Source organism: Acinetobacter sp. C32I, from assembly GCF_023702715.1.
Taxonomy (GTDB): domain Bacteria; phylum Pseudomonadota; class Gammaproteobacteria; order Pseudomonadales; family Moraxellaceae; genus Acinetobacter.
Genome location: NZ_CP098480.1, coordinates 576716 through 634386, shown reverse-complemented (window position 1 = coordinate 634386; position 57671 = coordinate 576716). Strand labels below are relative to the sequence as shown.

Below are 57671 nucleotides of genomic sequence, written 5' to 3'. Positions count from 1 at the left end.
TATCTGTTGCGGCAAAACCAGCTTTAACCGTATTCCAATTAATATGAATATGTGCTGAGCGAGATGCTGGCTGATTTGCATAATTAAACAAGACGATGTAAGCAACCTTGTCCTCACCATTGGCTTTGTATTGCACAGTAAGTGTTGGTGTCAAAGTAGGATTGTTCAACATCGGCATGGATGGAGACAATTCAATATCAAAATCCCAAATCACGCCTGTGTAATCATATTTGGTTTCATAGGCAAGATGCTTATGATCTTTTGCATCGTAAGAATCCCAAATCACCCCTGCCAAATCTGTCGTTGTTCGTGAGCGAAATAATGCTTCAAAACCATTGCCATAATTGGTAATTGCAAACGACATTGTCTGTGGTCCATCAATACGCCAGTATTTCGGACTAAAACGATCAATAATAGAAGTGCCAACATTTAATGCAGGAGATGTTTTTAAATTTTTTTGTTTATATTCAAAAGTATTTGTCATTTGAAAATGCTCTAATTAATCATTGAGCTTTTATCTTAATTGATCACCATTTTTTAACTGTTTGCAAGCGTAAGTGCTGATCAAAACACCACCAGTTATATCGACTTTATGTAAATGCATATTTTCAATCAACAAAAAGGCCTATCCATAGATAAGCCTCAGGAGTTAATCATTCAGATCTTCATCAGAACAGATAGCGCATCCCCACTTTATAAGTCATCCCACCCATATCCAGCACATCAGCCGCGGTGCTATCACAAAAATAACCTGTACAGACATCTTTATAATTTTCAATATAAAGCCATTTGTAGCCTAGCCCAACATAAGCCGCAATATTTGATTGAATATAATGTCCTAGCTCAAACTCTATTGGTAATGTGACATAACGTAATTTGACATCATAGTCATCAGCTTTCAGCCACGCATATCCCACACCAATACTTGCATTTGCATAGCTATTGTTATGATCGTAAAAGGTGTAGCCTCCTTTCACATTAATCTCAGTACTTTTCCAATCCGCATTTTTTTGATAATTCAGGCCAAATGTTGAACTCAGTGTATCTAAAGCTGTAAATGTCACACCTGTACCAAAACCATTGAGCTTTTCATGTCCATCGACTTCATCTGATTTTAATCTTGAGCCATAATATTCAGCGAATATCGAGGTTTGAATACCACTCCTGCTTTCACTACGATAGTGCTGCTCTGTTTGCGGAGCTACCGTCAGCTCGCCTAGTGCCTGAGGTGCGCCGTAATTGACTTGTAGTGGTGTATCTGCCCATGCATTTATGGTTATTAAACATGTAGCGAATCCTATTGCCCCAATCAATATAGTTTTCATCCGAATACCTATTTTTATTTGAATTTAAGAGCTTAGAGAATAATTTATTTTTATTTAAATGTTTGAAATAAATAATAAAATCCGATATCTGGTTAATCTATTTTTAAAATCTAGCATAAACTCATATTAACCAATAGCTAAATTAAGAAGTACTTGCTTTTATAGCAAGTTTAGTAAAAAACAACCATAAACTTATGATTAATATAATTTTTTTAAAATATTACATTCTACAACAACCTAATTGTAAATATATTTATACTGATTAAACGCCTTTCTAATTAAAGCATTAAATAAACATATCTTTTATACATGGCTTATATAGGTAAAAAATGACAAATATTTTTCCTTTATGATCACTTTTGACACCCACTTATTTTGCTGTTGTAAAAAAATGTCATATTTGTCACTTTTGAATCAAAAAATCAATTTCAAAACGTAAAAAAAATTAAATTTTAATCATTGATTAAATTAAATAAAAAATCATTTACAAGGAAAACAACAACACTCATGAAAGCTTGTCACAAAATATACAAAAAAGTCTCATCAAAATGTAACAGTTGGTTGACTAGAGCTTATTATTTACACTATAAAATTAGAGTATTTTTCATTTATTAATGAAATGGAAATCTAAAAGTGATTCGGAGCAGACAGGGAAAAATACATTAATGAATACCCATAGCATTCTATTTAATATTCAATTAATTTTGGTTTAATAAATAATTAAGCTATTTAAGTATTCTATTAATCATTGAGATACCTTTTATAGGAGAAAAAAAATGTATCAAAAACAGCAAAAAGATGCCGCAATTGACCATATCAAAACCGAAATTGATATGTTAATTGATCTTAATAATTTGGAAGAAATTATTAAGAGTAAAAATCATATTGAAATGACGTTGTTATTATTGGTAAAACTTGAAATATTTAGTTGGGACCAAGCTCACACTTTAGCTAAAGAACTCAGTGTCACAAGCAAGACAGCAATTGATTGCTTAGAACATATGAAAAAAATAGCATAACACTTAAGCAACAAACTTCAATATTCTTCAATAAACCTAAAACAAACGCTCAAAATCAATGATGAACTGAGCGTTTTATCCTTCAGCAACCCAACTTTCATCCATAATTCGCCAAAGCCTTCTTAAGCTGCTTCCAAACATATAGATTATCGATGTCTTTATTGTGAAAACAAACTTTTAGATACCCAGTCGATAAAAGCGGTTCTATTATGAAATGAGGGGGTATTAAATAAATTAAGATCTAGTTCAAAGTGATCAAAATTCAATAATTTATAAACACCGCCACCTAAAGGGATTAAATTGGTATGTGGATATTTTATCGCTTTTAAAGCATTCGTTAAAAACTGTGCTTTTGTCTGTATCTCACTATTTTTATAAGATTGGTAGCTGCTGGAGTGTATGAATACTTCATATTCTCGGTCTATACTTTGTCTTATCTGAGAAATAACCACTTCAATCTCCTGAATCATGGGAAATATTTTTATATCATAGAAATGCAAAAAGCCCATCTTTTGATGAGCTTTTATTCAATTAAACTGTAATTTTTAGTGAACGTTTAACTCATCATCTCGTGCAACAATCACAGAGGTTAGCATTGGAACGCCTAAGATAATTGGGACTACAATAATCCATAAATCTGTTGTTAACTTACTAGAAAAAAAGAAATGTATAACGATAGCAGCCAAAGCCAATACCGCAAATAAAACACCCATGAAGCGCATTGCAAATTTAACCAGCATTTCGGATTCCTTATGATTCTAATACGTATAAACAGTATACGCCTAGTCTGTGAGTTACCACATTTTCTTTTTCGATTACACTATAAAACCCGGCTATACGTCTTGCATTAAAAATGCCCAATAAGGTGGACTTTTTAACATCCATTATATCCTGACAATAAATTGACTCACATTTGGACCCTTCCAAAACATTCGAGACCCTACTTTTCAGAAAATTAAATTGATACTCAACGGATTGATCTTTTTTTTCAAATTTTGGCCAGTCAATACATCCAATTGTTTTCAGTTGCTCAGCTGAACAATACACTTGCAACCACTTAATTCATCTTTCTTATATCATCCGACCCAATAACAGAATAAAAATTATCCGTTTGAACAAGTAGCACTGAGAAACAAAAAATCTCTCAAACTATTCCATATATTCAATAAAACCAAATGCAACCTGAAATAAACAATCATTAAATTAAGTGCTTAAATTTACTGGAATTTTACTCTTTGTTTACTTAAGTATTTCGCAACAACCACCCAGATGCAGCAATGTTTAATTGTTAACCAGATCACATATTTTAAAGCTGTTTTTTTTAATTTAATCTAGCGATCTCAGAGCGCCTTTTTACGCTCTTGACGGTTCATATTTTAAGGACATCTATGGATTTCATACTTAATCCAACATATACGCTCATGCTAGCGGTGTTGGTCCTCTATGTAGGACGCATTTTAAATAAGCACATCCCATTTTTAACCAAATACAATATCCCAGAACCCGTTGCTGGTGGTTTGGTGGGTGCAGTTATTTTCTATTCAATTCATCAATTTGCGGGCTATACCATCTCTGTTAATAAGCCAATGCAAGATACGTTCATGCTTATGTTTTTCGCATCGATTGGCTTGAGTGCTAATTTTGCCAAACTTAAGGAAGGTGGCAAACCGCTCATTATCTTCTTAATTGCGATTTCCTTCTTTGTCATCATTCAAAATGGCGTCGGAATGGCAATTGCTTCTGCTGTCGGTCTTGATCCATTAATGGGTGTTGTCGCTGGTTCAATCGCTTTGGTGGGTGGTTTAGGTACTGCTGGGGCATGGGGACCAATTTTTGAGACCAAATATGCCGTTGAAGGCGCATTACCAATGGGGATTGCAAGTGCGACCTTTGGTATGGTTGTCGGTGGTTTAATGGGAGGACCTTTAGCCCGTTACCTCATTCGTAAACACAACCTTGCTTCACCTTTAAAAGCGGAAATTCGTGCAGAAAATAAAGAAGCACCGCTAACTGATAGTGAATACACCTTTGAAGCACCACAAAAAGTTCGCTTGATCACAGCGGATAATGCCATTGTCACTTTAGGTATGTTTGCCTTTGCTTTGGCGTTTGCTGAAACCATGAAAAACCTAACCATTGGCACCGCAATTGAATTACCTACATTTGTATGGGCTTTAGGTGGCGGTATTCTTTTACGCAATGTGTTAGAAACAGGTTTGAAACAAGAAATCTTTGATCGTTCGATAGATGTGTTTGGTAATACAGCGCTTGCGTTATTTTTAGCAATGGCTCTGGTTTCATTGAAACTTTGGCAACTGGCTGATCTTGCAATTCCAATGATTATTTTATTGATTGCTCAATCTATTGCAATGTGGGTCTTTGCGGTTTATGTGTCTTTCCGCGTCATGGGTAAAAACTACGATTCAGCAGTATTGGCTTCTGGTCTTTGCGGTTTTGGTATGGGGGCTACGCCCAATGCAATTGCAAATATGCAAGCCATTACCAATATGTATGGCCCATCTCACAAAGCCTTTTTGATTGTTCCACTTGTCGGTGCATTCTTTATTGACCTTGTCAACGTTGTTGTCATTCAAAGTATCTTACAAATCTTTGGTTAATGCGCATACGAGAAAAATGACTACATAATTTGATTGACTCAAGCCATATCTTCAACCGATATGGCTTTTTTGTGCAAAAGGCCTAAAAGCTCACAATCATGACAAGTTTTTCCTGTTTTATCTTTTTAATCACTCTATGTGTTGTTTTTGTCCTATAAGCACATGGTACACATTTTTACTCAATGCTAAAAAATACGTATTCAATTTGATTTGTAATTTTAGTTCGGGTGACAGCTATGATCACAGAAAATCATCAACTTAAAGCAAGAAAAGTACATTTCGATTTTTCTGAATCTTCCGTCTGCTGGATGCAGAACGATCCCTTATGCTCGCACATTGCCAATGGGATTAACATGCTTTTGCCTGCGGGTGAATTTTGGTTCTGCCGTGTGTTTAATAAAGCAATCCCTCATGTGACCGATGAAAAACTCAAACAAGAAGTCATTGGCTTTGTCCGTCAAGAAGCGGCTCATGCCCGTGCCCACGAGAAAGCACAAGATTTCTTGAGAGAAAATGGTTATGACATCCAAGATCCGTTAAATCGTGCCCACTTTATTTTTAATATTCTTCTCGGTGATAAACCTTTAGGGATACCATTCCTCAAGGGTGAAAAGTTGGAGGAATACTGGTTACTGTTCCGCGTTGGTGTTATTGCTGCAATCGAGCACTTTACTGGAACCATTGGACAATGGACCCTAGACAGTAAGTCTTGGGATACAGCAGATCCAGCCATGACCGATTTGTTTCGTTGGCACCTTGCTGAAGAAGTTGAGCATCGTTGCGTTGCCTATGACCTTTTTGAACATCTACTCACCAACAAATTTGGTTTTTATGTCTCGCGTCAAGTAATCATGATGGGTGTGTTCCCACTGTTTATTTACTTCCTTGCAGATTTTGCACGTAGCCTTGGGCAGCAAGATTTAGAACACCAAGAGATTCAAAAATTAATGCGCCGTGGCTTCTTTAGCTTTATTCGTGAGTTTGAGAAGAAAGCGACACAAACAGATAATCTACCGACCATTAAATATCTATGGAAAGCAACTTTACGCTGGGTCTCGCCAACCTTTAATCCGATCCATGAAGGTGATACCGAGCAAGCACTGGCCTATATGGCTCGTTCACCCGCAGTACAGTATTTTGAACAGATGACGCAAAGCTCAAGCAAAGCGGCATTAAGCTAGTTTTTCAGTTAATAAAAGCCTCATTATTCAACAAGAATATGGGGTTTTTTTTAACTCATTTTTCAATGCTAAATAATTTTTTTGCGCTTCATTTTGTGTAAATACAAACTCATTTTTTTCCATGATCGTTTCAGTAGCACCGAGCATATAGTGCTGATAATCAGAATAACGCTCAATAATCAACTTATGTAGATTAACTTTACTTTTTTCAACTAAACATTCTTTTTGTTTTGCTTTTAGTTGTTCAATATCTGATTTCTCCTTCCCTCTCAAACCATATTCAAATTGAATTTGATCATCTATGGATTTGAAATAAACATCAGATAAATTAACATAATCATCTTTAAAATTTTTAGCATCTGCTGTACGACATATACCGAATAAAAACATAAGCATAACTATAGATATTATTTTCATCACCGTTTCTATATATATATTAATTTTCACTTATTATAACATCATATTGAACAAAAAACCGCCTCAAAATCAAACATCAATATATTTAAAAATACAAAACAAAGTATGAAGAATAATTAAATAAAAAACTTATTTAATATCTCCCTCTTTAAAAACTACAATTAATTATAAGACAAACTTCCTAATCAAAAATCGACATCAATATTCTCTATAATTGATGATGCCATATCTAATGCACCTCTCCCCATCTCAACCACAATTTCAATTAAATCGACTGAATTAACATCAATTGAATTTACCGCTGAATTTTGTTGTTGCTGTTCTGTTTCTAATTGCTCTAATTCATTTACTGGATTATTGGTGTTATTCACTTTTTTCTACCGCTACAATGATGGATGATTGACCCTACAAATAAGCATCATATGCTTAACATAAAGCTTTGTGAATTCTAAAAATGATTTTGTTTATGGCATAAAAGACATGCTCATCATTTATGTTCTTTTACCGACTCCAACTCGCTTTTCTGTTATCCTACCAAGGTGAGCTGAATCGTACTGTATAACTAGAGGAAAAGCGGCATGCTGCAATGGTTTGAAAAATTAGTTGATCCCTATCCAACGAAAGACTTAAACAAACCATTACCCACCACTTTTTTTGCTTTCGTTTGGCAATCCACCAAAGGCATCCGCCCTTATCTCTTTATTCTGATTGCCTGTACTGCAGCTGCAGCCAGTTTTGAAGCATTATTTTTCTCCTATATCGGAAAATTGGTCGATTGGCTAACACAAAGTCACCCAAGTACATTTTTAGCAAATAACCAACAAAACCTCACCATCCTGATTAGCATCCTTTTTGCCAATATCTTCTTTGTCAGTCTGCAATCAGTAGTCAAACATCAAGTTTTATTTAGTAATTTCCCAATGCGCATGCGTTGGCGCTTCCATAACCTGTTATTACAACAGAGTCTCGACTTCTTCCATACGGACTTCGCAGGGCGTCTTTCTGCCAAGGTCATGCAAACGGCTTTGGCTGTACGCGAATTCTGGATGATTTTAGGCGATATGCTAGTTTATGTACTGATCTACTTCATTACAATTAGTGTGGTCTTAGGCTCCATTTCTCCTGTCCTTATTATTCCTTTAATGTTGTGGCTGGTCTTTTTCATTGTGATTGCCAGCTATTTTATTCCCCGTTTAGGTAAAATTTCCAAAAAACAGGCAGATTCACGTGCTGTCATGACAGGCCGCATAACGGATGCTTATACCAATATCCAAACTGTAAAACTTTTTGCGCATGCAGGCCGTGAAAGCCAATATGCCAAAGAATCCATGCAAGAGTTTATGGTTACGGTTTATAAGCAAATGCGTTTAGGGGTCAAATACGAAATCAGCATTCGTTTACTCAGTGCATTTCTATACATTGGTGTCATTGGCACTTCAGTATGGTTATGGACACAAGGGCAAGCGGCGATTGGGGTGATTGCAGCCACCACGGCGATGGTACTGAAGCTAGACAGTATGGCTGAGTTTTTAATGTGGCATGTCACCATGCTATTTGAGAATGTCGGTACCATTCAGGATGGCATGTCAACTTTAGGGAAACAGATCCAAATTCAAGACAAGAAAGATGCGACTGAATTAAAAGTTCAGCATGGTGAAATCCGATTTGAAGATGTTAGCTTTGCTTACAACCAAAAAAATGTGATTGAGCATTTTAACTTAACCATCAAACCTGGTGAAAAAATTGGCGTTGTGGGCCGTTCAGGTGCGGGTAAATCAACACTGATCCAATTACTGCTTCATTTCTACGATATCAACCAAGGTCGTATTTTGATTGACGGTCAAAATATTCATGATGTTACTCAAGATAGCTTACGTGCCAATATTGCTCTCGTCACGCAAGACACCTCTTTATTACACCGCACTGTAGCTGAAAATATTAAATATGGACGTCCACATGCGACTGAAGCGGAAGTGCAACTTGCAGTGAAAAAAGCCAGAGCAGAAGAATTCATTCCCCAACTGACAGATCAAAAAGGTCGGGTTGGATTTGATGCCTATGTCGGTGAACGTGGTGTGAAGCTCTCTGGTGGACAACGCCAACGGATTGCAATATCACGTGTTTTTCTGAAAGATGCACCTATTCTGATTTTAGATGAAGCAACTAGTGCATTGGATTCGGAAGTCGAAGCCGCAATTCAAAGTAGCTTAAATGACTTGATGGTTGGCAAAACGGTGATTGCAATTGCGCATCGATTATCTACTATTGCTCAGATGGATCGCCTCATTGTGCTTGACCAAGGCCGAATTGCTGAGCAAGGAACACATGAGGAACTGATTGCGAACGACGGCTTGTATGCACAGTTATGGAAGCGCCAAACGGGTGGCTTTTTAGTTGAACAGCGAGTGACTCAGGACCAGGACACAGAATAATGTTGTATTTAGAAGATTTAAGTATTGGTGATCGCTTCAGCAGCCGTGAATATGAAATGACGCTTGAAGAAGTGAAACAATTTGCTGGGCAATATGACCCACAACCCTTCCACCTAGATGAAGTTGCTGCAGCAGAACACCCTATCTTTCAAGGTTTAGCTGCAAGTGGCTGGCATACATCTGCAGTGACCATGCGTTTATGGACGGAGTGTTTTCCTGTTGCAGGTGGGCTATTAGGCACTGAGTCAAGCTTGCGCTGGCCCCGTCCAACCCGTGTTGGCGATAAAATTCATGTTGAGATTGAAATTACTGCAATTGTGCCATCTAAAACCAAAAATGATCGTGGTATTGTCAGCTACGTGACACAAGCTTTGAACCAACATGGGGATGTGCTATTAATATCGACAACCAAAATTATGGTGTTTAGAAAACCAACTTGATTCTTGAACATTCGGTGACTCTTTTGTCCAACAATTTTTATGATTGATTATTTTTTTTCATGTAAAGATGTTTAAGACTTAAATGTTTAAAAGATATTGGCAAAATTGATGAGCGCCACGGAAAGCACATGAAAACAACCTCAACTCGTCAAGATCAAGGAATACCAGGCGTCTATGGCTTATTGCTGTTAGATGTCGTTTCACGCTGGGGATATAGCGATGAAACATTGTTTGCACCGTTTCACTTAACCAGCGAACAACTGGCTGATCCAAACTATCGAATTCCAACACCGATTGCGAATGAATTGGTAAAACACTCTTTGCGCCTTACCGGTGAAAGTACATTGGGCTTTCATCTAGGTACGCAGATGCGTATTTCCATTCATGGTTTTATTGGCTATGCCATTATGACGGCGCATGACATTACCGATGCGATTGCACTGGCAAGCCGTTTCATCCAGTTACGCCTTCCGTTTTTACAGCTCTATTTCTCTACTTTCGGCCCTAAAGCAACCTTACAACTACAATGTGATATTGAAGTTGAGCCATTGCGTACTGAAATCATTTTAGGCTTAACCATTGGGATTATGACCATGGCTAAAGCTCTAACCGGAATTGATGATCTCAGCGGTGAAGTTGATCTGGACTTTCCTGAACCTGCTGGCTTTGAAAAATATAAAGATCGATTAACCAGTACAGTGCGTTTTAATCAGCCCCATCTGATTTCAAGCTTCGATAAAAAATATCTCGGCTTAAAAATGGTCAATGCAGATCCAATTGCCAGTCAGATTGCAATTAACCAATGCGAAACTGAACTTTCAGCGCTAGGTGAACGTCGTCGTTTAGCAATGCGGGTGCGTGATATTTTAACCAATTCAGAACAGCACTATCTGAGTATTGAAAGTGTGGCTGAACGCTTGCATATGTCAGATCGTACCTTGAAACGCCAATTGGCTGCGGAAGGTACCTCCTTCTCTACACTCGTGGATGAAGTACGTTACCGACATGCAACCTCTTTGCTGTCTCGAACCGATTATAGTTTGGAACAAATCGCAGATGAACTCGGTTATTCCGATGTCGCGAATTTCAGCCGTGCTTTTAAACGTTGGAGTGGTCGTAGCCCAAGTAACTGGCGTAAAGACCCTTATTTATAAGTTCAGGAAAGCTTTTGTTTTTATTGAAAAGCATGTATAAACCAAATAAAAATGATACGACAGATTGTTAAGGAGTTGTCATGAATCATCCAGCAGAATTGAAATATGCACGTACGCATGAGTGGGTAAGAATTGAGGGCGACCTCGTTGTTACCGGGATTACTGACCATGCACAAGATGAATTGGGTGATTTAGTGTATGTGGAAACCCCAGAAGTGGGTAGCCATGTCACCGCAACCGAACAAGCAGGCATTGTTGAGTCAGTTAAAACAGCCTCTGATATTCATGCGCCTGTTTCTGGAACCGTGGTTGAAGTGAATACTGACCTTGAAGATGATCCTGATTTTGTTAATGATGAGCCGTATGGCAAAGGATGGATTTACAAAATCAAGCCAGACAATATGGCTGATGTTGAAAAATTGCTTTCAAATAGCGAATACGAATCAGGTTTATAATTTTTATAAATCAGACCGATCTATTTAGATTGATCTAATAAAAAACCGAGTTATATATTAACTCGGTTTTTTATTACTTTAACGTTGACTATTTTACGAGAATCCAGGCATCCTGCCAGTTCGAGCCTGTGCCTGGTACATATTGATGTGCTTGAATGCTACACCAACCACTATAAGGAAAAGGCTTGCACTGATATGTGTAGCCATCACTGCCCAATACCTTGGTCCCTGCTTTATATGTACTGATATTTTTCGGATAAACAAAATCATAAGAGCCATCACCACTGATCGGGGCACGCTCAATTTTGATTTCAACACGCTGAATACCACTATTGACACTGCTATACACATCATTTTTGCCACTTACAGGTACAATCTCCCCCTGTGCATTTTTAATACCTGCGCGCAAGGCACTATGTTCTCGATTAATCGCCTCTGCTAATAAACGTGGCCAAACATTTCGGCTACCATTGGCAGTACTGCTAATCCGTAATTCTGTTTTTAAATTTGGATTTTCGCCATTGGTATCAAAAACTCGTGTGGATACCCGATCATTTACCAATAGGTCATCAAGCGGATTAATATCACCAATATCATTCCAGCTTTGAACTGGTTTCGGTGGTTGCGGATCAACTGGTGTTGTTGGACGACCTGAACCGACATTTACATCAATAACATTATAAAAGGCATTACTGGTATCACCGATATCCCAAACCGCTAAAATGACATGATAACCACTTCGGTCAGCAGGTACATAACAGCGATGTGTTTCTACACTGGCAGGCTTTTGGTACTTACCATCCACCGTACAAAAAGGATTTAGATCAAAAGAGCCACGTGCCAAAGGAGCTGAAGGATTCCACCCTTGTTTAGTAATGAAATAACGCCAGCCTTGAGTCACATGTTGTGCGGTAAACTGCCAAGTAAAGTCATTTGCACCTGTGGGCAAATTTGTTTTGACCCATCGTGTCGGTGATTGGGCATTCAATTCTGAGAATTGACTCAAATTGGCATTGGCAATCTGTCCATCTGGTGGTCCAGACTGCGGAAAACCTTTCGGAGCTTCTAAACTTTGCGGCTCCCAAACAATGCTGCCACATTGAGTATTCTTATTTAACTTACAGGCATAGGCTCGAGATTCTGGTTTCAGTACATAGCCGTGTGCAAAAACCAATGAAGGTATAATCGGTAGTACCAATATTCCCATCGAGATTAAACTGCGTCTAATAAAGTGATGCATCATCATTATTCTACCTTTGTCATTTAGCTTATTTATTGTTGTTAAGCATTGGTGTTCTTAAGACACCTCTTAGACCATAGGTGAGCCGCCGAGACAAGACAACCACCTACTCTGTAATGATCTGTAATACATCAGTTGACTTGATCACAGGAATAAAAGCTTATGTTGACCCGATCAAATTATTGCACCAATCCATTATTTCTCAGTGCAATCAAAAAAGCCCAATTCAATTTGAATTAGGCTTTTATCACAGCTTAATTTTCAGGATTTAAGCGACATCATCTACTTGAATGCCATCGACTTCTGAAACCAAGTTTTCAAAAGAGAAAATCTCATCCAGTTGCGCTTGAGTCAGTAGACCACGCTCTAAAACCACCTCTTGAATGGTTTTATGTTCAGCAATACATTGTTTACCGATTTCATCACACAATGCATGCCCCAAGAGTGGATCAAGCAAGGTAATAATCCCGACACTGCGCATCACTGCATCATGGCAAGCTTGTTCATTTGCTTTGATGCCACGTACACATTTTTCATCTAGGCTTTGAATTGCATGCGTAAGCAATTCAATTGATTCATTCAATGAAATTGCAATCACAGGTTCCATCACATTGAGCTGTAATTGCCCTGCTTCTGCCGCAAAAGTAATGGTTAAATCGTTACCAATCACTTTAAATGCGATCTGATTCACCACTTCAGGAATCACAGGATTTACTTTTGCAGGCATAATCGAAGAACCAGCTTGCAGCTCAGGCAATTGAATTTCGCCGAATCCAGTACGCGGTCCAGAACTAAGTAAACGTAAATCATTACTGATCTTTGAAAGCTTACATGCTAGACGCTTCAAAGCACTCGATAAAATGATGAATACACCACAGTCACTGGTAGCTTCAACATAATCTTCCGCACCCACCAGATTCAAGCCTGTAATCTCTTTTAAACAGGAAACGGCTTTGATGGCATAACCTTTTGGTGTATTTACCCCAGTGCCAATTGCGGTCGCGCCCAAATTCACTTCAAGCAATAATTCACGAGTCCGTTTGATTAAACGTACATCTTCTTTTAATAAAGTTGCAAAAGCACGGAACTCTTGCCCCAGTGTCATTGGCACTGCATCCTGTAATTGAGTTCGACCCATCTTTAATACATAGCGGAATTCAATTGCTTTATTTTCAAATGACGTAATTAGCTTGTCCATCTGCGTGAACAAAGCATCCAAAGAACAGTAGGTTGATAGACGAAGCGCTGTTGGGTATACGTCATTGGTCGATTGGGATTTATTGACATGATCATTAGGATGGATCACCTCATATTTTCCTTTTTGATAACCTAATGACTCCAGTGCAATATTGGCAATCACTTCATTAGTATTCATATTAATTGAAGTTCCCGCCCCACCTTGATAAATATCAATTGGGAAGGAATCTTGCCATTTTTCTGTGTCAGTGATTAAAGCATCACAGGCATGCTGAATAGCTAAACTTTGAGTTTCAGTGAGTTTGCCAAAGCTTAAATTCGCTTGCGCAGAAGCTTTCTTTACCTGCGCCAAAGCACGAATAAAGTAGCCATTTTGTCCAACTTTTTGCGAAGAAATCTTAAAATTTTCAATGGCGCGTAAAGTATGAATTCCATAATAACAATTGACTGGAACTTCTTTCGCACCGAGCAAATCATGCTCTATTCTTATCGTTGCCGTTTGAACCGTTTCCACTTTCCATTTCTCTCAGACAATGCACCCTAATGGTGCAATGAAATAATATGAGAGATTCCAAGCAATTTTTCATTAGCAAAAGCGCTTAACATTATATTTTTTTATATTCAAATTTCTCTGAATTGTTGCTGTTGTAACATTATATGTCAAAACTTCTGCCTAGTTTTTAACTGATTTAATTTAATCTACATCTGTACATTTTATGAATTGTAACTTTTGCATACATTTTGAGTTTTTTTTGCACGCCGACCATTCATATTTTGATGAAAAAAAATCCTATTTTTTGAATTAAAAAATTAAGATTCATACACTTATTTTAAATTACATAAAATATACAAATAAAATACACAAACATAACAGTATTTTAAAAATCATTTGTGCTTGAATCTGTGACCTTATCAATCCCAAGAATAGTAAATCATTTTTTTAGCTATTCAGGTGTGATTGCAAATTATGGATATGTAAGGACAGGCATCCATTATGAATTTTTCTAATCCCACAGTTGTTGTATTCGTGGTCTATATCCTGGCCATGCTTGGCATCGGTTTATACGCCTATTTTTCTACCAAAAACCTTGACGATTATATTCTTGGAGGCCGAAGTCTAGGCAGTTTTGTAACCGCTTTATCTGCGGGTGCATCAGACATGAGTGGTTGGTTACTCATGGGTTTACCTGGCGCAATTTACTTAACTGGCTTATCTGAATCGTGGATTGCGATCGGTTTGATTATCGGTGCTTGGTTAAACTGGTATTTGGTTGCAGGACGTTTACGTGTGCACACTGAAGTACAAAACAATGCCCTCACCTTACCAGATTACTTTACCGGTCGTTTTGATGACCAGAAGAAAATCCTACGCGTCACATCTGCATTGATTATTCTTGTTTTCTTTGCGATTTATTGTGCTTCTGGCATGGTCGCTGGTGCACGATTATTCGAAACATTGTTCCAGTTGCCATATAGCACAGCCTTATGGTTAGGTGCATTCGCAACCATTGGTTATGTGTGTATTGGCGGTTTCCTTGCAATCAGTTGGACTGATACTTTCCAAGCAGGCTTAATGATTTTTGCATTATTGCTGCTTCCAATCGTGACCTACATGTCTTTAGGCATTGGTATGGAAGAGTTTACTGCGGTTGTTGAAAGTGTACGTCCACATGCATTTGATTTTGCGACAAACTTAAGTGTTGTTGCGATTCTTTCAGCAGCAGCTTGGGGTTTAGGCTATTTTGGTCAACCACATATCCTTGTCCGCTTCATGGCAGCTGACTCGGTAAAATCAATTCCAGCTGCACGCCGTATCGGTATGACGTGGATGATTCTATGTCTAGCTGGCGCAGTTGGTTCAGGCTTTATCGGTATCGCTTATTTCCAAATGCACCCAGAGTTTGCAGCTGCAGTTACAGCTAACCCTGAAACTGTATTCATGGAACTTACCAAAATCTTGTTCAACCCTTGGGTTGTGGGTGTAATCCTTGCTGCGATTCTATCTGCAGTCATGAGTACACTGAGTTGCCAGCTTCTGGTTTGCTCTAGTGCTTTGACAGAAGATTTGTACAAAGGCTTTATCCGCAAAAATGCATCTCAAAAAGAACTGGTTTGGATTGGACGTGCAATGGTACTTGCTGTTGCAATGCTTGCCCTCTCTCTTGCTCAAAACCCAGAAAGTAAGGTTCTTGGCTTAGTTGCTTATGCTTGGGCTGGTTTTGGTGCCGCATTTGGTCCATTGATTATTCTTTCATTGTTCTGGAAACGTATGACGTTAAACGGTGCATTGGTGGGTATGGTTGTGGGTGCTTTGACGGTAATCCTTTGGAAAAACTTCTTCGGTTACACGGGTATCTATGAAATTATTCCAGGCTTCGTTTTTGCATTGATCAGCATCGTTGTGGTGAGCTTACTTGGTAAAGCACCAAATGCAGCAGTGACAAGTCGCTTCGAACAAGCTGATGAAATCTATGCGCGTGAAATGAAATAATTCTGATCAAAATTTAAGGGGCTTTCGGGCCCCTTTTCTTTTGCTTAAAATTTTGTTTTTGATTTAATTTTTATTTTAGAGCTGTCTTTCACTACCTGCATGACTGGGTAGCTGCGTGTTTCCTTCACACCAGGGAGCTGCCATAAAATCTGCCCTGCAATACGGCGAAACTCCTCCATGCCCGCACTCCGCAGTTTAATCAAGAAATCAAAGCCTCCACTGACCATATGGCATTCCACGATCTCAGGATATTGGGTCACCGCATCAATAAAATCATCTAGCACGTGCGGCGTGGTCTTATCCAACAACACTTCAACAAAAACCAAAAAATTTGCATTAAGCTTATTCGGATTGAGCTTTGCCTCATACCCTAAGATAAATTCATCCTTTGTCAGTTTCTGTACACGTGCCATCACCGCAGTCGGTGACAGGTTCACTAATTCTGCCAATTTACTATTAGAAATTCTCCCATCTGCTTGAAGAATATCCAGAATTTTTAGGTCAGTTCGATCTAGTGTATAAATAGGGCCATTCAACTGAATTTTCCTCTAAAAAATGGGTAAATTATAGTGAGTTACTCGGGATTCATTCTGTAATCATAAATTATCTAAACCTCTCTACTCAATATGTTCTAGAGATTGTTATTGGAATTTAGTATGAATACATTGGATACTCCCGCACAAATGGAAACAGCTCACATCGACGGTTATATCACCGAATTTAAAGAAAAAAGTGAGTTTGAGCAACGCATTAATACGGCTTGGCGACGTGCAGAGCCTGAAGCAGTGGCTGTACTTGCTGAAGCAGCCAACATTTCCCCAGAACTTGATCAGAAAATTTATGAACTTGCATTTAGCCTAGCGCATAATTTACGTGAACGTAAAAGCTCGGCGGGTAAAGCAGGTATTGTTCAAGGTTTACTCCAAGAATTCTCGCTTTCTTCACAGGAAGGTGTAGCGTTGATGTGTTTGGCAGAAGCTTTGCTTCGTATTCCAGATACAGCAACTCGAGATTTATTGATCCGCGACAAAATCAACCAAGGTAACTGGAAAGATCATGTCGGTCAAAGTAACCTGATGTTCGTAAATGCTGCTGCATGGGGCTTGATGTTAACTGGCAAGTTAATGGAAACACCAAAGCAAACCAGCTTATCAAGTGTTTTGACTGGTCTTTTGGCGCGTAGTGGTCGTGGCATCATCCGTAAAGCAGTTGACGTTGCCATGCGTATGATGGGTGAGCAATTCGTTACGGGTGAAACCATCGAAGAAGCGCTTGAACATGCAAAACCATTTGAACACAAAGGTTTCCGCTACTCATACGACATGTTGGGCGAAGCTGCACTGACTGAACATGATGCTGAGCGTTACTATAACGACTACACTCAAGCGATCCATGCCATTGGTAAAGCATCAAATGGTCGTGGCGTTTATGATGGCCCTGGTATCTCAATCAAGCTCTCTGCGTTACACCCACGCTACCAACGTGCACAAATCGCACGTGTTCATCACGAACTTTATAGCAAAGTTTTTGAACTTGCGTGCTTGGCAAAACAATACGATATCGGCTTAAACATCGATGCTGAAGAATCTGAACGTTTAGAAATTTCACTCGAATTACTTGAACGCTTATGTTTCGAACCAAAACTTGCCAACTGGAAAGGCATTGGTTTCGTTATTCAGGCTTATCAAAAGCGTTGCTTCTACGTTGTTGATTACATCGTTGACCTTGCAAAACGCAGTAACAAACGCCTGATGATCCGTTTGGTGAAAGGTGCGTATTGGGATAGCGAAATCAAAAAAGCACAAATTGATGGTATGACGGATTACCCTGTGTTTACCCGTAAAGTTCACACGGATTTGTCATACATTGCTTGTGCGAAGAAATTACTTGCTGCACCTGATCAAGTGTATCCGCAATTTGCGACACACAATGCACAATCACTTGCAACGATTTACAACTTGGCTGATCCAAGCAAATACTATCCTGGTCAATACGAATTCCAATGCTTGCACGGTATGGGTGAGCCATTGTACGAACAAGTGGTTGGGTCTAAAGAAGATGGTAAATTAGGCGTACCATGTCGTGTCTATGCGCCAGTGGGTAACCATGAAACTTTATTGGCTTACTTAGTCCGTCGTTTACTTGAAAATGGTGCAAATACCTCATTCGTAAACCGTATTGCTGATAAGACTTTAAAAGTTGAAGACCTGATTCAGTCTCCAATCAAAGACATTCAAACTTCTGCAAAAGACGAAGGTCAGCTTGGCTTAAAACACCCTGCAATCCCGCTGCCACATGATCTTTATCCATTACGTCCAAACTCAAATGGCTTTGATCTTAATAACGATCAACCATTAGCAGACTTGGATGCGACGGCACAGAAATTACGTAGCCAGATTTGGAAAAGTGCGCCATTACTTGGATTTGAATCAACAGTTCACGACGAAAGTAATGCACTTGCAATTACAAACCCTGCACAAAACAGTGAAATTGTCGGTTATGTAAACGAAGCAACCAGTGCGGATGTACAACTGGCGCTAGAAGCTGCGGTACAAGCTGAACAAAGCTGGGCTGCAACAGATAAAGTTGAACGTGCAGCTTGCTTAAAACGCGCTGCAGATTTGATGGAAGCACGCATTCAAGAGTTGATGGTCTTACTTTGCCGTGAAAGTGGTAAAACCTATGCCAATGCCATTGCTGAAGTACGTGAAGCTGTCGATTTCTTGCGTTACTATGCAACTCAAATCGAAAACTTACCTGCAAATGCACAAGTCAAGCCATTAGGTACTGTATTGTGTATTAGCCCATGGAACTTCCCTCTTGCAATTTTCTCTGGTCAGATTGCAGCAGCATTGGTGAGTGGTAACTGTGTGATTGCCAAACCTGCTGAACAAACACCTTTAATTGCAGCTCAAGCAGTTCAAATGCTTTGGGAAGCTGGCGTGCCACACGGCGTTGTTCAACTTCTTCCAGGTCGCGGTGAAACCGTTGGTGCTCAATTGAGCCAAGATGATCGTGTTCAAGGTATCATGTTCACTGGTTCGACTGAAGTTGCAAAAATTTTGCAAAAGACTGTCGCAAAACGCTTGTCTCCAAATGGTCAACCAATTCCGTTAATCGCGGAAACGGGTGGTCAAAATGCAATGATCGTAGATTCATCTGCGTTGACTGAACAAGTGGTTCTCGATGTTGTCAGTTCTGCATTTGACAGTGCGGGTCAACGTTGTTCTGCACTTCGTATCTTATGTGTGCAAGAAGACAGCGCTGCAACAGTTATCAAAATGTTGAAAGGTGCAATGCAACAGTTGATCGTCGGCAACCCTGCGATCTTAAAAACTGACATTGGCCCAGTAATTGATACTGAAGCAAAACAAACCATCGATACGCACATTCAAAAGATGAAATCTAAAGGCTACCCTGTTCATCAATTGATGTTTAACGATGCGGTAAGCCAACAAGCGCTTGCACAAGGTACATTTGTTCCGCCAACAGCGATTGAATTACCAAACCTTGACGATCTAGAACGCGAAGTGTTCGGTCCTGTATTGCACATCATCACTTATAAATATGGTGAGCTTGAGCAATTGATCGACCGTATCAATGCTAAAGGTTACGGCTTAACCATGGGTCTACACACACGTATCGATGAAACCATTAATACTGTGATCCAGCGCGCTGAAGTGGGTAACTTATATATCAACCGCAACATCGTGGGTGCAGTTGTAGGCGTGCAACCATTTGGTGGTGAAGGTTTATCAGGTACTGGTCCTAAAGCTGGTGGTCCGCTTTATATGTACCGCTTGATGGAACATTGTTCAGAGAAAGTATTGGCGACCCCATTTGCGGTGAAAGCTGAAATCTCTCAGTTTGATGCAGTATCAAATGTTGCTTATCAAAGCTTATTGTCTTGGGCAAACCAAAACATGCCGCAAGCAATCACAGCGATTCCAGCATTTGGTGTAGGTAAGTTCTACGAGTTGCAAGGCCCTACGGGTGAAAGCAACCAATACATTATCTTGCCTCGTCACCGTGTGCTTTCAATTGCAAATGATGAAGCAAGCCAGCTTCAACAATTACTTGCGATTTTCTCCGTCAGCAGTACTGCGGCTGTGTTGAAAGACAATGCATTCTTAGTAAAACACAAAGCATCTTTACCAAAAGATGTCTTAGATGCAATCACTGTGATTTCAAGTGTTGAAAAAGATGCGTTTGATGCAGTGCTTCATCATGGTTCTGTTGAACAGTTGCAAGACTTGCAAACTAAAGTTGCGAATCGTTCAGGTGCGATTGTCGGGATTACCCAGTTACAAGCCAATGAACAAATTCCTTTAGAACGTCTTGTTATCGAACGTGCAATCAGTGTGAATACTGCTGCAGCTGGTGGTAACGCAAGCTTAATGACTTTATCTGAAGATTAATTTTTAAATCCCTTGCGGAGCTTCAAACGCTCCTCATCCTAGCCCGAATCATGTTTACATGGTTCGGGTTTTTTATTATTTTTTAGATCGCCTTATTCCTATTATAAAATGAGACCATTTAGATGCATTTCTTCTCAGCCCCTGAATATCAACCCAACTGCGCTCAGCATTTTGAAGATTATAAAAATAAAATCCAGCAGCTTATTCCTTTTGCAATTGTTGAACATATTGGTTCATCCGCCATTCCCAATGCAATTTCAAAAGGTGATCTCGATATTTATATTGAAGTACCCGCCCATCAATTTTTAGATTCAATTGAAAAATTACAACAGCTTAATTTTAAAGAAAAACTTGATACACTACGTACTCATGAACTTTGTATGTTGGAATCACAACAACATGATGTAGCATTGCAAATCGTGGTGACAGGTTCAGAATTTTGCAATTTCATCACCTTTCGGGATCTATTAAGAAACTCACCTAGCCTGACACAACAATATAATCAGTTCAAACAAAGATGTGTTGGCTTATCTCAAGACCAATATCGGCAAATTAAAGCAGATTTTATCCAATCTGTACTCGCCCTAGGCTAAGCATATAAATAAGTGAATATCATAATTTCCTGCACCTTAGCGTGCTTTTTTGATACCATTCCCGTTTAGATTTCACCTGTAGTTTTCTTTTTTATGACTGTATCTTACCAACAGCAACTCCAAGAGAAAGTTGAACGTATTACCACACAATTTGCCCCGTTCAATCCTCCTGCTTTAGAAGTGTTTCAATCGCCCGAACAGCATTTCCGTATGCGTGCAGAATTCCGTATCTGGCATACCGAAGATGATTTGTTCTATGCCATGTTTGAACGTGCTGAAGATGGTAAGCAAAAAGAAGTTGTTCGTGTGGATACATTTCCCATCGCAGATCAAAGCATTAATGATTTAATGCCTCGCCTATTAGAAGAATTAAAAGCAGTCCCGATTCTATCACAACGTGTTTTTGAAGCAGACTTTCTCTCAACCTTAAGTGGAGAGATGCTAGTCACCCTGATTTACCATCGTAAATTAGATGCTGAATGGGAAACAGCAGCTAAAGCGCTAGCTGAAAAACTAAACATTAAAATCATGGGTCGTAGTCGTGGCCAAAAAGTGATTATTGGTGATGACTACGTGGTGGAACAACTTAATGTTCACGGTCGTACCTTTAAATACAAACAAATTGAAAGCAGCTTTACCCAGCCGAATGCGCAAGTGTGTCAACATATGTTGGAATGGGCTTGTGATGCTGCACAAAAGTCCGAAAAAGATCTTTTAGAATTATATTGTGGTAATGGTAACTTCACCTTACCACTCTCGTTGAAATTCAAGCGTGTACTCGCAACTGAACTGGCTAAGTCTTCAGTCTACGCAGCTCAATGGAACATTGAGCAAAACCAGATTGAGAATATTCAGGTGGCGCGTTTATCTGCAGAAGAGTTTACTCAGGCTTATCAAGGTGAACGTGAATTTAGACGTTTACAAGAAGCTGAGATCGACATTCAAAGCTACGATTTTGACACGGTTTTTGTTGATCCACCGCGTGCAGGCATCGATGATGAAACGCTTAAACTATTACAAGGTTTTGAACGTATTCTGTATATCTCATGCAACCCAGATACCCTGCATGATAACTTAAAAATACTTAGCCAAACCCATCGCATTGTGAAGTTTGCCATGTTCGATCAATTCCCTTTTACTCATCATGTGGAATCAGGTGTTTTACTTGAAAAGATTTAAACAAATTATTTCAACGTAACAAGATAATATAAAGGGTTCGAGTAACCCTTTATTTTTGTTCAAAGTATATTTATAAAAAAGTGATGTTTTTCAAAGGTCAAGTCATTCAAATGTCATAATTTCGTTAGACTTTAAAAGGCTCATCGAAAAAATTGAAGTTCAACTGCTGCTTTTATCACTTAAGCTGACTTGTATTTTATTTTAAAGCGGCTATATTTCGAGCTATGTTAGGTTGTATATGAAGGCTCTATGAGTTTTTGGCAAAAACTGTTCAATGCAGATGAACAATATAACGAACACAAGAACCAAACTTCTTGCGTTGAAAACGATTGTTCTTGCAAAACCAATGAACAACTGTTGGATGCTTTAGTTAAAGCTACAGATGAAGATGTGATTAAAGGCATCAAGAAAGTACTGATTTCTCGTGGTTATAGTCGCAAAGAATTACTTGCGATGATCAAACCACCAATTCAATAAAAATAAGCCCCTCATCTCCTTAAACCATGGAGATGAGGGTGTCATCAAGATTTACAGTTCTCTCGGTTCACTTCTGCCACAATTGGCCCCAAATTAAATCGCTGATCATGGCGTTTATTCTGTATTGAATACAAACTGGAAATCGAACCATCTAAATACAAGGCATTGTCTATTTTCAATTGCTGCTTAAAAAGCTGAGCAAACTGGTAAAAACTCACCCGCTGTTGTGAAATGACAAAGTAAAGTTGATTATCCTTAACACCCACACCATTTCGAATTTTTAACGAATTTGAATCGACCAAAAACTGGTGATTAATTTTACCTTGATCAACCAGCATTGGTCCGGACTGGGTTGCAAACTGCGCTTTAAACCCTGAATGTACATAATCAGCCGTGTTCTTGATCACTGCACGATGATCATTCCATGCCACCACGCCATTGGGTTGCATAAAGAAATTACCAAAACCTTTTGCTTGATTTAATGGTCTTCGTTCCTTGCTCTGTTCGACATATAATCCAACCGGTTGGAAGTCAGCATGATACATTCCTGCATTCATTGCAAAAGTAAGTTTCTCACAAGCAGGTAGCGCTTTTTGAATAGCTGTAAACTTTTGGTAGTAGCGATTCGTTTCAGGACTTTTTAAAAATAATTTTAATTGATCCAGCTGTTCAACTTTGATGACATCATAGTGTTGTTGTTTAAATTGAATGGTTTGATGCTCCATTGCATAAGTAGTGGAGGCAGCTAAAAAGGTAAAAGTGAACAGGAGCCAATTTTTCATCATGGTGAATATTTAAGATCAATTTTGTCTATTTTCTCATAGCAAAGCTCAAGGCAGAATGACAGATACAAACACCACACATAATCATCGGTTTAGCGGCACAAATAAGCTCGATTGATTCACATTTTTTCACTAAAATAATGGTGTAAATACAATAACCTTGTATCAGCATGCAGCAAAAACATCCGCGTTTCCCAATTGGCGCACACCTCATCGTAAAACACTTTGGTTATAGTCACCACGGCATTTATGCAGGTCGTGGACGAGTCATTCATTATTCTGGTTTTGCCCATATTTTTAAAAAGCATCCGATTGAAATGACGTCTATCCAGCGTTTTGCACGTGATAAGCCAATTTATATCAGGAATTATCAATCCCCACGCTACCAAGCCAAAACCGTGGTACGACGTATGCGTTCACGTATGCATGAAAATCACTACCACCTTATCATTAACAACTGTGAACACTTATGTACTTGGGCGATTACAGGAATTGAGTCCAGCACTCAAGTTGAACGTATGCAGCGTCGCCTTGCGACTATAGGTTACGTCAGCTCGGTTATGAGTTATATGAATGGGTTGATGCTCACTGTAGCAACGGCATGCTTTGCAATCGTGTTATACATTAAAATGATGCTGCGTCGGCAAGCTAAGAAATCTGTACCAGCCTACTTACAGCTCAAACAAAAGCATTCAAAGAAATAACTCTCAACTCAAAACCTCTTTTTAATATCATGATTGATTTTTAATTCAACTTGCATTAATATTTTCTTCGGTACATATCGTATCGCATCCATATCGAGGGTTTTATGTTGGAGATAGCAGTAATCTGGTAACTAAATTTCAATAGCACATTGAAATTGGTTATCTGCGCGATTTTTTGGGCTTTAAGCCTAACTTTGCCTCTGATTATTTCTATCTGGATAACAACATGAACTTATCTAAGTCCGAACAACGGACACTGCACGTCTTAGCAAAAGGCGGAAAAATCGTAAAACTTCGTAATGACTCAGGTCAAATCATCGCTGTAGAATGCTATAGCCGAGAAGGTTTCTTGCTGTCCGATTGCGACCTTGCCGTTTTTAACAAGCTAAGAAAGAAAAAACTGATTAAATCCATTAATGGACAGCCCTATCAAATTAATTTACATGGGCTTAGATCAGTACGCCCACAGTTAGACAATCGTTAACACACAACCATCGGTTTGGATAAATCCTTGGTTGTACTTAGATGATGTCTATCAATCTAATCTTAGATCGGGTTTATCCAAATTACATATGGTTTATTTTGAGAAAGAAAATGGAACTAGACGTAATTCAAAACCGCTTAGCTTTTTTACGAGAAGCGGAAAAACTAAAAAATGTGCTGAGATTTTCACATACTTCCAATGGCCGCCAAGAAAGTACCGCTGAACATAGTTGGCGTTTATGCTTAATGGCGATGATTTTTGCAGATCAATTCGAAGACATTAATCTCGAGAAGATACTCAAAATGTGCCTGATTCATGACTTGGGTGAAGCTCTTCACGGCGATATTCCAGCCATTATGAAAGATCAATTTCCAGCGAAGAATCAGCAGGAAAAGCAGGATCTTGATCAACTAACCGAATGCCTTGATGAACAACCGAAAAGTTTGATTCGAACATTATGGCAAGAATATGAAGATGCAGAAACAGCTGAAGCCCGATTGGTTAAAGCATTGGATAAATTAGAGACTATTCTGCAGCATAATCAAGGCATCAACCCCGTTAATTTCGATTATGCATTTAATCTCAGTTATGGGGAAAAATACACTCAAGCCAACCCTGCTCTCAAGCAGATTCGGGCCATCCTCAATCAGGAAACACAAGAGAAAATAAAGATGAATATACACATTCGTGATGAACGGCCAACAGACATTCAATGTATTTTTGATTTAACTCAAGCGGCTTTCGCCGATGCAGAGCACTCCAGCCATACAGAGCAATTTATTGTGAATGCTTTACGTAATTCAGGCCAATTGAGTTTATCTTTGGTTGCGCTCAGTAATCATAAACTGATTGGACATATTGCATTTTCCCCTGTGAAAATCTCAGATGGAACCAAAGGCTGGTATGGCTTAGGGCCAATTTCAGTTTTACCTGAATATCAAGGTCAAGGCGTTGGCGCAAAACTGATGCATGCAGGCCTTGAAGCTCTCAAGGATTTAGATGCTGTTGGCTGTGTGCTGCTTGGCGATCCAGCCTATTACGGTAAATTTGGTTTTAAAGCAGATGCAAGACTTGTATTACAAGGTGTGCCGGCAGAATATTTCCAGATTTTGCCATTTACCGAACATGTCCCGTCAGGTGACGTGGTCTATACAGATGCATTTAATGCCATTGCATAAGCTCGCAAACTAAATCATATTAAAATAGAAGTCCGTATCAAATCGGTATGGACTTCTATTCTCTCAATAAGACAAAATTGTGACTTCAGAAGCTTGCAAGATGGCCTCAAATATCTCTGCATAGCCTGCAATCAACTCTGCTTTATCCGTTCCATTAATAATTCGTCGCGCATTGATATAATCTTTTCTATCCTGATTGATGTAATCCGCGAGTTTTTTACCTGTGAACATGCCTTTTTTCATACCGATAATCATGACACGGGCTGCAATATCCGCTTGTAAAGCCAATTTTGGATTTTTCACTAAGTCAATTTTTAAATAATCCCCCATGCGCTTATAGTTTGCTAACCACGTCAGTTGCACATAGCCATAGCCGATATAGGGATAATATTGTTTAGATTTCAAATATTTTTCTGAACCGTACTCGATCACAGGTTGCATGGTTTTTGCCGTTTCATGCCAAGCCGTTGCCAAGATATAAGCAACTTGAGTGGGGATAATCGTCTTATCTTCGCCCAGTACTGAGACAAGGAAGTTGATGCCATCAACTTGAGATTGACTCAACTTACCAAATTTTTTGCGTAAAATATCGAAACCGTCTTGTGTTATTGTCATGTCATTTTCCTCTTTATAATAAAAAACCGCCCGAAGGCGGCATTGGATTGTTTTTTCTTTAGAATTTGTCTTTAAAGTCTTTCACCTCTTTTGCAACATCCAAGATGGTTGAATCTTCTCGTGCATTAATATAATTAAAAGTCCAACGAATAATCGCCCATACAGGCAAACCACAAAGGAAGTACAGACCTCCCAAGGCAAATGCCCCATATGGGTTTTGACTCCACTCTTGCAAGCCAAAATGCTGAATCACAAAAGCACCTCCTGCAATACTGCCAACTGCTGTTGAAATAAGTGAAACCACCCATTCACGTCGAGACTTGGGTAACCTTGTCATAATCACCACCATCCATGCCAAAAACATAAAAGTGAGTGCCATGACGACAATAAAAAATACTCCATAGGATTTAATCACGGCTGCAATCCCTGCACCCGCTGAAACAACCTCTGTCATTTTGTCCTCCATAAATAAAAAGGCCTCAACTTGTTCAACGTTAAGGCCTCACTTGAGTAGATTGATCTTTCAATTTCCAACCATCGTCACTCCCTTGGTTCTTGAAAAAATTTAATTTATACGGATTGTGGATAGTGCATCATCCAACTTTGCTGATCATGAAACTGTACAAAGTCCCCAACCTTGACTTCTGAACCCAAGATTTCACCATGACTGGTTAAGTGATAATAGATACCATCTTCAAGTTCAGGAGGCATTTTAAAATCCAAACTGGCGTAGGCTTCACGCAAATCAAAATCAAGCTGAGTTAAACCCTCCTGTGCAACCACTTGATAATACTGTGGCAATTTCAATGCATTATTTGAATGCCATGCACCAACAAATTCATAATCAATATAAACATTCATCGATTGAGAACTGGTAATTTCAAAGGTCACTATGGGGTTTTCGGATGGATTATCTTGGATATAAGTGACATTGTTTAAGCTATTAAAATCACCCAATACCACCACGAATTTACCAGCGTCAAAATGACTATAAATGACAAAACCATATTCAATTTGATTGACTGCCACGATATTTTCAGGCTGGTGATTTACCCCCAAAATCACAATTGACTGGTTTGCGGTACTGGCATGGGTAAATGAAAATCGGCCTTTTTGTGCTTGAAAATAGGCAGAAACAGCTAAAGATCCAGCCACTTCTGCTCCTGTTTTGAGAGAACCCAACTGATCATTTCCATGGATATACGTCATACCAGATCGATCTGCGGTGGTACGCATGACCGCAGGTACAATGTCTGCATAAGAAAGAATGTCTAAGTGTTTAATTGAAAAAGAACCCAACATCATATTATTGACACAATTCATTTTAATCACCTTGCGTTATTGAGTGGCTTTTAAAGCATCCACTTATCAAATGAAAATGGACGATTGCTGATCTTCAGATATAAAAAAACTCGGCTCCTGACGGATACCGAGTTTTTAGGCAATAAAAAAGCCCACTAGATGTGAGCTTTTCAATTTGGTCGAAGTCAAATGTAATACGACCAGTATATAAAAACTATAGCCTAATTTCCGAAATAATGGAATCCCTAAGCGCGCATATTTTTGTAAGTATTTTTCCGGTATTGTTCAATCGTAGTTTCAGCCTCAAGGATGGCCGTTTCAATCGTCTGAACCATTAAGCTTTCATAACCCTTCCAGGTCTTTCTATAACTATCAACATTCATCTGATGGCGACTAATACCAGCATAAGCAAGACGCCCTTTTGCTGTATAGTTTTCCTCTAGCTCCGGATCTAACACAAAATCCAATACCATCCGTGACACTAACCAAGCCAAGTGATACATCGCAATACGCTCTGGCTCACGTTTTTTATCTTGCCCTGCTTGCTTGATGAAAAGTTCGGCCAAATGCTGACGAACATAGTCATAATCACACTTGCTTTTATGCTCAAATACAATCAGCGCTGTCACTGACTTTGCCAATTGAGTATTCATAGATGCAATTGCACCTAAACGATCTTGGTAATTTAAAGGACGTTCGCCTGTCCCACGTGTAAATGGTTCTAAACCTGGAGAGCGTAATGTTAAACCCTGCGTCAGCCATTCAAATTTTTCAAACTTTGCAATACTTATATTCATATCATCACCTAAACCGATGTCATTTCATTTTTGGCTTGATTCATATTTTCTAAAATTTAAATTTTAATAAACCAAACCTTGTATTATTTCTCAGCATTGATCGAGCGCTTATTTTTGAGTTCAAGTTTGCAGCTCATCTGCAAACATCAAACACTGCTTAAACCAACTTCAAACTCAGGTTTAATGTGTCTAGTGATATTTTTCCCTAACTTCCACAAGCTTCATTGCCTGATAAATTTCTTCAAATCGCGTTTTAGTACATGGTCTGGTTGCACTTTTAATTTGAGAAATATAACTATGCGCACACCCTAAAACATTTACTAAGGCTTTAGCTCGCCCTTTTTGCTCATCCAACCAAGCACTCAATATATGGATCTGATCTTCTGTGGCCTGATTCGCAATTCTTTCAAGTCGCTTTAATTCTTTTTGCGTTTTTTCTTGAGATACAAACGTTACAACATGGCTTGGTCTTGCTTTCAATCTTTGTTCATAGCTATTTTGAATTGTTGTGATTGCATTACCCTGAGCCAGCCATGCTTCAATTTCTGCATTTAAATTCTGTTTAATATGCATATTTGGGTTGATTAGCTTGTTCATACCGCACCTCTAGCATCTAACCTAATGGATAGACCCATTATATTAGCAAACTAATATTAATTCAATAAGAATACTAATTTGACTTCACATTAGCTTGCTAATATTCTTAATTTATTGATTTAAGGTGTATTAAAATGCTTAAAGATCGGCTCAAAGAAGCAAGAAAAAAAGCCAAAAAGTCTCAAAAAGATGTGGTTGCTGCTGTAGGCATTACCCAATCCGCGCTCAGCCAGCTTGAGACAGGACTGGTCAGCTCCTCATCTCACTTACCCTCTATTGCTAATTTTCTAGGTGTAGATGCTTATTGGCTACAAACGGGTCTTGGCAGTGCTATGCCAAAAGAATCAGGTCATGATGATATTTTGAATATTACTCCGGTAAAAGCCAATATGGCGCCGGTGTTGTCCTGGGTGCAAGCTGGTGTGTTTACCAATGTTGAATCGGTGGATATCACACAGATTGAAGAATGGCTGCCCCTACCTGATGATTGTGATGACTGCTTTTATTTAAAAGTACAAGGTCTGAGTAATTATCCTGTCTTTCATGAGGGTGATTACATCTTGGTTGACCCTACCGTGCAATATAGTGATATGCAATCAGGTGACATGATTGTGGTGAGAAAGCATGAAGATGCAACATTTAAGCGCCTCGTCATCGAAACCGATAATTCACGCTATCTGCAAGCACTGAATCCAGAATTCAAACCCAACATCATTCCCCTAGATGAAGAATGTATTTTTGTTGGTGAAGTGGTCGACTCCATTCGCTATATATACCAATCCAAACGCCGGTCGAAGATCAAACATAGCTAATGGATAAAGACCTGTTTATTAATATTCTTATTTAAAACTAATATTAGCATCTTAATTATTTAGAACAGCAAACGCATATAAAAAAGCCTAGATGATGATCTAGGCTTTTTTATTCAATGTGATATTACTTCGCAGCAGTTGCTTCGGTTGTAATATTTACAGTGATCTTATCACCAACATTTGGTACGTAGTTGCCGATACCAAATGCAGAACGGTTAAAGCTTGTTGTTGCATTAAAACCAATTGCAGGTACCTTCGCCATTGGATGCTCGCCTTGTTTATTCAGTACAGCATCTAATACTACAGGTTTAGTTACACCTTTAACCGTTAAATCACCTGTAATTTTGAAGTGCTTCTTGTCTTTGGTTTCTACTTTAGTACTTTTGAAGGTAATGTTTGGATATTTCGCAGCATTAAACCAAGCTTCTTCTTGGAACTCTTTATCCAAAGCAGCAACATTGGTATTTACACTGCTTAAAGGGATAGTCACTTCTACAGATGAATTTGCAGGTTTTGCATTATCAACTTTAATTGTGCCTTGAATATCAGTGAAATTTGCACTCGGTGTAGAGAAACCAAAGTGATTCCAGCTGAATACGGTCGCAGTATGCGTTGGGTCAATTTTATAGTCGACTGGCGCAGCCAATGCTACCGAACTAGCTAAAGCGACTGCTAAACCGAGGCTTAATGTTTTAAATTGCATTTTTGGTATCCTTGTTTGATATAGTGATTAGTGTATAGATCAAGTATTTTTATTCACTAGTCTTTATAAAACGATATGTTTCACCAGTGCAACAATAAAAGCGTTACAGCGCTTATCAAAAATCAATATCATAAGACCATTCGATACTGGACAATTGATCGGCAAGTTCACATGATCGATTGGTATATTCTGATTTAGATACTTCACGATAAACAACAAGGTAAAACATGACACATACAGCACAAGCACTCAGTACATCAACACCTTATCGCGTTACATTGACAGATCCTGCTGGCCATACATGGTATGCAGATGAGCCTGCAGATAAAGGTGGTCAAGATACTGCACCCAACCCAGTTCAGCTTTTACTTTCGGCTTTAGGTGCATGTACGACCATTACCTTAGAAATGTATGCCAATCACAAAGGGATTAAGCTTGATCATGTTCAGGTTGATTTAGCCTTAAATCCCAATGGTGAACCTGAATCAGGTCAAAATAATATTGAACGTAAAATTATCTTAAAAGGTGAATTTACCGAAGATCAGCATAAACGTTTATTAAAAGTAGCGGAAAGTTGCCCGATTCATAAGTTATTAACGTCAAATATTTCGATTCAGAGTGAATTAAGTATCGGCTAAGACATATAAAATATGGTCTTTATGTTAAAGGCCATATTTTATAAAAAATTAATCTTGAACTGATAATTCAGCTCCTGACAATCAAATTCTTCCAACATATTCTGAGGAATGATCTGTTTTGCTTCTGGGCTTATAATCATATAAATTAAGTCATACCAATTCACTTCACTTTTGTCATCTGGACAGTAGAAAAGCCCCTGTTTCTGGTCCAATTTAATATATTTTTCATCGACACTTCTTAACTCATAGCCATACTTATTGGTTAAAAGCATGTTAACCAGTTCTATAATTTTGGTCTTATACTGCGGAAAAAACTCTGGTTTTTCAAAATTATGAACCATATCCAAGCTTGCGATCTTCAAAAAATGTGTTTCATACGTATCAATACAATTGACGCCAAAGACCCGCCAACTAGATAAATTTTCAACGTCGTTCAAACTCTGAATTAAACTGTCTGTATATTTAAATATATGATATTTATATAGATTCTGTTTTTGGTCTTCTGTGCAAAGAATTTCTGTATCAAAACCTATATCAAGTTCAGCCATGGTACTTTGTTCGAATAAAGCTTCTCTAAGTTTTAAACGCCAGTCATCACACTCAAAATAATAAGTCTGGTTAGCAGCGATTCTACAAATTATTGAATATAAATGTGGGTGTATGTAATTCATAATAATTTTTATTCACCTATAAAACCAAAGAGTATTTCATAATTTCTTTAACTTTTTATCACTATTTTTTTAAGAAGCTCAATTCACCTATGTAAAAAAGCGCCCTTAATCAGAGCGCTTTTTTATACCACTTAATTTGATTAAGCAGTCAATTCTTTAACCGCAGCAACAACCGCTTCAGTGGTGATACCGAAGAATTGGAACAAGTCTTTTGCTGGAGCAGATTCGCCATAAGTCGTCATACCGATCACTTTGCCGTCTAAACCAACAAACTTCCACCAGTAATCTACATGAGCCGCTTCAACCGCTACACGTGCACGGATATGCGCAGGCAATACCGCTTCACGATACGCAGCATCTTGCTTCATAAACTCTTCAGCACATGGCATAGACACTACACGCACACCTTCAAGTTGTGCATATGCTTCCATTGCCAATGAAACTTCTGAACCTGTTGCAATGATGATTGCCTTCAATTCACCTTTCTCTTCAGCAAGTACATAACCACCTTTTGCAACGTTTTGAATTTGAGCTTCATTACGCGCTTGGAATGGCAAGTTTTGACGAGAGAAAATTAATGCTGATGGACCATCTTTACGTTGAAGAGCAGATTTCCAAGAAACAGCTGCTTCAACTGTGTCGCATGGACGCCAAGTATTTAAGTTTGGTGTACCACGTAATGATGCAATTTGTTCGATTGGTTGATGCGTAGGACCATCTTCACCTAAACCGATCGAGTCATGCGTATAAACATGAATCACACGTTGCTTCATTAATGCTGACATACGTACTGCATTACGTGCATATTCCATAAACATCAAGAATGTTGCAACGTAAGGAACAAAGCCACCGTGTAAAGCCACGCCGTTTGCAATTGCAGTCATACCGAATTCGCGAACGCCGTAATACACGTAGTTGCCCGCTGGGTTTTCTTGTACGCCTTGGCAACCTTTCCAAAGTGTTAAGTTAGAACCTGCCAAGTCAGCAGAACCACCCAATAATTCAGGAAGTAATGGACCGAATGCCTGTAAAGTATTTTGGCTTGCTTTACGTGTAGCAATGGTTTCAGCTTTAGCATTAGTTTCAGCAATAAATGCATCTGCTTGCGCCGCAAATTCAGCAGGTAAATCGCCATTGATACGACGTAATAATTCAGCTGCTTCAGTTGGATATTTTGCTTGGTATTGAGCAAACAATTCATTCCAAGCTGCTTCAGAAGTTTGACCTTTTGCTTTTGCATCCCAAGCTGCATAAACATCTGCAGGGATAACAAATGAATCTTCTTTCCAGCCTAATGCTTCACGGGTTAAAACGATTTCGTCTTTACCCAATGGCGCACCGTGACAATCTTCTTTACCTTGTTTATTTGGCGAACCTAGACCAATAATCGTTTTACAGATGATAATGGTTGGTTTATTGGTTTCAGCTTTCGCTTCTACAGTCGCTTGACGGATTGCAGCAGCATCATGACCGTCTACACGAAGAACTTGCCAACCATACGCCTTGAAACGTTGTTCAGTATCATCGCTGAACCAACCTTCAACTTCACCATCGATCGAGATGCCATTGTCGTCATAGTACGCAATAAGTTTACCAAGACCCAAAGTACCTGCAAGTGAACATACTTCGTGAGAAATACCTTCCATCAAGCAGCCATCACCTAAGAAGCAGTAAGTGAAGTGATCAACAACATTTAAACCGTCTTTGTTGAACTGAGCTGCCAAAGTTTTTTCAGCTAATGCAAAACCAACTGCATTTGCAATACCCTGACCTAATGGGCCAGTTGTTGTTTCAATACCAGGCGCATAGCCATATTCTGGGTGACCTGGTGTTTTAGAATGTAATTGACGGAATTGTTTTAAATCTTCAATAGATAACTCATAACCAGTCAAATGCAATAATGCGTATTGCAACATTGAACCATGACCATTCGACAATACGAAACGGTCGCGGTTCGCCCATTGTGGGTTCGTCGGGTTATGATTTAAAAATTCACGCCAAACAACATCAGCGATATCTGCCATCCCCATTGGTGCACCTGGATGCCCTGAGTTTGCTTGTTGCACAGCATCCATTGCCAAGACACGAATTGCGTTTGCAATACGACGTTCATTTAAAGGGGTTGTCATAAGTTAGAATCCGATTAAATCAAATAAGATGAGAGAAGATGAGAAACCATCTTTCAAAAGATGCGACTATTGTCTTAAAAAAACGACAGTGGGTAAAGTGCAATACACGATATTTCTTATTTTTCGCTGATTCATCTGTCATTCTATGTGTAAATGTTCATGTGATAAGCAGAATGTAAACGATAGCTAAACGATTCAGTGACCAAATTACAGATTTATTCATATAAAAAGGCATTAATATCAGTTTCACTGATACACATATCAATAAAAACATAATGAAAATGAAATAAATTCATGCTTTTTAGTCAGCTTGTGCTAGTCCTATCCGCCAAGTCGATGTAACATACTCTGTCTTTTTGAAAATACCAATGATAGGACGTTCATGCGCGAGTATGCTGTTTTTACTTCAGAATCTGTAAGCGAAGGTCATCCAGACAAAATGGCTGACCAAATTAGCGATGCAATTTTAGATGCAATCCTAAAAGAAGACCCGTATGCGCGTGTCGCTTGTGAAACATTAGTAAAAACAGGTGCGGTTGTTCTTGCTGGTGAAATCACAACAACAGCAAATGTGGACTTTGAAGCGATTGTACGTCAAACCGTTAATGGAATTGGCTATCACCATTCTGATTTAGGTTTTGATGGTTCGACTTGTGCCGTCATCAACATGATCGGTAAACAATCTCCTGAAATTGCACAAGGTGTTGACCGCCAAAAGCCAGAAGATCAAGGTGCGGGTGACCAAGGTTTAATGTTTGGTTATGCAAGCCGTGAGACAGATGTACTCATGCCTGCCCCAATCTCTTATGCGCACCGTTTAATGGAGCGTCAAGCAGAATTACGCCGTTCAGGTGCCTTACCTTGGTTGCGCCCTGATGCGAAGAGCCAAGTAACATTTGCTTATGAAAATGGCAAACCTGTTCGTTTAGATGCAGTTGTGTTATCAACCCAACACGATCCTGAAATCTCTCAAATTCAGCTTAAAGAAGCGATTATTGAAGAGATCGTTAAACCGATCATCCCTGCTGAAATGTTCCATGCAGGTACTAAATTCCATATCAACCCAACAGGTATGTTTGTAATTGGCGGCCCTGTAGGTGACTGTGGTTTAACTGGTCGTAAAATTATTGTAGATACTTATGGCGGTATGGCACGTCATGGTGGTGGTGCTTTCTCTGGTAAAGATCCATCGAAAGTAGACCGCTCTGCTGCTTATGCGGGTCGTTATGTGGCAAAAAATATTGTTGCTGCTGGTTTAGCTGATAAATGTGAAATCCAAGTGAGTTATGCAATCGGTGTTGCAGAGCCAACCTCGATTTCTATTAATACTTTCAATACAGGTAAAGTATCAGATGAGTTGATTATTCAACTGGTACGTGAACACTTTGACTTACGCCCGTATGGTATTACACGTATGTTGAACCTGATCCAACCAATGTATAAGCAAACTGCAGCTTATGGTCACTTTGGCCGTGAAGGTTCTGATTCTGCATTTACGTGGGAAAAAACCGATAAAGTTGAAATTCTTAAAGATGCTGCCGGATTGTAATCCACACTGCTCTTTCGTAAAAAAGCTCGCATTTGCGAGCTTTTTTATTACCCCTAACATCCATCATTTATTCGAATTGGTATTATCTTGCTTAAACATTTCAAAAAGTGAATTACTTTGAACTGGCTGATCTTCTTGGTGATGTTGCGTATACAAATGTGCAAGCTTAATAACCACGACAACTGCCAGACAGGCCGCTACACAGAACATCCACATACCATACGGACTGCGGATATGATGAGAGCCACAGTGTGGACACTCTTTATCAGTTGATGCGACGACCTTGTCACAACATGCACAATGATATTGATATAACATCATGAATTCCTCCTACCACTTATTTTTTATTTTCTTTTTACAACAATTTCATATGTCGCACTTTTATCCTATGAAAAAAAAACCAAGAATTCAATCTAGTTTTCTGACCTACCCATTCAAATTAACAATTTTTTATGACAATTTGATTAGAATTTTGATTTTAAGCAAATTCTTAAGTGCTTAATATTATTTTGATCTTTCACGTAATTTGCTAAAATAAACTTTTGCATGTTATGGAATACATCATGACTCAATTAATTAATAAAGGTGGATTTCGCGAACGGGCAAATCGCAGTCGAAAGTATAAACAATCAGAAAATCAGATTACGACGCTGCAACCGAGTCATTACCAACCTCAAAGCAAAGAAGCCAACTTAGCTGCTACGTCCGAGCCCACACACAACTCTCAAAACCCAAAAGATCAGCCATAAAAAAAAGCACACTTGATCAAGTGTGCTTTTTGAAGAAAATTAAAATTAATTCACATCCTTAAATTCAATTTTCTTTTGGTCAGGTTTTACTTCACGTGCTTCACCATCAATAATGGTTGAGTCTCGATACTGACCACCACCTTGTTGATTCTGCATATCCTGCATCTGACGCATTAGGTCAGCAAATGGGTTCTGCCCTGCAGCACCACCAGCGCCCATACCCCCCATCATTTTATCCATCATGGCTTGCTGACGTTTGGCCATGGTTTTCATCAATGCATTACGAAACGCCGTTTGAACAGGTGGAATTAAAACCAACACGGCCAATACATCAGAAATTAAACCAGGCACCATCAACAAGAAACCAGACATCGCTAGCGCCAATTTCTTGGTTACGGCCGGATCACCACCTAATTGGCCCGTCATCTGCATTTGCTGTAATTGAGGCATAATACTCGACGTGCTTGAACGAACCATATTCAAGCCAATGAAGAATGCGATAATGAACCAGAAAAAGACATACCACATACTTCCAACGAGGTCACCCACGCCAATCCAGACCAAAACTTCAGCAATTGTGCCAAATACCACGATAAGAAGTAGATTCATGTCAAATCTCGAAAATTAGAACCTTGTGCAATCTTGAACAATCAAGCCTGACACAACAAATAAAATAAACTCAATAAACTAATTGATGGGTACATTTCTCAATTTATCAAGTCTTATACGCTAGCTTATATAAAAAAGCTCCCAATCAAACCTAATCTAATTGAGAGCTTTAACAGCCTTTAACGATTAGCCACAAGTCGCTTGGACAATCTTTTTAGACTGAGGGTCAATGGTTACAGTTACACGATTTTCACGATAATCCATGGTAACAGGTTGGTTTGGTCCAACACTGCGAACAATCTCAGACTTGGTTTTTTGTTTGATTTGCTCTTCGCTTAATCCAGACTGACCGATTAATTTTGTCGCTTCATCTGCTAGGCATTTGGGCTGGCTTGCGCGGAATAATTCCCACTCCTCGACCACTTGCCCATTTGGTAATTTACAGTAGCCAACTTGACCATTGGCTTCATTTTTAATTTCTAACTGGCCACCTTGCTCTACACAATATTTGCTTGCAGGGTTTGCCATACCAATTTTCGGTGGCGTCATATCTTTATTTGGTGTTGCTGAACACGCTGCCAATGAGGCTACAATTGCACCTAAAAGTAAGATCTTTTTCATGATTTGAATTCTGATAAAGTGAAAAGGCAAAGATAACAAAATAATTTCGATTATTATGTCTATGATTTGAAACAGGAAGCAATCTTATGCACTTTAATTTATTATTTTTTAAAAGCACTCACAAGCTTCTTAAATACATTCATTTTCGGTCTGTTGATCAGACTATCATCTTGCTTATCTGCTATCCGTCTTAAGCGGTATTTCATCTCCTGCGCTATTTCTTCATTCTCACTTTGTGCATACAACTTTAATAACGCCATCGCTTCTTCTGTACCAATATCTGCTAAAGCATGACTAAACCATTTTGCGATCACCCCATCAGCAGAAGCCGTATACTCAAACCGTTTAAAACTTTGCTCAAGAACCTTTGCAACAATAGCCACACTTGATGGATGAGCAATATTTTGCAACTCTTTTGTTATCATTTGATGCTGGTAATGCCCATCTAACAATAATAATTGATTTAACGCCGAAATTTTGGTCTCTTGATTTTCTATCTTAAATGCCAAATCAGCCACAAACTCAAGCATATCGGCATCACTTTGCTGAACGCCACGCTCAAACATGTCCATCAAATAGGTTAGTTTATTTTCATCAGCAATATTCACACTCCCCCAGAATGCATCTACTTTTGCATAATAATCCAAAACCGAATCCCCCTTTGAAATACTCTTCATGATTACTGAATAATAATAAACTCCAACCGAATCGCCTCATCGACCAAATAGTGCGCTTTAATCAGATAAAAATAAGGTCTCGTATCGATCCACTCATCCATTTCCATAATGGCCTGCGTGTACCCCGTCGCTGCTGAAAAATCTTTGACTTGTATAATATCCATGGACTTCATCCTTTTTTATTTAGCCTAACATATTATATCCATTCATATATAGAATAAAATAAAGCCTAATCAGTCAGTTGTCGTGACTTTTGATTAGACCGTGTTTCATACAACTTTTTCATTAGAGACTAGAAAAAATGCCTCACATTGAAGAGACATTTTCGCCAAAACAAAAACACGAATTAAAACGATACCATTTTCCCGGGGTTCAGCATTCCTGTAACACCATACCACCCTTTAGACATTGGAATTGCCAACGGTGCCAGTAAGCGACCAAATAAAATATCGCTGTGCTGAATTTGGGTCAGCATTGCATAGTCGGCATTCTGAGCAGAAAAATCATCTGCAATTGCCTTACCAATCCGTACCGTTTGTGCAACACCGTGTCCACTCCAACCATGTACTGCATAAATAGGAAACTTCTGGCCAAATTTTCGGTTATCCGTTGCACCATTCATAGTCAAGTCACTGACCCCACTCCAACAGAAATCCATCTCAACATTCTCCAGTTGAGGGAAAACTTTGTAAATACGCCCAAGTAAGTACTGATTCATCTTGGCAGAAGACCAACTTGTTCCTGTTCCTTGCCCGCCGAACAGTAAACGGTTTTTGGAGACTCCACGATAGTAATCAATCTGTAATTGCGTATCGTAAACCGGATGATCTTGTGGCAACAACTCCGTTAATGGCTGTTGTAAAGGTGCGGTAACCGCAATATAAGTATGAAATGGGATAGCTGTTTGCTTCTTCTCAGGAAGCAACTTAAATGCATTATGATGTACTGCAATGACCACACTTTTACGTGCTTTAATCACGCCCGATGCTGTCTGTACATAAACACCATCTGCCTGCTCAGTGATCGACAACACTTCAGTTTGTTCAAACACCTGCCCGCCATTCTGACAGAAGCCATGCACCAGAGCACGGTTAAGTGCCAATGGATGAATATGGCCACCCAAGTTATCAACTAAGCCGCCCTTATAAAGATCAGATTTGATTAAAGCCTTAAGCTCGTACTCACCAACAACCTGCGTATGATCTTCACCCAAATATTTTCTGGCATCGGCACCTTGAGTCAAGGCAATCAAATGCCCCTCATGTACCGCAGCAGTAATATGTCCACGTTTACGTGCTAAGTTAACATCATATTTTGCTGCAATTTGATCAATTAAAGACATCGCCTCAGTAGAAGTAAAATGCCAAAGTCTCTTGGCATCTTCATAACTAAAGCGCTTAATCATCTCCTCTGCTTCCCAGCGTGCTAGACCAGGTGTGAGCTGCCCACCATTTCGGCCTGAAGCGGCTGAACCGATTCGGTTCTTCTCAACTAAAATGGTATCCACACCTTGTTCAGCCAAATGCAATGCTGTTGAAGCACCTAATAATCCACCACCGATTACCACAACATCACAGACTTGATCTGAATTGAGCGCATCAAAACAATGCCAGTCCGCTAATGAGCTTTCATAATAGTTTGCAGGATGATCAAATTGACCGTGTTTCGGATTAAACCAACTCCACTCATTCGAATTTTTATATGCTTTACTTTCTTTAAAAACAACATCATCTAAATGCGCTGGCTTTTTTATACCGCTATACATTTGAAATTCACCTAAAACAATTACTTACCGATTAATTGTTATAGTTTATCGCAAAAAAAATGAGCAATAAAACCAGAATCTTTCAATAATTTTGATAGGTCAATTAACTAAATATCTTTATTTATTTATTGATTTATAAGTCCAACCAGCAATGCAATATCTTAAAACTGTCAATAAAAGTTAGCCATGAACATTAAAAAAGCACCCGAAGGTGCTTTTCTCTCTTATAGGCTGGTTGCAATCAAGACCACAAAGCTGAATAACAACGTACCTAAAGATCTTTTACAATGTACATGAACTTCTTGCTCAAACCCTTGAGCATACGGCTCCAAGTTTTCCATAACTCTAACGCTCATTAAATGTACTACACTTGTTAATTTGCCTAATAAATTAACAAGAATAAATTAGCAAAAAGTCGTATATCTGACTAGTGCAATTTTTCAACCAGATGGTGAATTTATGACAAAAAATGGCAGTTTATTCAGAAAATTTCAAAATAAACCGAATTATACAAAAGGAGAACATGTAGAAAGGACAGCTATAAAAAAAGCCCATCAATCGTGAGCTTTTTTTATTTACGGATCTAAGATTATTGGATCACAGTAATTTGAGTAGCTTGAGGTCCTTTTTTGCCTTCACCTAAAATAAATGAAACACGTTGACCTTCTTTTAAAACCTTGAAGCCAGAGCTTTGAATTTCACTGAAATGAGCAAAAACATCTTGTCCAGAATCTGCATGAATAAAGCCAAAACCTTTAGTTTCGTTAAACCACTTAACAGTACCAGTAACTGTATCAGACATATACTTAAACCTATATTTAAAAAATTGGGGCGCTTAGCAGCAAGCAACTTGGAATCATAAACTTTGAAAGGAAATCTGATAAAACGAAAGGTTTGTCTAAAACTACGAGATCAAAGATTTTCTGAATCAACAGTGTTATTCTTCTAGTCGGTTTTACTATACACGACTTTACATTTTTCACGCAATCTCTATCTTTTCCAGTTGGCTTAAATGATGTTTTTCAGCAAATAATTTGGCCAAGATGAGTGAATGGTACTATTTTTTTATCTTAAGATTCATATAGTTAAAATATTTTATTTTATCCAACATTCAAAATTCTGCTTTTTATATAAATTTTTAACATATTATTTCATTTCCCTTTGCTCGCAAATATCCATCACTCCCTAACGATTTCAGGTTTTTTCAGGCACAAAAAAAGCCCACAGATTGTGAGCTTTTTTTTCACTGGTCTAAAGTAATTAGATAACAGTAATTAGAGTTGCTTGTGGTCCTTTTTTACCTTGACCAAGAACAAACGAAACGCGTTGGCCTTCATTCAATACTTTGAAGCCCTTGCTTTGGATTTCGCTGAAATGAGCAAAAACGTCTTCGCCAGAGTCAGCTTGAATAAAACCAAAACCTTTAGTTTCGTTGAACCACTTAACAGTACCAGTAACTGTATCAGACATACCTTTAAACCTTTTAAACTTTGTTCATTTATGAATTAAATCAAAACTTTTACGTTATGATTTAATACAATCTATCTGTATTAAATAGATACTACAAGTATGTGAACCATTTATGTCAATCGATAAAGTTGATTAACATCGGTATAGAAACTTTTCCCGTCTAGATTAAAGTCAATTTCCTGACCTGATTCCAACAGTACTTTCTTTCCTACTTCCACCCATTTAGAGCCATTCAGCGTATTTTGCTGACGCTTTAAAGGGATGATTCGCACACAAATCTCATTGCCATTTATGGCTTTGGCTACACGCCATTCATTAATAATTTTCAACACAAAATCACTCATTCCTGAGCTCAAGTGATCGATTTGGATTTACTATAACGCTAGATTAATTGAGAGAGGATAACTACAATTCTAGAATCTAATAATTTTTAGCTTTCTTTAGGCTTATTTCAGCTAACTTTTTGTCGTCTAATTTCTTAATTAGACAACAATTCAATAATCACAGAGCTAATATTCAATTAACTTTTAAATTGGTAGCGGGAGCTGGATTTGAACCAACGACCTTCGGGTTATGAGCCCGACGAGCTACCAGACTGCTCCATCCCGCATCAACATTTGATCATCACATCTGATCAATGAGATGCTTTATACGCCCTTAAATTAAATTATGCAAGTAAATTGCATAATTTAGCTATTCAACGAACATTTAACAATCAATTTTCTGATTTTTACGCTTTTTTAAGCATCCTAGAGCACCAATAGGTGAACAATTAAAATAAGGATATTTTACCCTTAATTAGTATTTTCTATTCCCTCCATTTTTAGGATGATAAAAAATTACCATGACTTAAAACGTATATTCAATATTTTAAGCTTACTTAAATCATCAATGTCTTCAGGAAGAGTAAATGGAGCTACAGCCCTAATTGCTTTTTCAGCAGTTTTAATCATCTCCGAATGATCACTTTCCACAATTAATTTTTCAATATTCCCCTCATCGTCCAACCAGATTCGTGCAGCAGCAATTTGGTCATGGCTATCAGCGGGTTGTTCCCAAGCTTGCATCACCTTGTTATAAACATTGAGCTTGAACCGTGAAATATTTCGGGCTTGGTTATTTTCTTTTTCAGTTTTAATCACAGTGGGCAGAACAACCACATCTGTCAGTTGGGCAAAGGTATGGCCAGTCACAGAGAGAAACCAAAGCGTTAGAAGAGTTTGGGCTAATTTCATACAATTGTTCATACTTTGATGGTTAAGGAAAGATTGTTCTTATAAAATCATTAATTTACCGATCAACTTTACAAGAAATTGAAAGTAATTTTGATGTTTTAGCTTTTGATATTAATTTGACTGACACTTGATCTGGTAAATCTGAAACCACGCTACTACTGTCAATTACACATTGGTGCTCTTTTGCAAACGTCTGAAGTCCAGCTAAATTTGAATTGGATTTAGGCGCTAAAATAAGTGCATTTTCAGAACCAATACAACAACCAACATCAACCGAAAAATGTATAACTTGGTATGCAAGAACACCAAAATTCATAAAATTCAGATTTTTATTCGCTAAATAATAACCAGTATAAGACTCGGCATCCGAAATAAACTTCTTTTTTGAAAATACACCGCTTACGAATAGTTGCTTAGTCTCCGGTAAGATCTGGTTCTCATCAGTTAAAATGCTCTTTGCTTGTTGAGCTGTTAATATTTCATCTGCATGAACATTCAATCCCGTTAATATTAATAAAGCCATTAAAGTAAGCTTTTTAGATTTATTCATTTTATTCATCTCCATTTCTAATCTGTCAGTAACCGTATAAACCCAAAATCTATTACTTACATTTTAACGAATAGTACCATTATTTTTTAACAATGACTCCTAGGATGCTCACGGCGATTAAACAGGCTGTAGATCAATTTTTATTTTGGTGATGATATCATTACCCCTAGTTTCTATTATTTTAATTGAAAGTTATTGGCCCTGAATAGTTTCAGAATTGTTCAATAAAATCACGACTCCCCAATCATTCAAAATTCTACAAAAAAATTATGCAGTAAAAAGCCCATTATGTAACAATATCATCACCCTTTCATTTATATAGTGCTGCATGTCATTAATTATTGGTATTGACCCTGGTTCACGCTTAACAGGTTATGGAATTATCGAAAAAGATGGCAATAAGCTGCGGTTTGTTGATGCAGGAACCATTCGTACTGAAACACAAGAAATGCCTGAACGTTTGAAACGTATTTTTGCGGGTATCGAACGTATCGTTAAATTTCATGGTCCAACAGAAGCAGCAGTCGAACAAGTATTCATGGCACAAAACCCCGATTCGGCTCTTAAGCTCGGTCAGGCCCGCGGCGCGGCAATTGCTGCACTGGTGAATCTAGATTTACAAGTCGCAGAATACACAGCACGTCAAATCAAGCAGTCCGTTGTCGGTTACGGCGCAGCAGAAAAAGAACAAGTACAACTCATGGTAATGCGCTTGCTTAATTTAACCATCCAACCTCAAGCGGATGCAGCAGATGCGCTTGCTGCTGCAATTTGTCATGCGCATGCGTCAGGTAGTATGAGTAAAATGGCAGTACTCAATGCATTAGGCGGTATGGCACGCGGTCGTAGCCGTTCCAGTAGTAGACGCCGTTAAACGTCTTGATTCACGACTTTATATATCATTTTTCCCATGTCATGCGCTTGTAGTCCCCTCATACCCTTTTCAGCCAGCAGATCGCCTGCCTGCGCATGTAGGCTGACGATCTCATGCAAGGCGATCTGTTGATGAAATTGAGCTTTTAAACTGGCAATCATGCCTGCCAACACATCGCCCATCCCCCCAGTGCCCATTCCCGCATTGCCTTGCGTACAAATAAATAATTGTTCTTCTAAAATTAAACTACCCGCGCCTTTTAACACCCATCGTCCTGCATAGTTTTGTTGTAACTGTTGAATGGCAGCGATACGGTCTTGTTCTATATCCGCAGCAGTACACCCCAACAGCGTTGCGGCTTCACCTGAATGTGGCGTTGCATAAAAATGCTCGTTTAATTGTTGCGGATACTTGGCCAGAAACCACAAGCCATCGGCATCAAGTACAACCTCTAAATGTGAGCTTTGCTTAAGTAAATCAAACCATTGCAAATATATCTGCTCCGCCCATTCATCTCGACCTAAGCCCATACCAAAACAGACGGCATCCACTTGGGTTAATAACAGTTGAATGGCTTGCTGATTTAAGGCATTAATGTCTCGCACCATAATATTTGGTGAACGTGCCAAAATGGCTTGATGATGTTTGGTATGACAGATCACACTGACTTTACCTGCCCCTGCATGAAACGCCGCTTCAGCCGCCATAATCACTGCACCGCCCATATCTGCATGACCACCGACAACAAGCACATGCCCATAACTACCTTTGTGACCAAAGGCTTGACGCTTGGGTAAGACGATTTTTCCCGGGGATAGATAGGCAAGTGGTTTTAAGTCTTGGTCAACTGGAATCAAACTCAGCAAATGTAGTTTCCCCACATATTGCTTAGCTTGCCCCGTAAACAAACCTGCTTTGTAGCCCAGAATGGTAAAGGTTTGATCGGCTTGTACTGCACAAGGCAAAGCTTGTCCTGTATTGGCCTGCAACCCGCTGGGAATATCGATTGAGACTTTTAAGCCTGTTTGTGCATTATACAGCTGAATAATTTCTTGCCATTTTGGATCTAGCATTCGATTGAGGCCAATGCCAAATAAAGCATCAATATGACAGTCATAAGTAGGAAGTTCTTGATGAACTGCTGTTTCTGATAATAAATAATCAACACTTTGAATATCAACTTGATGAGACTGCGCATAATCTGCGGCTTGTTTTAAATCCACGGATTGTCCGAGTTCTGTTGCAAATACCGTAATGCTAAATCCATGTTGCTTAAGAAATGCAGCACTATAATAGCCATCGCCAGCATTATTGCCCTGCCCACACCACACTGCGATTTTTTGAGTTTTATTTTGCTGAAATTGTTGTATTAACTGTTGCGTAATTGTCCAAGCCGCTTGCTGCATAAGCCCTAATGATGAGTTTTGCTGAGCAAACCAACGCTGCTCCCATGCTTGGATACTTTGGCTATGGTAAACTACAGCTTGCATGTTTTTCTCCTTATTATCGCTTTATGGCTTCAAGCACACCATCTCAAACACAGTCTCAGAAAATGCCTGATAAAATCAAGTTACAACAGCTTGACCCGCAAGCATTAAAAGACTGGATCAAAGCACAGGCATTAGACTTGGGCTTTGCTGATTGTGTCATTGCCAAACCAGATGCTCAAGATCAAATGCCACGTTTTAAAGAATATTTAGAACGTGGTTATCATGCAGATATGCACTATTTAGAAGAAAACTTAGACAAGCGTGCCGATCCAACCTTGCTCGTTCCTGGTACAAAAAGCATTATTTGTGTGCGCATGAACTATCTTGTGGCATCACCCAAGCCCCGTTATGTACCATTTGAACCAAATTCTGCCATTATTGCGCGTTATGCACGTGGCCGTGATTACCATAAAGTCATGCGTGGACGTCTAAAGACGTTAGCGACCCGCATTAAAGAAAAAGTCGGCGATTTTGAGTCACGTCCCTTTGCGGATTCAGCCCCTATTTTTGAAAAATCTTTGGCTGAAAGTGCTGGTATGGGATGGACGGGTAAGCACACCTTATTGATTCATAAAAAATCAGGTTCTTTTTTTGTGTTGGGTGAATTGTTTACGTCACTTGACTTGCCCTTCGATCAACCTGCCAGTGCACATTGTGGCTCATGTACCGCTTGTATTGATATTTGCCCAACACAGGCGATTGTTGAACCGTATATGCTGGATGCCAGAAAGTGTATTGCTTATTTAACCATTGAATATAAAGGCATCATACCTGAAGAATTACGCTCAGGTATTGGCAACCGTATCTTTGGCTGTGATGATTGCCAATTGATTTGCCCTTGGAATAGCTTTGCTAAAAAAGCGTCTATTCCAGATTTTGATCCAAGACATAGCTTAGATGACATCAGCTTATTAGAGATTTGGCAATGGGATGAAGCAACGTTCTTAGCCAATACAGAAGGCAGCCCAATCCGCCGTACAGGCTACCAATCCTTTAAGCGTAATATTGCAATCGGTCTAGGAAATGCTCCATACTCAGCCGAGATCGTGACGCAATTGCAAGATGCAAAAACGCTGCACGATGAGATCGTCAATGTACATATTGATTGGGCAATTCAACAGCAATTGCAGCAAATAAACGTACACTGAATAGAAAAATGATGTTTTTTGCCCTTTGGCTTTGGCACGATTTCTGTATGATGAATCTCAATGTCTGTAATCAATCATCATGGATATAACAATGACTTTACGTAATGACTGGACTCGTGATGAAATCCAAGCTTTATATGACCAACCTTTTCTAGACTTAGTATTTCAAGCACAAGGCGTTCATCGTCAGCATTTCCAAGCAAATACGATTCAGGTCAGCACCCTACTTTCAATCAAAACAGGGAAATGTCCTGAAGACTGTAAGTATTGCTCGCAATCTGCTCGTTACGACTCTAAGTTAGAAGCAGAAAAGCGTATTGCCGTTGATAAAGTTATTCGTGAAGCACTTGCAGCAAAAGAATCTGGCTCATCCCGTTTCTGTATGGGTGCCGCGTGGCGTAACCCGCATGAACGTGATATGCCTTATGTTCTCGAAATGGTACGTGAAGTGAAAGCATTAGGCTTAGAAACTTGTATGACTTTAGGGATGTTGAATCAATCTCAAGCGGAACGCTTAAAAGATGCAGGTCTAGACTATTACAACCACAACCTAGACACTTCTCGTGAATATTATTCACATATCATTAGTACGCGTACTTTTGACGACCGCTTGGATACTTTAGATCATGTTCGCCAAGCGGGTATGAAAGTATGTAGTGGTGGTATTGTGGGTTTAGGTGAAAGCCGTAATGACCGTATCGGCTTATTACATGAACTTGCAACCATGCCAGTACATCCAGAATCAGTGCCGATTAACATGCTGGTTCCGATTGAAGGTACGCCATTGGCGAATGTTGAAAAATTAGATGTAACTGAGTGGATTCGTACCATTGCTGTTGCGCGTATCATTATGCCGCATAGCTATATTCGCCTTTCAGCGGGTCGCGAGTCATTAAGTGACTCAGACCAAGCACTTGCTTTTATGGCGGGTGCGAATTCACTCTTCTCTGGTGAAAAACTCCTTACCACCCCAAATGCGGGTGAAGGCAAAGATCAGGCCTTGTTTGCCAAATTAGGTTTAACTGCAGAAAAACCAAAACCGACGGTTGCAGAACTCTCTGTCGATGCCATGAGTGCATAAATAAAAAAGCCTTGTCATCTGACAAGGCTTTTTTTAGGTATGATTAAATTGATGTCACCAGAATGCCGTATTTGGCATTTAAAAACATGCCAACACGGATAATATCAACCCCTGCTGCATGCGTGACTGACAATTCTTGACTATGCACATCAAAATGAAATGAATCAAAAATATCTTGATGTTGCATCAACCATAGAATGGTGTCAGTAATCTGTTCATCTACTGTATAGGTTTCTGACTTAAAGTCCTTATCCATAGCGCTATATATCTTCAACTGATCTGTCCATCATAACGGATCGATGACATTAACGCAGCTTGTTAAAAAAACACTTAGTAAAGGACATTACTTACTAAGTGCATAAACTCGAGAAATATTTGTTTAAGCCGCTTGCGGGCTCACGATAGTCTGACCTGCTTTTAAGCTTGCCACAGCCTTTTGGTTAAACTCCAAGGTCAATACATGATTGTCTAAATGTACGTGATAAGACTGTATCAATGACTGCTGCCCCTCATCCGTTTCAAGTACATATTCATCTGCAATATTTAGAATACCTTCTAGATTGGTCGTACTTGAGGCACGATCATGACTGAATAAATCATAGATCGTTTGCAAATTAAAGCTTGTCTGCTGTTCCGTAGGGTGGCTTTTTAAATAACTCTCTAGGAATAAAACAAACTTGTGTGCAAAGAAATAATAGTTTGGTTTGTGGGTATAAAGCATGTTCATTGAAAGCTCCTTTACGGTGTTTTTTTCATCTAATCATGACTAAAAAACTAAGGATTGAACCTTAAAAGATTCTTAAAAGAACTTTGAGCTTTTTGTTAATAAACTTAATAATCTCGCTAAAAACTTGATTATTCATCTAAATTATTTTTTCTATTTTGTTAAGCAAATCACATAAAAATACAGAATTTACGAATTATGATCAAAAAACACCCAAAAAACTTGTTTTTTATAAAAGGAAAAAACAATCAGTCTTAAGCAATATTAAACAAACCAACCGGTAAAATAAGTTTTATCAAAAATAAAAGCTCTTCATATCAACAACTTATTTACGATCGGAAATTTAGATCGAAAAACACCATAAAAGTGTGATGCAGTTTGCAATTTCAACACCTACTGATATATATTTCGCACATTACTTGTTCAGCGCAAAAATCCAACTGAGAAGTAATTTTAATTCAAACTTTTAGCCGATGTGTTCGAGAAATTATTATGAAAAAACTTGCTTTGATCGCTGCTCTTTCAGTTGTAGGTATTGCTAACGCTCAAGCTGCTGACGGAACGATTACAATTAATGGTCTAGTAACAGACAAAACTTGTGACATCGTGACTCCAGCTGGTAAAGACTTTACTGTAACGCTTCCAACTGTATCTAAACAAACTCTTGCTAACGCAGGTGATGTAGCTGGTCGTACTCCATTCCAAATCAACTTAGGTAACTGTTCAGAAGGTAAAGTTGCAACTTACTTCGAACCAGGTGCTACTGTTGATTTCAACACTGGTCGTTTACTTAACCAAAACGCTGGTGGTGCTAAAAACGTTGATGTTCAATTATTAGGTAACAACAACCAAGTAATCCCAGTTCTTGCTGCTGGTAGCAACGGTGCTCAAGCGAACTCTCAATGGGTTGACGTTGTAGAAGGCGGTACTGCTGACCTTAACTACTATGCTGAATACTATGCAACTGGCGCTTCTACTGCTGGTGAAGTAAACACTTCAGTTCAGTACACTATTATTTATCAATAATCTATTGATAAACTATGCGAATTTCTAGAATTCTAGAAATTCGCAGTTGTAAACTTCACGCAATCATAGAGTAAATTTAAATGGCACTGAACGGTTACAATTTTTTGCTTGGTTTAACGATGTCATCAGCATTAATCGCAAGTCAGACACATGCAGAAATTATCTTGCATGGTACTCGCGTTATTTATCCATCTGATGCTCGTGAAGTAACTTTGCAAGTGAGTAACAATGGTTCTAAACCATCTCTGGTTCAGGCATGGATTGATGAAGGTGATGCTAAAAGTACACCCGACCAGTCTAAAGTTCCATTCATGATTACCCCGCCGATTTCGCGTGTAGATCCAACGAAGAGTCAATCACTTCGTATTACTGCATTACCAAATGCAGCTCAGTTAGATCAAAAACAAGAAACTGTTTTTTGGCTGAACGTTTTGGATATTCCACCAAGACCAACAGCAAATAGTAAAGACGCTATTCCTGATAATTTTTTACAGCTTGCAATCCGTTCACGCATTAAATTCTTCTATCGTCCAGCAAGCATTAAAACTGATGCCAATCTCGCTGGTGAAAAATTGCAATGGGCGAAAAGCGGACAAACATTGATTGTAAAAAATCCAACACCGTTTCACGTCACTATGACTGCGGTGTACCAGCAAAATGCAGGAAAGCCAGTTGACCTATTACCTAAGGGTTTAATGCTCTCACCTTTTTCAGAGGACAAAATCCAATTGAAAACAGGTAATACCGAGAAGTTGAGCTATGTAAGCATCAATGATTACGGTGGTCGTATCGAACACCAAATCAAGCTTCAATAACAAACAAATTTATTCCCAATCAATAAATGATTTTGTACCTATCGTTGAATAGGCGAACCGATTATGTCAAAGAAAAATGCAACAGCTAAATTCTTGAAGCGTCGTATATGTTATTACCTTACTTCTGGGGTAATCACAGTAACGATGCCTATGGCTGTTTATGCAATAGAAGAACAGACAGCAGAACAAGCTGCACCAATGGAAGCAGAATTCGACTCTGTTTTTTTAATCGGTGACGCACAAAAAGTAGATATCTCTCGCTTCAAATATGGGAACCCTGTTTTACCGGGTGAATATAACGTCGACGTCTATATCAACGGTAACTGGTTCGGCAAAAGAAGAATGATGTTCCGTTCGGCGGAACAAAACAAAAATGCATTCACCTGCTTTACCTCAAGCTCATTACTGGAATACGGTGTAAAACAAGAAGTTCTGGTCAACCGCACTGAGTCGAATGCGCCAAATGCATGCTATAAAATCGAAGAATGGATTGAAAACGCCTATTACGATTTTGATACCTCACGCCTGCGTGTCGACATTTCGATTCCACAAATTGCGTTACAAAAAAATGCACAAGGCTATGTGGACCCAAGTATTTGGGATCGCGGTGTCAATGCTGGATTCCTATCTTATAGCGGTAGTGCTTATAAAACCTTTAACCGTTTAAATGAAAACAAAGAAACCACCAACGCTTTTATGGCGATTACTGCAGGTGCAAACATTGCGGGTTGGCAACTTCGCCATAATGGTCAGTGGCAATGGCAAGATGGCGCGCAAAGTGAATTAGATTCAAGCAATAAAAAGAAATCAAATTACGAGTCAACAAGTACTTACTTACAGCGTGCTTTTCCTCAATATCGTGGCGTTTTAACCTTAGGTGACAGCTTTACCAATGGTGAGTTATTTGATTCATTCGGTTACCGTGGTCTAGATTTTTCTAGCGATGACCGTATGCTCCCAAATAGTATGCTCGGCTATGCACCGCGTATTCGTGGTAATGCAAAAACCAATGCTAAAGTAGAAGTTCGTCAACAAGGTCAATTGATTTACCAAACCACGGTTGCACCAGGTAGTTTTGAAATCAATGACCTTTACCCTACAGGTTTTGGTGGTGAGCTTGAAGTTTCGATTATTGAATCGAATGGTGAAGTTCAGAAGCTTGCTGTTCCTTATGCATCTGTTGTGCAAATGTTGCGTCCAGGACTCAGCCGTTACTCAGTCACTGCGGGTGAATTCCGCGACCGTGATATTGATTTAACGCCGTGGGTCACACAAGGTAAATATCAACGTGGTCTGAATAACTATTTAACGGGTTATACAGGCTTCCAACTGGCTGAAGACTATAGTGCTTTACTATTAGGTGCTGCTGTTGCAACACCGATTGGTGCTGTGTCATTTGACGTTACTCAATCAAATACCGACTTTGACAAGCAAGGCTTACAGTCTGGACAAAGTTTCCGTCTAAGTTATAGCAAACTGATTTCACCGACCAATACCAACTTAACGTTGGCAGCATATCGTTATTCGACTGAAAACTATTATAAGTTGCGTGATGCCCTGCTCATTCGTGATCTTGAAGATAAAGGCGTCAATACCTTTGCTGTAGGTAAACAACGTAGTGAATTCCAGATCACTTTGAACCAAGGTTTACCTGAGGGTTGGGGTAATATTTATATGGTGGGTTCGTGGAACGATTATTGGAACCGTAATGAAACGACTCGCCAATATCAGGTCGGTTACAGCAATAACTATCAAGGCTTAACTTATGGCCTTTCTGCGACCAACCGAGAAATCCAATACGGCTCAAATAACCAGACTCGTGATACAGAATATTTGATGACCCTCTCTTTCCCAATTAATTTCAGAAAGAGCTCTGCGAACGTCAATGCAACTGCCTCTCAAAACAGCCGTACTGTTGGTATGAGTGGTATGGTTGGTGATCGTTTCAATTATGGTGCATCTGTATCTCACCAAGATAGACAGAATCCGAGTCTTAACGTTAATAGTCGCTATCGCACGAACTTTGCAACTGTTGGTGGTTCGTATAGTGTCGCTGATTCATATCAACAGGCGATGCTCAGTGTCAGCGGTAGTATTGTTGCGCATGATAAAGGTATCCTGTTTGGTCCAGAACAAGGTCAAACCATGGTACTGGTCTATGCACCAGATGCAGCAGGTGCCAAAGTCAACAATACCGTTGGCCTCAGTGTGAATAAATCTGGTTATGCTGTGATTCCTTATGTAACACCATACCGTTTAAATGACATCACACTTGACCCACAAGAAATGTCGACCAATGTTGAATTAGAAGAAACCAGCCAACGTATTGCACCGTTTGCGGGTGCGATTGCTAAAGTTGATTTCTCAACCAAAAAAGGTTATGCCATCTATATCAACACCAAAACAGCAACGGGTGGCAGCTTGCCGTTTGCAGCACAAGTGTTTAATACCAAAGATGAATCAGTTGGTATTGTTGCTCAAGGTAGTATGGTGTATTTACGTACGCAAGAGCCAAAAGGTGATTTGTATGTAAAATGGGGCGAAGAAGCTAATGAACAGTGCCACTTCAGTTATGATGTTACAGCACAACTTTCTAACGATCAGCAAAGCATGATCATGACTGAGGCCGTATGCAAATGAAAAAATTACTTTTAAGCAGTGCTTTAATTGCAGCCGGCTTTGGTGTGAATACAGCAGCTCAAGCTGCATGTTCAACGAGCTCTGGCTTCAGAACAATTGATGTCTCCATGCAAGTTGGTCGTGTTGTTGTTCGACCAAGTGACCCTGTTGGTAAAGTCTTAGTTAAGTCGCTTTTTGAAATTCGTCCTGATTCTAGAACAACATATACTTGTAATAGTAGCGATATGATGGTCGCAAGATTACTACAAAATTATGCAATTAGCCCACTTGGCGATAATATCTATTCAACCAATATCCCAGGTATTGGAATTCGCCTTTATCGAGAAGCTTTTAACGCAACGAATTTCTCAGGATATTACCCTTACACTCGCTCTGTACCAAGTACTCGTATTAGCCTTGCCGAGGGCTATTTTGTTGTTGAGATTGTGAAAACAGCAGAAAATACAGGTTCAGGAACATTAGTGCCTGGCGTTTATAGTACCTATTATGCTGGAAACCGAAGCGATCGCCCCTTCTTAACCAGCACTGTTTACGGTAACGCGATTACGATTGCTTCTTCTTCTTGTGAATGGAGAGGTGCTATTAATAAGGCGGTACAACTTCCAACAGTCATGAAATCAGGCTTTAAAGGAATTGGTTCTACTCAAGGCGAGCAATCTTTTGAACTCAATATTCTCTGTAATGGTGGTGAAAACCAAACAGGTTATGAAGAAAAGAACCTGATTAGTTTAACCTTTGATTACCAACAAGAAGGTAATAACACTCAAGTTTTAAAAAATCTTGAACCAAACTCGACTAAAGCAAATGGTGTTGGCGTACAGCTTGTATGGAATTATCAAAGTAAAAACCAGGTTATTGGTCTAGGTGATAAGTTAGAACTAGGAACAGTTAAATCGAACCAAACAGTTCAATACAATGTTCCACTAACAGCTCGCTATTATCAAACTGCAGCCAATGTCACTGCAGGTAAAGTCCGCGCTATGGCTACTGTAACGATCCAATACGATTAACTTTTTATAAGACCTCTTCCCAAACGAGAGGTCTTTTTTTATAAAAAACTTAAAAAATATAATTAAGTTATTAATTTAAAAATTAATAACTTCATAACTACTCGCACTTAATTTTTGATAAAAACCGTAAATAACACACCAGAGGAACAATCAAATGAAAAAACTGAGCATATTTGCACTTAGCCTGGCCCTAATTGGCTGTGGCGAAAATCAAAATAGTTCACAAGATAATGCCAATACTCAATCAACAGCAACAACATCCAGCAACTTTAGCTTACGTAGTTTTAGCCAACCACAAACTTGCCAATATAACTTCGATGCAACACAGCAAGATTATGATGCTTTATGGAACAATCAAAATTCAGACTATCTAGTCAATTTATTTCCTACAATCAATGGACAAAAGTTTAGCTTAACTGTTGCCCCTCCTTATTCTTCAAATAGCGATCCTGAATACGGTACTTTTAATTACTTACAATACTTAGCTACCAGTAAAACAAGGTTTTATTCAGCAAAAGATTCTCCTTACTTTCCACACTTGCAAGATGGTTTAGGAGATTTTAACTTACCAAAAACAGGAATTCTTGCACTGGAAATGCAGCTCGATATTCCTGCTGCTCCACTTAGCGGCGGCTATTATGGAGAACCGGGTTCATCTTATATCTCAGATATTAATTTTAATGGAATAACAGAAAATGGATATGTTGTAAGGTCAGGATATAATTACATGGCAGGTACTGCTGACCCTGACTTTGGTGAAAACCCACCATCCGTATTATTTATGCTTGGTTACCCAAATAGCGATGAGACTGAGTATACTTCAGTTGCTTATTACTACAGTAAAATGACCGACTATCAAAGCAAATATCATCGATTAGGTGTTTATATCAACCAAAATACCAAACAGGTCGGTTTTATTGTCAATGGAGTTGATCAGGGATACCAAGGAACACTCCCTGCCCCATTGAAAAATATTGGTTTTGATATTCGTAGCTGGGTTGGTTCGGATAAAGATGGTGCATTCTCAGACAAACTTGCAGGACTAGAGTTTTCATCTGAGCTGATCACTGACCGCAACGCTCTGCAATTCAGCTACCCTCAAGGTACAACAGACATCTGTGGCAATGTGATTTAACCCAGTTAGAGTCAAAAAGCCTAATCTTCGATTAGGCTTTTTTCTTGCCCAAAATAGCAATCACATAATTTTCCCCTAACAAGGGTATGCCTAAGTTCTATATTTGAATTTCTAAATATGCTACACAGACCATATAATGTAGACCAGACAGGTCAGGTTTTAAATTCGCATTAAAATAAAAATATGTGACACAATTAACAAATCCAAATAAACATATTAATTATCAATTTAAAAGCAAAATTTTAAATACATCACACTTTGAATAACTATTTAATCAATATTTAATTTTAATATTGCCTTAATAATAATACTTATGTTAATTAATACTTAATACATTATATAAAAGGCAATAAACATGTATAACAATATCTATAAATCTGCCCTACTTTTATCATTAATGGCATTTGCTTCGGCGGGTTATTCTGCAAGCACAATCCAAATGAATGGAAGTATTGTAGAGGATACATGCTCTCAGCAACTTCAAACCAATGAATGTCAGCAATTGAACCTGTTACGTCAAAAGGTTGAAACTCAATCTATTTCATTGAGCGATTTAAGTCCTTCATCTCAAAAGAATATGATGACTGAGATTAGCTTCGAGCAATTTCCAGATCAAAAGAATGCTGTCATCATTGCAAACTACTACTAGTTAATATATTTATTATGAAGGTGTGAACCAATTAACACTAATATACATTTCACACCTTTTAATGATTAAATTTATTTAATAATAAAATAAATATGTTTAGTTTTAATTTAAAACAATTAAAATACAATGACTATATTTCAATCAACACATCTCAATAAGATAGAATTAAAACTTCCATTAGACTTTTGAATAACACCATTTAGCCACATGTGCATATATTAACCAATCACGATTAGCGCTTAAGCTGGACGATTGCAGCATTGAGTGCAAACGGTAATGATCTCCTTTTTATCCAGTTGCAACACTCCATATTTATTCCTCAACAGATTTTTGATACCCCTGAACTGAATAAGTTTTACATGAATAATTCTTATCGCTTTTGGAATTCTCTTCCTGAGTAAAGACAAGTAGAAGCAGTCAATCAATGAGCTAGAAAGATTTATGAGAATGTTCGTACAATTCGATGTGAAATGCATTCTGCATTAAAAATAGAACACCTATGCGGCATTCTATCCATGATCGTTTTATCTATTCAAATATAGTCGCTTTGCTTTCACCATCTATAGAAAATATGCATTTCCCTTTAAATTCCTGTGCATTCCCTAGCTCATTTTCGGCACAGAACTCCAAGTAAAGATACACGTCTCCAGTTTTTTGATTGATATAGTAATTACCACGTAAATTTTCATTAAAACTAACTGTCTTTTTCTTTGATACATTCGAAAGCACTAATTTTTTGCACTTTTCAATTAGTTTTTCCTTATTTAAACTCATTTCAGACTTTCTAATATAAGCAGAGCTTTTACTCAAATCTCGTGTATTTTTTTGATTATCATTCTCAGCTATAAAAGGATCTAACTCTGTTATGATATTAGAGTCTTTACTCTTATAATCTTCAAAACTTTCACATCCCAATAAACTGAATATGATGGTGAAAGCTAAGATATTCTTCACTTTAATAATCTATAAAATATAAAAGTATAGGATAGCAAAAATAATGAAATATGACAAAATTTAAAATAATTTTCGCTCTTAATTCACTTTAGCCTTAATCATCATAGAATTTAGGATAAAAAAAATACAAAATTCTAATAAAAAAATTTAACCTATTACCACCAATCCTAATTTAAAGCTTATAAATAAAGTCTATTTTTTTTATGATCCTGGTTTTCTTGTAAAAATAATCCACTCTAAGCATTTCAGAAATATGTTAAAATTATCCAATTATTTAAGAAGTCTTGTTCGCTAGTTTCGATGTAAATTAAACTGATTTAGCAAAGCTATAAATAATATTTAGCTTTTCCGAAGCCAAGATCGGCCTGATAGATCTTGATTTTGCTGCCTTCTCATTCATTTTGATAGCTTAAATTTAAGCAATAAAAAAGCACTTACAATTAATGCATGTAAGTGCTTGATATATGGTGGGCCCACCGTGACTTGAACACGGGACCAACGGATTATGAGTCCGCTGCTCTAACCAACTGAGCTATAGGCCCTAAACTTTATAACTGATTGTATTATCTACAATTCAGCTTGAATCCAATATTAGCTAAAATCATTTTTAATTACAAGTTTTTTCTTGAGTAGACCTATAGCAGACCTTAAAGAATATTGTAATATGATGCTAAATGCTGTGAAACAAGCGGATTCTAGCTCATGTCTGCAAACAGAGTAAAGCTCACTAAGTCATTTATTGATCAACTCGAATTAATTCCTGCGATTTATCGTGATAGTGAGTTAATTGGCTTTGCCGTGCGTGTAAACACCTCATATAAAACTTATATCGTTGAGAAAAAGGTTAATGGC

The 57671-nt window shown here is 38.6% G+C and carries 62 protein-coding genes and 2 tRNA genes (2 of these 64 running past the window's edge); 29 read left to right on the top strand and 35 right to left on the bottom strand.

The features are described from left to right. Both NDN13_RS03085 and NDN13_RS03080 read right to left on the bottom strand, forming a co-directional pair. On the bottom strand, positions 1–484 hold the start of the coding sequence (locus NDN13_RS03085; protein WP_251117123.1) for a non-contractile tail sheath protein. 1388 nt of this gene lie to the left of the window's left edge; the window shows 484 of its 1872 coding nt (coding positions 1–484); the start codon lies at positions 482–484; the stop codon falls past the left edge of the window. A gap of 184 nt (positions 485–668) precedes the next feature. Further along, the gene (locus NDN13_RS03080; RefSeq protein ID WP_251117122.1) at positions 669–1325 is read right to left on the bottom strand and encodes a hypothetical protein; all 657 of its coding nucleotides are present in this window, start codon (positions 1323–1325) and stop codon (positions 669–671) included. Between the two features lie 776 nt (positions 1326–2101). Here NDN13_RS03080 and NDN13_RS03075 point away from each other — a divergent pair. Next, positions 2102–2344 (top strand): hypothetical protein, encoded by a 243-nt coding sequence (locus NDN13_RS03075; RefSeq protein WP_004653148.1) that lies wholly within the window; start codon positions 2102–2104, stop codon positions 2342–2344. Positions 2345–2502: 158 nt separating this feature from the next. Here NDN13_RS03075 and NDN13_RS03070 read toward each other — a convergent pair whose 3' ends face one another. Both NDN13_RS03070 and NDN13_RS03065 read right to left on the bottom strand, forming a co-directional pair. Then, a complete protein-coding gene (locus tag NDN13_RS03070) occupies positions 2503–2796 on the bottom strand; it encodes a hypothetical protein (RefSeq protein WP_251117121.1) in 294 nt (97 codons plus the stop codon). Positions 2797–2889: 93 nt separating this feature from the next. After that, complete coding sequence (locus NDN13_RS03065) at positions 2890–3084, bottom strand: hypothetical protein (RefSeq protein ID WP_251117120.1); 195 nt, start codon at positions 3082–3084, stop codon at positions 2890–2892. Between the two features lie 648 nt (positions 3085–3732). On the opposite strand from NDN13_RS03065, the gene gltS reads away from it, so the two are divergent. Both gltS and NDN13_RS03055 read left to right on the top strand, forming a co-directional pair. Next, complete coding sequence (gene gltS, locus NDN13_RS03060; RefSeq protein ID WP_251117119.1) at positions 3733–4962, top strand: sodium/glutamate symporter; 1230 nt, start codon at positions 3733–3735, stop codon at positions 4960–4962. 236 nt (positions 4963–5198) lie between these two features. Beyond that, entirely contained in the window at positions 5199–6143 is a 945-nt protein-coding gene (locus NDN13_RS03055; RefSeq protein WP_251117118.1) for a metal-dependent hydrolase, read from the top strand. A gap of 27 nt (positions 6144–6170) precedes the next feature. Here the strand turns inward: NDN13_RS03055 and NDN13_RS03050 are convergent, their stop codons facing one another. Next, the gene (locus tag NDN13_RS03050) at positions 6171–6533 is read right to left on the bottom strand and encodes a hypothetical protein (protein WP_251118151.1); all 363 of its coding nucleotides are present in this window, start codon (positions 6531–6533) and stop codon (positions 6171–6173) included. Between the two features lie 212 nt (positions 6534–6745). Further along, positions 6746–6931, bottom strand: a complete 186-nt coding sequence (locus NDN13_RS03045) for a hypothetical protein (RefSeq protein ID WP_251117117.1) — start codon at positions 6929–6931, stop codon at positions 6746–6748. Positions 6932–7138: 207 nt separating this feature from the next. Between NDN13_RS03045 and NDN13_RS03040 the strand changes: the two genes are divergently transcribed. The 4 genes from NDN13_RS03040 (at position 7139) to gcvH (ending at position 11041) form a co-directional block, all read left to right on the top strand. Then, on the top strand, positions 7139–8992 hold the full coding sequence (locus NDN13_RS03040; protein ID WP_251117116.1) for an ABC transporter ATP-binding protein: 1854 nt from the start codon (positions 7139–7141) through the stop codon (positions 8990–8992). Then, positions 8992–9432: a MaoC family dehydratase gene (locus NDN13_RS03035; RefSeq protein WP_251117115.1), complete on the top strand. Its 441-nt coding sequence runs from the start codon at positions 8992–8994 to the stop codon at positions 9430–9432. The genes NDN13_RS03040 and NDN13_RS03035 overlap by 1 nt, the downstream gene beginning before the upstream one ends. A 128-nt stretch (positions 9433–9560) precedes the next feature. Further along, complete coding sequence (locus NDN13_RS03030; RefSeq protein WP_004807680.1) at positions 9561–10586, top strand: AraC family transcriptional regulator; 1026 nt, start codon at positions 9561–9563, stop codon at positions 10584–10586. A gap of 80 nt (positions 10587–10666) precedes the next feature. Continuing rightward, positions 10667–11041 carry a glycine cleavage system protein GcvH gene (gene gcvH / locus NDN13_RS03025; RefSeq protein ID WP_005211933.1) on the top strand — a complete coding sequence of 125 codons (375 nt, stop codon included), beginning with the start codon at positions 10667–10669 and terminating at the stop codon, positions 11039–11041. Between the two features lie 88 nt (positions 11042–11129). On the opposite strand, the gene NDN13_RS03020 is transcribed toward gcvH, so the two are convergent. Continuing rightward, positions 11130–12287 (bottom strand): lytic polysaccharide monooxygenase, encoded by a 1158-nt coding sequence (locus NDN13_RS03020; protein ID WP_251117114.1) that lies wholly within the window; start codon positions 12285–12287, stop codon positions 11130–11132. A gap of 262 nt (positions 12288–12549) precedes the next feature. Continuing rightward, the gene (aspA, locus tag NDN13_RS03015; protein ID WP_251117113.1) at positions 12550–13992 is read right to left on the bottom strand and encodes an aspartate ammonia-lyase; all 1443 of its coding nucleotides are present in this window, start codon (positions 13990–13992) and stop codon (positions 12550–12552) included. Positions 13993–14472: 480 nt separating this feature from the next. Here aspA and putP point away from each other — a divergent pair, with 480 nt between their 5' ends. Continuing rightward, positions 14473–15969 (top strand): sodium/proline symporter PutP, encoded by a 1497-nt coding sequence (gene putP / locus NDN13_RS03010; RefSeq protein WP_159884100.1) that lies wholly within the window; start codon positions 14473–14475, stop codon positions 15967–15969. 44 nt (positions 15970–16013) lie between these two features. On the opposite strand, the gene NDN13_RS03005 is transcribed toward putP, so the two are convergent. Continuing rightward, on the bottom strand, positions 16014–16505 hold the full coding sequence (locus NDN13_RS03005; RefSeq protein ID WP_004653132.1) for an Lrp/AsnC ligand binding domain-containing protein: 492 nt from the start codon (positions 16503–16505) through the stop codon (positions 16014–16016). Positions 16506–16625: 120 nt separating this feature from the next. Here NDN13_RS03005 and putA point away from each other — a divergent pair, with 120 nt between their 5' ends. From putA to NDN13_RS02985, 4 genes are all read left to right on the top strand, one after another. Beyond that, a complete protein-coding gene (gene putA / locus NDN13_RS03000) occupies positions 16626–20387 on the top strand; it encodes a trifunctional transcriptional regulator/proline dehydrogenase/L-glutamate gamma-semialdehyde dehydrogenase (protein WP_251117112.1) in 3762 nt (1253 codons plus the stop codon). Positions 20388–20509: 122 nt separating this feature from the next. Then, on the top strand, positions 20510–20980 hold the full coding sequence (locus tag NDN13_RS02995; protein ID WP_251117111.1) for a GrpB family protein: 471 nt from the start codon (positions 20510–20512) through the stop codon (positions 20978–20980). A gap of 93 nt (positions 20981–21073) precedes the next feature. Beyond that, on the top strand, positions 21074–22159 hold the full coding sequence (gene trmA / locus NDN13_RS02990; RefSeq protein ID WP_251117110.1) for a tRNA (uridine(54)-C5)-methyltransferase TrmA: 1086 nt from the start codon (positions 21074–21076) through the stop codon (positions 22157–22159). A 249-nt stretch (positions 22160–22408) separates the two neighbouring features. Beyond that, complete coding sequence (locus NDN13_RS02985) at positions 22409–22636, top strand: hypothetical protein (protein WP_004653128.1); 228 nt, start codon at positions 22409–22411, stop codon at positions 22634–22636. A 44-nt stretch (positions 22637–22680) separates the two neighbouring features. Here the strand turns inward: NDN13_RS02985 and NDN13_RS02980 are convergent, their stop codons facing one another. Further along, on the bottom strand, positions 22681–23421 hold the full coding sequence (locus tag NDN13_RS02980; RefSeq protein WP_251117109.1) for a phosphodiester glycosidase family protein: 741 nt from the start codon (positions 23419–23421) through the stop codon (positions 22681–22683). Between the two features lie 167 nt (positions 23422–23588). Here NDN13_RS02980 and NDN13_RS02975 point away from each other — a divergent pair, with 167 nt between their 5' ends. The 3 genes from NDN13_RS02975 (at position 23589) to NDN13_RS02965 (ending at position 25784) form a co-directional block, all read left to right on the top strand. Continuing rightward, positions 23589–24122: a lecithin retinol acyltransferase family protein gene (locus NDN13_RS02975; protein WP_033133302.1), complete on the top strand. Its 534-nt coding sequence runs from the start codon at positions 23589–23591 to the stop codon at positions 24120–24122. A 226-nt stretch (positions 24123–24348) separates the two neighbouring features. Continuing rightward, positions 24349–24606 (top strand): YjhX family toxin, encoded by a 258-nt coding sequence (locus NDN13_RS02970; protein WP_005285282.1) that lies wholly within the window; start codon positions 24349–24351, stop codon positions 24604–24606. 110 nt (positions 24607–24716) lie between these two features. Continuing rightward, positions 24717–25784 carry a bifunctional HD family hydrolase/N-acetyltransferase gene (locus NDN13_RS02965; RefSeq protein ID WP_251117108.1) on the top strand — a complete coding sequence of 356 codons (1068 nt, stop codon included), beginning with the start codon at positions 24717–24719 and terminating at the stop codon, positions 25782–25784. 63 nt (positions 25785–25847) lie between these two features. Here the strand turns inward: NDN13_RS02965 and NDN13_RS02960 are convergent, their stop codons facing one another. The 5 genes from NDN13_RS02960 to NDN13_RS02940 form a co-directional block, all read right to left on the bottom strand. Then, complete coding sequence (locus tag NDN13_RS02960) at positions 25848–26399, bottom strand: hypothetical protein (RefSeq protein ID WP_251117107.1); 552 nt, start codon at positions 26397–26399, stop codon at positions 25848–25850. Positions 26400–26457: 58 nt separating this feature from the next. Continuing rightward, positions 26458–26853 (bottom strand): hypothetical protein, encoded by a 396-nt coding sequence (locus NDN13_RS02955; protein WP_004653121.1) that lies wholly within the window; start codon positions 26851–26853, stop codon positions 26458–26460. A 116-nt stretch (positions 26854–26969) separates the two neighbouring features. After that, complete coding sequence (locus tag NDN13_RS02950; RefSeq protein WP_251117106.1) at positions 26970–27722, bottom strand: hypothetical protein; 753 nt, start codon at positions 27720–27722, stop codon at positions 26970–26972. A 224-nt stretch (positions 27723–27946) separates the two neighbouring features. Then, positions 27947–28498, bottom strand: coding sequence for a hypothetical protein (locus tag NDN13_RS02945; RefSeq protein ID WP_251117105.1), 552 nt, complete (start codon positions 28496–28498; stop codon positions 27947–27949). Positions 28499–28687: 189 nt separating this feature from the next. Continuing rightward, the gene (locus tag NDN13_RS02940) at positions 28688–29095 is read right to left on the bottom strand and encodes a hypothetical protein (RefSeq protein WP_251117104.1); all 408 of its coding nucleotides are present in this window, start codon (positions 29093–29095) and stop codon (positions 28688–28690) included. A 134-nt stretch (positions 29096–29229) separates the two neighbouring features. Here NDN13_RS02940 and NDN13_RS02935 point away from each other — a divergent pair, with 134 nt between their 5' ends. After that, positions 29230–29907 (top strand): LexA family protein, encoded by a 678-nt coding sequence (locus NDN13_RS02935; RefSeq protein ID WP_251117103.1) that lies wholly within the window; start codon positions 29230–29232, stop codon positions 29905–29907. A 124-nt stretch (positions 29908–30031) separates the two neighbouring features. Here the strand turns inward: NDN13_RS02935 and NDN13_RS02930 are convergent, their stop codons facing one another. Beyond that, positions 30032–30610: a YceI family protein gene (locus NDN13_RS02930; protein ID WP_101235919.1), complete on the bottom strand. Its 579-nt coding sequence runs from the start codon at positions 30608–30610 to the stop codon at positions 30032–30034. Positions 30611–30837: 227 nt separating this feature from the next. Here NDN13_RS02930 and NDN13_RS02925 point away from each other — a divergent pair, with 227 nt between their 5' ends. Beyond that, positions 30838–31248 carry an OsmC family protein gene (locus tag NDN13_RS02925; RefSeq protein WP_251117102.1) on the top strand — a complete coding sequence of 137 codons (411 nt, stop codon included), beginning with the start codon at positions 30838–30840 and terminating at the stop codon, positions 31246–31248. Positions 31249–31286: 38 nt separating this feature from the next. Here the strand turns inward: NDN13_RS02925 and NDN13_RS02920 are convergent, their stop codons facing one another. Both NDN13_RS02920 and tkt read right to left on the bottom strand, forming a co-directional pair. After that, positions 31287–31919, bottom strand: coding sequence for a hypothetical protein (locus NDN13_RS02920; RefSeq protein ID WP_251117101.1), 633 nt, complete (start codon positions 31917–31919; stop codon positions 31287–31289). A gap of 140 nt (positions 31920–32059) precedes the next feature. Further along, positions 32060–34048: a transketolase gene (gene tkt / locus NDN13_RS02915; RefSeq protein WP_251117100.1), complete on the bottom strand. Its 1989-nt coding sequence runs from the start codon at positions 34046–34048 to the stop codon at positions 32060–32062. A gap of 382 nt (positions 34049–34430) precedes the next feature. On the opposite strand from tkt, the gene metK reads away from it, so the two are divergent. Next, the gene (metK, locus tag NDN13_RS02910) at positions 34431–35597 is read left to right on the top strand and encodes a methionine adenosyltransferase (RefSeq protein ID WP_005211901.1); all 1167 of its coding nucleotides are present in this window, start codon (positions 34431–34433) and stop codon (positions 35595–35597) included. A gap of 63 nt (positions 35598–35660) precedes the next feature. Here metK and NDN13_RS02905 read toward each other — a convergent pair whose 3' ends face one another. Further along, positions 35661–35918, bottom strand: a complete 258-nt coding sequence (locus tag NDN13_RS02905) for a hypothetical protein (protein WP_004653110.1) — start codon at positions 35916–35918, stop codon at positions 35661–35663. A gap of 242 nt (positions 35919–36160) precedes the next feature. On the opposite strand from NDN13_RS02905, the gene NDN13_RS02900 reads away from it, so the two are divergent. Then, the gene (locus tag NDN13_RS02900; RefSeq protein WP_251117099.1) at positions 36161–36346 is read left to right on the top strand and encodes a hypothetical protein; all 186 of its coding nucleotides are present in this window, start codon (positions 36161–36163) and stop codon (positions 36344–36346) included. A gap of 45 nt (positions 36347–36391) precedes the next feature. Here NDN13_RS02900 and NDN13_RS02895 read toward each other — a convergent pair whose 3' ends face one another. The 11 genes from NDN13_RS02895 to NDN13_RS02845 all read right to left on the bottom strand — a co-directional run bounded on the left by NDN13_RS02895 (position 36392) and on the right by NDN13_RS02845 (position 43273). Continuing rightward, the gene (locus NDN13_RS02895) at positions 36392–36955 is read right to left on the bottom strand and encodes an FxsA family protein (RefSeq protein ID WP_241272672.1); all 564 of its coding nucleotides are present in this window, start codon (positions 36953–36955) and stop codon (positions 36392–36394) included. A gap of 186 nt (positions 36956–37141) precedes the next feature. Then, positions 37142–37576: a putative hemolysin gene (locus NDN13_RS02890; protein WP_251117098.1), complete on the bottom strand. Its 435-nt coding sequence runs from the start codon at positions 37574–37576 to the stop codon at positions 37142–37144. 101 nt (positions 37577–37677) lie between these two features. Further along, the gene (locus NDN13_RS02885; RefSeq protein ID WP_251117097.1) at positions 37678–38253 is read right to left on the bottom strand and encodes a hypothetical protein; all 576 of its coding nucleotides are present in this window, start codon (positions 38251–38253) and stop codon (positions 37678–37680) included. A gap of 2 nt (positions 38254–38255) precedes the next feature. After that, entirely contained in the window at positions 38256–38417 is a 162-nt protein-coding gene (locus NDN13_RS02880; RefSeq protein WP_004653106.1) for a hypothetical protein, read from the bottom strand. A 182-nt stretch (positions 38418–38599) separates the two neighbouring features. Next, positions 38600–40018: an NAD(P)/FAD-dependent oxidoreductase gene (locus NDN13_RS02875; protein ID WP_251117096.1), complete on the bottom strand. Its 1419-nt coding sequence runs from the start codon at positions 40016–40018 to the stop codon at positions 38600–38602. Between the two features lie 589 nt (positions 40019–40607). Then, on the bottom strand, positions 40608–40820 hold the full coding sequence (locus tag NDN13_RS02870) for a cold-shock protein (protein WP_004653102.1): 213 nt from the start codon (positions 40818–40820) through the stop codon (positions 40608–40610). Between the two features lie 458 nt (positions 40821–41278). Further along, positions 41279–41488, bottom strand: a complete 210-nt coding sequence (locus NDN13_RS02865) for a cold-shock protein (protein WP_004653101.1) — start codon at positions 41486–41488, stop codon at positions 41279–41281. A gap of 110 nt (positions 41489–41598) precedes the next feature. Continuing rightward, positions 41599–41832, bottom strand: a complete 234-nt coding sequence (locus NDN13_RS02860; RefSeq protein WP_004653100.1) for a hypothetical protein — start codon at positions 41830–41832, stop codon at positions 41599–41601. 189 nt (positions 41833–42021) lie between these two features. After that, positions 42022–42098 (bottom strand) — tRNA-Met (locus tag NDN13_RS02855). A gap of 229 nt (positions 42099–42327) precedes the next feature. Next, entirely contained in the window at positions 42328–42723 is a 396-nt protein-coding gene (locus NDN13_RS02850; protein ID WP_251117095.1) for a TonB C-terminal domain-containing protein, read from the bottom strand. A gap of 55 nt (positions 42724–42778) precedes the next feature. Then, on the bottom strand, positions 42779–43273 hold the full coding sequence (locus tag NDN13_RS02845; protein WP_251117094.1) for a hypothetical protein: 495 nt from the start codon (positions 43271–43273) through the stop codon (positions 42779–42781). 328 nt (positions 43274–43601) lie between these two features. Here NDN13_RS02845 and ruvC point away from each other — a divergent pair, with 328 nt between their 5' ends. After that, positions 43602–44147: a crossover junction endodeoxyribonuclease RuvC gene (gene ruvC / locus NDN13_RS02840; RefSeq protein WP_251117093.1), complete on the top strand. Its 546-nt coding sequence runs from the start codon at positions 43602–43604 to the stop codon at positions 44145–44147. On the opposite strand, the gene NDN13_RS02835 is transcribed toward ruvC, so the two are convergent. Then, positions 44144–45637, bottom strand: a complete 1494-nt coding sequence (locus NDN13_RS02835; RefSeq protein ID WP_251117092.1) for an NAD(P)H-hydrate dehydratase — start codon at positions 45635–45637, stop codon at positions 44144–44146. The two genes, ruvC and NDN13_RS02835, sit on opposite strands and share 4 nt — an antisense overlap. Positions 45638–45660: 23 nt before the next feature. On the opposite strand from NDN13_RS02835, the gene queG reads away from it, so the two are divergent. Together queG and bioB are read left to right on the top strand one after the other, a co-directional pair. Further along, positions 45661–46785: a tRNA epoxyqueuosine(34) reductase QueG gene (gene queG, locus NDN13_RS02830; RefSeq protein ID WP_251118150.1), complete on the top strand. Its 1125-nt coding sequence runs from the start codon at positions 45661–45663 to the stop codon at positions 46783–46785. Between the two features lie 91 nt (positions 46786–46876). Next, a complete protein-coding gene (gene bioB / locus NDN13_RS02825) occupies positions 46877–47866 on the top strand; it encodes a biotin synthase BioB (protein ID WP_251117091.1) in 990 nt (329 codons plus the stop codon). Between the two features lie 43 nt (positions 47867–47909). Here the strand turns inward: bioB and NDN13_RS02820 are convergent, their stop codons facing one another. Beyond that, a complete protein-coding gene (locus NDN13_RS02820; RefSeq protein WP_251117090.1) occupies positions 47910–48122 on the bottom strand; it encodes a hypothetical protein in 213 nt (70 codons plus the stop codon). Between the two features lie 123 nt (positions 48123–48245). Beyond that, on the bottom strand, positions 48246–48593 hold the full coding sequence (locus NDN13_RS02815) for a hypothetical protein (protein WP_004653090.1): 348 nt from the start codon (positions 48591–48593) through the stop codon (positions 48246–48248). A 489-nt stretch (positions 48594–49082) separates the two neighbouring features. Here NDN13_RS02815 and NDN13_RS02810 point away from each other — a divergent pair, with 489 nt between their 5' ends. The 6 genes from NDN13_RS02810 to NDN13_RS02785 all read left to right on the top strand — a co-directional run bounded on the left by NDN13_RS02810 (position 49083) and on the right by NDN13_RS02785 (position 55865). Continuing rightward, a complete protein-coding gene (locus tag NDN13_RS02810; protein ID WP_004653088.1) occupies positions 49083–49616 on the top strand; it encodes a fimbrial protein in 534 nt (177 codons plus the stop codon). Positions 49617–49696: 80 nt separating this feature from the next. After that, positions 49697–50431 carry a fimbrial biogenesis chaperone gene (locus tag NDN13_RS02805; RefSeq protein ID WP_251117089.1) on the top strand — a complete coding sequence of 245 codons (735 nt, stop codon included), beginning with the start codon at positions 49697–49699 and terminating at the stop codon, positions 50429–50431. Positions 50432–50494: 63 nt separating this feature from the next. Continuing rightward, positions 50495–53071 (top strand): fimbria/pilus outer membrane usher protein, encoded by a 2577-nt coding sequence (locus tag NDN13_RS02800; RefSeq protein WP_502799551.1) that lies wholly within the window; start codon positions 50495–50497, stop codon positions 53069–53071. Further along, entirely contained in the window at positions 53068–54081 is a 1014-nt protein-coding gene (locus NDN13_RS02795; protein ID WP_251117088.1) for a fimbrial protein, read from the top strand. The genes NDN13_RS02800 and NDN13_RS02795 overlap by 4 nt, the downstream gene beginning before the upstream one ends. A 154-nt stretch (positions 54082–54235) precedes the next feature. Continuing rightward, positions 54236–55216, top strand: a complete 981-nt coding sequence (locus NDN13_RS02790) for a DUF4882 family protein (RefSeq protein WP_251117087.1) — start codon at positions 54236–54238, stop codon at positions 55214–55216. Between the two features lie 355 nt (positions 55217–55571). Continuing rightward, positions 55572–55865 (top strand): type 1 fimbrial protein, encoded by a 294-nt coding sequence (locus NDN13_RS02785; protein ID WP_251117086.1) that lies wholly within the window; start codon positions 55572–55574, stop codon positions 55863–55865. A gap of 528 nt (positions 55866–56393) precedes the next feature. Here the strand turns inward: NDN13_RS02785 and NDN13_RS02780 are convergent. Then, positions 56394–56795 carry a hypothetical protein gene (locus NDN13_RS02780; protein WP_251118148.1) on the bottom strand — a complete coding sequence of 134 codons (402 nt, stop codon included), beginning with the start codon at positions 56793–56795 and terminating at the stop codon, positions 56394–56396. Positions 56796–57284: 489 nt separating this feature from the next. Further along, a tRNA-Ile gene (locus NDN13_RS02775) sits at positions 57285–57361 on the bottom strand. 160 nt (positions 57362–57521) lie between these two features. Between NDN13_RS02775 and NDN13_RS02770 the strand changes: the two genes are divergently transcribed. Then, a protein-coding gene (locus tag NDN13_RS02770) for a site-specific integrase (protein ID WP_251117085.1) crosses the window boundary here: on the top strand, positions 57522–57671 show its beginning. 1122 nt of this gene lie beyond the right edge of the window; 150 of the gene's 1272 nt are visible here — the first part of the coding sequence; it begins with the start codon at positions 57522–57524; the stop codon falls past the right edge of the window.

Excerpts from the sequence above, each read along its gene's own strand:
- NDN13_RS03080 (WP_251117122.1), bottom strand. The coding sequence starts at position 1,325 with ATGAAAACTATATTGATTGGGGCAATAGGATTCGCTACATGTTTAATA.
- NDN13_RS03075 (WP_004653148.1), top strand. The coding sequence starts at position 2,102 with ATGTATCAAAAACAGCAAAAAGATGCCGCAATTGACCATATCAAAACC.
- NDN13_RS03065 (WP_251117120.1), bottom strand. The coding sequence starts at position 3,084 with ATGCTGGTTAAATTTGCAATGCGCTTCATGGGTGTTTTATTTGCGGTA.
- gltS (WP_251117119.1), top strand. The coding sequence starts at position 3,733 with ATGGATTTCATACTTAATCCAACATATACGCTCATGCTAGCGGTGTTG.
- NDN13_RS03055 (WP_251117118.1), top strand. The coding sequence starts at position 5,199 with ATGATCACAGAAAATCATCAACTTAAAGCAAGAAAAGTACATTTCGAT.
- NDN13_RS03050 (WP_251118151.1), bottom strand. The coding sequence starts at position 6,533 with ATGTTTTTATTCGGTATATGTCGTACAGCAGATGCTAAAAATTTTAAA.
- NDN13_RS03040 (WP_251117116.1), top strand. The coding sequence starts at position 7,139 with ATGCTGCAATGGTTTGAAAAATTAGTTGATCCCTATCCAACGAAAGAC.
- NDN13_RS03035 (WP_251117115.1), top strand. The coding sequence starts at position 8,992 with ATGTTGTATTTAGAAGATTTAAGTATTGGTGATCGCTTCAGCAGCCGT.
- NDN13_RS03030 (WP_004807680.1), top strand. The coding sequence starts at position 9,561 with ATGAAAACAACCTCAACTCGTCAAGATCAAGGAATACCAGGCGTCTAT.
- gcvH (WP_005211933.1), top strand. The coding sequence starts at position 10,667 with ATGAATCATCCAGCAGAATTGAAATATGCACGTACGCATGAGTGGGTA.
- NDN13_RS03020 (WP_251117114.1), bottom strand. The coding sequence starts at position 12,287 with ATGATGATGCATCACTTTATTAGACGCAGTTTAATCTCGATGGGAATA.
- putP (WP_159884100.1), top strand. The coding sequence starts at position 14,473 with ATGAATTTTTCTAATCCCACAGTTGTTGTATTCGTGGTCTATATCCTG.
- putA (WP_251117112.1), top strand. The coding sequence starts at position 16,626 with ATGAATACATTGGATACTCCCGCACAAATGGAAACAGCTCACATCGAC.
- NDN13_RS02995 (WP_251117111.1), top strand. The coding sequence starts at position 20,510 with ATGCATTTCTTCTCAGCCCCTGAATATCAACCCAACTGCGCTCAGCAT.
- trmA (WP_251117110.1), top strand. The coding sequence starts at position 21,074 with ATGACTGTATCTTACCAACAGCAACTCCAAGAGAAAGTTGAACGTATT.
- NDN13_RS02985 (WP_004653128.1), top strand. The coding sequence starts at position 22,409 with ATGAGTTTTTGGCAAAAACTGTTCAATGCAGATGAACAATATAACGAA.
- NDN13_RS02980 (WP_251117109.1), bottom strand. The coding sequence starts at position 23,421 with ATGATGAAAAATTGGCTCCTGTTCACTTTTACCTTTTTAGCTGCCTCC.
- NDN13_RS02975 (WP_033133302.1), top strand. The coding sequence starts at position 23,589 with ATGCAGCAAAAACATCCGCGTTTCCCAATTGGCGCACACCTCATCGTA.
- NDN13_RS02970 (WP_005285282.1), top strand. The coding sequence starts at position 24,349 with ATGAACTTATCTAAGTCCGAACAACGGACACTGCACGTCTTAGCAAAA.
- NDN13_RS02965 (WP_251117108.1), top strand. The coding sequence starts at position 24,717 with ATGGAACTAGACGTAATTCAAAACCGCTTAGCTTTTTTACGAGAAGCG.
- NDN13_RS02960 (WP_251117107.1), bottom strand. The coding sequence starts at position 26,399 with ATGACAATAACACAAGACGGTTTCGATATTTTACGCAAAAAATTTGGT.
- NDN13_RS02955 (WP_004653121.1), bottom strand. The coding sequence starts at position 26,853 with ATGACAGAGGTTGTTTCAGCGGGTGCAGGGATTGCAGCCGTGATTAAA.
- NDN13_RS02950 (WP_251117106.1), bottom strand. The coding sequence starts at position 27,722 with ATGAATTGTGTCAATAATATGATGTTGGGTTCTTTTTCAATTAAACAC.
- NDN13_RS02945 (WP_251117105.1), bottom strand. The coding sequence starts at position 28,498 with ATGAATATAAGTATTGCAAAGTTTGAAAAATTTGAATGGCTGACGCAG.
- NDN13_RS02940 (WP_251117104.1), bottom strand. The coding sequence starts at position 29,095 with ATGAACAAGCTAATCAACCCAAATATGCATATTAAACAGAATTTAAAT.
- NDN13_RS02935 (WP_251117103.1), top strand. The coding sequence starts at position 29,230 with ATGCTTAAAGATCGGCTCAAAGAAGCAAGAAAAAAAGCCAAAAAGTCT.
- NDN13_RS02930 (WP_101235919.1), bottom strand. The coding sequence starts at position 30,610 with ATGCAATTTAAAACATTAAGCCTCGGTTTAGCAGTCGCTTTAGCTAGT.
- NDN13_RS02925 (WP_251117102.1), top strand. The coding sequence starts at position 30,838 with ATGACACATACAGCACAAGCACTCAGTACATCAACACCTTATCGCGTT.
- NDN13_RS02920 (WP_251117101.1), bottom strand. The coding sequence starts at position 31,919 with ATGAATTACATACACCCACATTTATATTCAATAATTTGTAGAATCGCT.
- tkt (WP_251117100.1), bottom strand. The coding sequence starts at position 34,048 with ATGACAACCCCTTTAAATGAACGTCGTATTGCAAACGCAATTCGTGTC.
- metK (WP_005211901.1), top strand. The coding sequence starts at position 34,431 with ATGCGCGAGTATGCTGTTTTTACTTCAGAATCTGTAAGCGAAGGTCAT.
- NDN13_RS02905 (WP_004653110.1), bottom strand. The coding sequence starts at position 35,918 with ATGATGTTATATCAATATCATTGTGCATGTTGTGACAAGGTCGTCGCA.
- NDN13_RS02900 (WP_251117099.1), top strand. The coding sequence starts at position 36,161 with ATGACTCAATTAATTAATAAAGGTGGATTTCGCGAACGGGCAAATCGC.
- NDN13_RS02895 (WP_241272672.1), bottom strand. The coding sequence starts at position 36,955 with ATGAATCTACTTCTTATCGTGGTATTTGGCACAATTGCTGAAGTTTTG.
- NDN13_RS02890 (WP_251117098.1), bottom strand. The coding sequence starts at position 37,576 with ATGAAAAAGATCTTACTTTTAGGTGCAATTGTAGCCTCATTGGCAGCG.
- NDN13_RS02885 (WP_251117097.1), bottom strand. The coding sequence starts at position 38,253 with ATGAAGAGTATTTCAAAGGGGGATTCGGTTTTGGATTATTATGCAAAA.
- NDN13_RS02880 (WP_004653106.1), bottom strand. The coding sequence starts at position 38,417 with ATGGATATTATACAAGTCAAAGATTTTTCAGCAGCGACGGGGTACACG.
- NDN13_RS02875 (WP_251117096.1), bottom strand. The coding sequence starts at position 40,018 with ATGTATAGCGGTATAAAAAAGCCAGCGCATTTAGATGATGTTGTTTTT.
- NDN13_RS02870 (WP_004653102.1), bottom strand. The coding sequence starts at position 40,820 with ATGTCTGATACAGTTACTGGTACTGTTAAGTGGTTTAACGAAACTAAA.
- NDN13_RS02865 (WP_004653101.1), bottom strand. The coding sequence starts at position 41,488 with ATGTCTGATACAGTTACTGGTACTGTTAAGTGGTTCAACGAAACTAAA.
- NDN13_RS02860 (WP_004653100.1), bottom strand. The coding sequence starts at position 41,832 with ATGAGTGATTTTGTGTTGAAAATTATTAATGAATGGCGTGTAGCCAAA.
- NDN13_RS02850 (WP_251117095.1), bottom strand. The coding sequence starts at position 42,723 with ATGAAATTAGCCCAAACTCTTCTAACGCTTTGGTTTCTCTCTGTGACT.
- NDN13_RS02845 (WP_251117094.1), bottom strand. The coding sequence starts at position 43,273 with ATGAATAAATCTAAAAAGCTTACTTTAATGGCTTTATTAATATTAACG.
- ruvC (WP_251117093.1), top strand. The coding sequence starts at position 43,602 with ATGTCATTAATTATTGGTATTGACCCTGGTTCACGCTTAACAGGTTAT.
- NDN13_RS02835 (WP_251117092.1), bottom strand. The coding sequence starts at position 45,637 with ATGCAAGCTGTAGTTTACCATAGCCAAAGTATCCAAGCATGGGAGCAG.
- queG (WP_251118150.1), top strand. The coding sequence starts at position 45,661 with ATGGCTTCAAGCACACCATCTCAAACACAGTCTCAGAAAATGCCTGAT.
- bioB (WP_251117091.1), top strand. The coding sequence starts at position 46,877 with ATGACTTTACGTAATGACTGGACTCGTGATGAAATCCAAGCTTTATAT.
- NDN13_RS02820 (WP_251117090.1), bottom strand. The coding sequence starts at position 48,122 with ATGGATAAGGACTTTAAGTCAGAAACCTATACAGTAGATGAACAGATT.
- NDN13_RS02815 (WP_004653090.1), bottom strand. The coding sequence starts at position 48,593 with ATGAACATGCTTTATACCCACAAACCAAACTATTATTTCTTTGCACAC.
- NDN13_RS02810 (WP_004653088.1), top strand. The coding sequence starts at position 49,083 with ATGAAAAAACTTGCTTTGATCGCTGCTCTTTCAGTTGTAGGTATTGCT.
- NDN13_RS02805 (WP_251117089.1), top strand. The coding sequence starts at position 49,697 with ATGGCACTGAACGGTTACAATTTTTTGCTTGGTTTAACGATGTCATCA.
- NDN13_RS02800 (WP_502799551.1), top strand. The coding sequence starts at position 50,495 with ATGTCAAAGAAAAATGCAACAGCTAAATTCTTGAAGCGTCGTATATGT.
- NDN13_RS02795 (WP_251117088.1), top strand. The coding sequence starts at position 53,068 with ATGAAAAAATTACTTTTAAGCAGTGCTTTAATTGCAGCCGGCTTTGGT.
- NDN13_RS02790 (WP_251117087.1), top strand. The coding sequence starts at position 54,236 with ATGAAAAAACTGAGCATATTTGCACTTAGCCTGGCCCTAATTGGCTGT.
- NDN13_RS02785 (WP_251117086.1), top strand. The coding sequence starts at position 55,572 with ATGTATAACAATATCTATAAATCTGCCCTACTTTTATCATTAATGGCA.